This is a genomic window from Enterobacter sp. PL1, from assembly GCF_945957325.1.
GTDB classification, from domain to species: Bacteria; Pseudomonadota; Gammaproteobacteria; order Enterobacterales; family Enterobacteriaceae; genus Enterobacter; species Enterobacter roggenkampii.
In genome coordinates, this window is record NZ_CAMFKT010000030.1 from 1 (window position 1) to 45441 (window position 45441).

Annotated in this window: 42 protein-coding genes, 1 tRNA gene, 1 other RNA gene and 1 pseudogene; 31 read left to right on the forward strand and 14 right to left on the reverse strand. The window is 55.3% G+C overall.

The window, feature by feature from the left end; translation table 11 throughout:
• The 3 genes from N6P30_RS20775 to N6P30_RS20785 all read right to left on the reverse strand — a co-directional run.
• Window positions 1-230, reverse strand: a 230-nt coding sequence (locus N6P30_RS20775; protein ID WP_260629974.1) for a hypothetical protein, incomplete at its 3' end; no start/stop codon positions are given.
• A gap of 32 nt (window positions 231-262) precedes the next feature.
• Window positions 263-997 carry a molecular chaperone gene (locus N6P30_RS20780; RefSeq protein ID WP_008499739.1) on the reverse strand — a complete coding sequence of 245 codons (735 nt, stop codon included), beginning with the start codon at window positions 995-997 and terminating at the stop codon, window positions 263-265.
• A 63-nt stretch (window positions 998-1060) separates the two neighbouring features.
• On the reverse strand, window positions 1061-1621 hold the full coding sequence (locus tag N6P30_RS20785; RefSeq protein WP_023294516.1) for a fimbrial protein: 561 nt from the start codon (window positions 1619-1621) through the stop codon (window positions 1061-1063).
• 448 nt (window positions 1622-2069) lie between these two features.
• Here N6P30_RS20785 and speB point away from each other — a divergent pair, with 448 nt between their 5' ends.
• Window positions 2070-2990 (forward strand): agmatinase, encoded by a 921-nt coding sequence (gene speB, locus N6P30_RS20790; RefSeq protein ID WP_008499737.1) that lies wholly within the window; start codon window positions 2070-2072, stop codon window positions 2988-2990.
• Window positions 2991-3041: 51 nt separating this feature from the next.
• On the opposite strand, the gene N6P30_RS20795 is transcribed toward speB, so the two are convergent.
• A complete protein-coding gene (locus N6P30_RS20795) occupies window positions 3042-4310 on the reverse strand; it encodes an OprD family outer membrane porin (RefSeq protein ID WP_008499736.1) in 1269 nt (422 codons plus the stop codon).
• 209 nt (window positions 4311-4519) lie between these two features.
• On the reverse strand, window positions 4520-5278 hold the full coding sequence (locus N6P30_RS20800; RefSeq protein WP_021242066.1) for a M48 family metallopeptidase: 759 nt from the start codon (window positions 5276-5278) through the stop codon (window positions 4520-4522).
• Between the two features lie 272 nt (window positions 5279-5550).
• Here N6P30_RS20800 and tkt point away from each other — a divergent pair, with 272 nt between their 5' ends.
• The 7 genes from tkt to N6P30_RS20835 all read left to right on the forward strand — a co-directional run bounded on the left by tkt (window position 5551) and on the right by N6P30_RS20835 (window position 13923).
• Entirely contained in the window at window positions 5551-7542 is a 1992-nt protein-coding gene (gene tkt, locus N6P30_RS20805) for a transketolase (protein WP_021242065.1), read from the forward strand.
• 326 nt (window positions 7543-7868) lie between these two features.
• Window positions 7869-8888, forward strand: a complete 1020-nt coding sequence (gene epd, locus N6P30_RS20810) for an erythrose-4-phosphate dehydrogenase (RefSeq protein WP_021242064.1) — start codon at window positions 7869-7871, stop codon at window positions 8886-8888.
• A gap of 49 nt (window positions 8889-8937) precedes the next feature.
• A complete protein-coding gene (pgk, locus tag N6P30_RS20815) occupies window positions 8938-10101 on the forward strand; it encodes a phosphoglycerate kinase (protein WP_008499732.1) in 1164 nt (387 codons plus the stop codon).
• A gap of 92 nt (window positions 10102-10193) precedes the next feature.
• Entirely contained in the window at window positions 10194-11273 is a 1080-nt protein-coding gene (gene fbaA / locus N6P30_RS20820) for a class II fructose-bisphosphate aldolase (RefSeq protein WP_008499731.1), read from the forward strand.
• A gap of 186 nt (window positions 11274-11459) precedes the next feature.
• Window positions 11460-12314: a small-conductance mechanosensitive channel MscS gene (gene mscS, locus N6P30_RS20825; RefSeq protein WP_008499730.1), complete on the forward strand. Its 855-nt coding sequence runs from the start codon at window positions 11460-11462 to the stop codon at window positions 12312-12314.
• A gap of 149 nt (window positions 12315-12463) precedes the next feature.
• Window positions 12464-13099, forward strand: coding sequence for an arginine exporter ArgO (gene argO / locus N6P30_RS20830; RefSeq protein ID WP_021242063.1), 636 nt, complete (start codon window positions 12464-12466; stop codon window positions 13097-13099).
• Between the two features lie 92 nt (window positions 13100-13191).
• Window positions 13192-13923: an oxidative stress defense protein gene (locus N6P30_RS20835; protein ID WP_008499728.1), complete on the forward strand. Its 732-nt coding sequence runs from the start codon at window positions 13192-13194 to the stop codon at window positions 13921-13923.
• Window positions 13924-13966: 43 nt separating this feature from the next.
• Here the strand turns inward: N6P30_RS20835 and argP are convergent, their stop codons facing one another.
• The gene (gene argP / locus N6P30_RS20840) at window positions 13967-14860 is read right to left on the reverse strand and encodes a DNA-binding transcriptional regulator ArgP (RefSeq protein WP_008499727.1); all 894 of its coding nucleotides are present in this window, start codon (window positions 14858-14860) and stop codon (window positions 13967-13969) included.
• Between the two features lie 127 nt (window positions 14861-14987).
• Between argP and rpiA the strand changes: the two genes are divergently transcribed.
• On the forward strand, window positions 14988-15647 hold the full coding sequence (rpiA, locus tag N6P30_RS20845) for a ribose-5-phosphate isomerase RpiA (RefSeq protein WP_003860091.1): 660 nt from the start codon (window positions 14988-14990) through the stop codon (window positions 15645-15647).
• Between the two features lie 266 nt (window positions 15648-15913).
• On the forward strand, window positions 15914-17146 hold the full coding sequence (serA, locus tag N6P30_RS20850) for a phosphoglycerate dehydrogenase (protein ID WP_021242062.1): 1233 nt from the start codon (window positions 15914-15916) through the stop codon (window positions 17144-17146).
• A 102-nt stretch (window positions 17147-17248) separates the two neighbouring features.
• On the opposite strand, the gene N6P30_RS20855 is transcribed toward serA, so the two are convergent.
• From N6P30_RS20855 to zapA, 3 genes are all read right to left on the reverse strand, one after another.
• On the reverse strand, window positions 17249-17845 hold the full coding sequence (locus N6P30_RS20855; RefSeq protein ID WP_025912458.1) for a 5-formyltetrahydrofolate cyclo-ligase: 597 nt from the start codon (window positions 17843-17845) through the stop codon (window positions 17249-17251).
• 24 nt (window positions 17846-17869) lie between these two features.
• Window positions 17870-18053: non-coding RNA, 6S RNA (gene ssrS / locus N6P30_RS20860), on the reverse strand.
• Between the two features lie 41 nt (window positions 18054-18094).
• Entirely contained in the window at window positions 18095-18424 is a 330-nt protein-coding gene (zapA, locus tag N6P30_RS20865) for a cell division protein ZapA (RefSeq protein ID WP_006811891.1), read from the reverse strand.
• A gap of 168 nt (window positions 18425-18592) precedes the next feature.
• On the opposite strand from zapA, the gene N6P30_RS20870 reads away from it, so the two are divergent.
• The 8 genes from N6P30_RS20870 to N6P30_RS20905 all read left to right on the forward strand — a co-directional run bounded on the left by N6P30_RS20870 (window position 18593) and on the right by N6P30_RS20905 (window position 28626).
• Window positions 18593-19171: a YecA family protein gene (locus N6P30_RS20870; protein WP_025912457.1), complete on the forward strand. Its 579-nt coding sequence runs from the start codon at window positions 18593-18595 to the stop codon at window positions 19169-19171.
• 31 nt (window positions 19172-19202) lie between these two features.
• Window positions 19203-20516 (forward strand): Xaa-Pro aminopeptidase, encoded by a 1314-nt coding sequence (gene pepP / locus N6P30_RS20875; protein WP_086538466.1) that lies wholly within the window; start codon window positions 19203-19205, stop codon window positions 20514-20516.
• A complete protein-coding gene (ubiH, locus tag N6P30_RS20880) occupies window positions 20513-21691 on the forward strand; it encodes a 2-octaprenyl-6-methoxyphenyl hydroxylase (protein WP_023294514.1) in 1179 nt (392 codons plus the stop codon). Before pepP ends, ubiH begins: the two co-directional genes overlap by 4 nt.
• A gap of 12 nt (window positions 21692-21703) precedes the next feature.
• Complete coding sequence (ubiI, locus tag N6P30_RS20885; RefSeq protein ID WP_023294513.1) at window positions 21704-22906, forward strand: FAD-dependent 2-octaprenylphenol hydroxylase; 1203 nt, start codon at window positions 21704-21706, stop codon at window positions 22904-22906.
• 397 nt (window positions 22907-23303) lie between these two features.
• Entirely contained in the window at window positions 23304-24398 is a 1095-nt protein-coding gene (gene gcvT / locus N6P30_RS20890; protein ID WP_023294512.1) for a glycine cleavage system aminomethyltransferase GcvT, read from the forward strand.
• Window positions 24399-24421: 23 nt separating this feature from the next.
• Window positions 24422-24811 carry a glycine cleavage system protein GcvH gene (gene gcvH / locus N6P30_RS20895; RefSeq protein WP_008499718.1) on the forward strand — a complete coding sequence of 130 codons (390 nt, stop codon included), beginning with the start codon at window positions 24422-24424 and terminating at the stop codon, window positions 24809-24811.
• Between the two features lie 127 nt (window positions 24812-24938).
• Window positions 24939-27812 carry an aminomethyl-transferring glycine dehydrogenase gene (gene gcvP, locus N6P30_RS20900; protein ID WP_023294511.1) on the forward strand — a complete coding sequence of 958 codons (2874 nt, stop codon included), beginning with the start codon at window positions 24939-24941 and terminating at the stop codon, window positions 27810-27812.
• A gap of 70 nt (window positions 27813-27882) precedes the next feature.
• Window positions 27883-28626 (forward strand): SDR family oxidoreductase, encoded by a 744-nt coding sequence (locus N6P30_RS20905; RefSeq protein ID WP_021242055.1) that lies wholly within the window; start codon window positions 27883-27885, stop codon window positions 28624-28626.
• Between the two features lie 65 nt (window positions 28627-28691).
• Here N6P30_RS20905 and bglA read toward each other — a convergent pair whose 3' ends face one another.
• Window positions 28692-30125 (reverse strand): 6-phospho-beta-glucosidase BglA, encoded by a 1434-nt coding sequence (gene bglA / locus N6P30_RS20910; protein ID WP_023294510.1) that lies wholly within the window; start codon window positions 30123-30125, stop codon window positions 28692-28694.
• A gap of 116 nt (window positions 30126-30241) precedes the next feature.
• On the reverse strand, window positions 30242-30973 hold the full coding sequence (locus N6P30_RS20915) for a MurR/RpiR family transcriptional regulator (RefSeq protein WP_008499714.1): 732 nt from the start codon (window positions 30971-30973) through the stop codon (window positions 30242-30244).
• Between the two features lie 265 nt (window positions 30974-31238).
• Here N6P30_RS20915 and trhA point away from each other — a divergent pair, with 265 nt between their 5' ends.
• Entirely contained in the window at window positions 31239-31898 is a 660-nt protein-coding gene (trhA, locus tag N6P30_RS20920) for a PAQR family membrane homeostasis protein TrhA (RefSeq protein ID WP_008499713.1), read from the forward strand.
• Window positions 31899-31982: 84 nt separating this feature from the next.
• Here trhA and ygfZ read toward each other — a convergent pair whose 3' ends face one another.
• A complete protein-coding gene (ygfZ, locus tag N6P30_RS20925) occupies window positions 31983-32963 on the reverse strand; it encodes a tRNA-modifying protein YgfZ (protein WP_023294509.1) in 981 nt (326 codons plus the stop codon).
• 294 nt (window positions 32964-33257) lie between these two features.
• Between ygfZ and sdhE the strand changes: the two genes are divergently transcribed.
• Complete coding sequence (gene sdhE / locus N6P30_RS20930; protein WP_006178375.1) at window positions 33258-33524, forward strand: FAD assembly factor SdhE; 267 nt, start codon at window positions 33258-33260, stop codon at window positions 33522-33524.
• A complete protein-coding gene (locus tag N6P30_RS20935; protein ID WP_021242050.1) occupies window positions 33505-33915 on the forward strand; it encodes a protein YgfX in 411 nt (136 codons plus the stop codon). Before sdhE ends, N6P30_RS20935 begins: the two co-directional genes overlap by 20 nt.
• A 6-nt stretch (window positions 33916-33921) precedes the next feature.
• On the opposite strand, the gene fldB is transcribed toward N6P30_RS20935, so the two are convergent.
• Window positions 33922-34443, reverse strand: coding sequence for a flavodoxin FldB (gene fldB, locus N6P30_RS20940; RefSeq protein ID WP_008499710.1), 522 nt, complete (start codon window positions 34441-34443; stop codon window positions 33922-33924).
• Window positions 34444-34544: 101 nt separating this feature from the next.
• Between fldB and xerD the strand changes: the two genes are divergently transcribed.
• From xerD to lysS, 5 genes are all read left to right on the forward strand, one after another.
• On the forward strand, window positions 34545-35441 hold the full coding sequence (xerD, locus tag N6P30_RS20945; RefSeq protein ID WP_008499709.1) for a site-specific tyrosine recombinase XerD: 897 nt from the start codon (window positions 34545-34547) through the stop codon (window positions 35439-35441).
• Between the two features lie 28 nt (window positions 35442-35469).
• Window positions 35470-36183: a bifunctional protein-disulfide isomerase/oxidoreductase DsbC gene (dsbC, locus tag N6P30_RS20950; protein WP_023294508.1), complete on the forward strand. Its 714-nt coding sequence runs from the start codon at window positions 35470-35472 to the stop codon at window positions 36181-36183.
• A 5-nt stretch (window positions 36184-36188) separates the two neighbouring features.
• Window positions 36189-37922 carry a single-stranded-DNA-specific exonuclease RecJ gene (recJ, locus tag N6P30_RS20955; RefSeq protein ID WP_023294507.1) on the forward strand — a complete coding sequence of 578 codons (1734 nt, stop codon included), beginning with the start codon at window positions 36189-36191 and terminating at the stop codon, window positions 37920-37922.
• 90 nt (window positions 37923-38012) lie between these two features.
• Window positions 38013-39111 (forward strand): peptide chain release factor 2 gene (gene prfB / locus N6P30_RS20960; protein ID WP_123277556.1). Its coding sequence is split into 2 segments (ribosomal slippage): window positions 38013-38087 and window positions 38089-39111, totalling 1098 coding nucleotides; the frame shifts between segments, so codons are not numbered across the junction.
• A gap of 9 nt (window positions 39112-39120) precedes the next feature.
• Window positions 39121-40638 (forward strand): lysine--tRNA ligase, encoded by a 1518-nt coding sequence (gene lysS, locus N6P30_RS20965; protein ID WP_023294505.1) that lies wholly within the window; start codon window positions 39121-39123, stop codon window positions 40636-40638.
• A gap of 38 nt (window positions 40639-40676) precedes the next feature.
• Here lysS and idi read toward each other — a convergent pair whose 3' ends face one another.
• Window positions 40677-41219: an isopentenyl-diphosphate Delta-isomerase gene (idi, locus tag N6P30_RS20970; protein ID WP_008499704.1), complete on the reverse strand. Its 543-nt coding sequence runs from the start codon at window positions 41217-41219 to the stop codon at window positions 40677-40679.
• A gap of 163 nt (window positions 41220-41382) precedes the next feature.
• Here idi and actS point away from each other — a divergent pair, with 163 nt between their 5' ends.
• From actS to N6P30_RS20995, 5 genes and pseudogenes are all read left to right on the forward strand, one after another.
• The gene (gene actS, locus N6P30_RS20975; protein ID WP_023294504.1) at window positions 41383-42126 is read left to right on the forward strand and encodes an amidase activator ActS; all 744 of its coding nucleotides are present in this window, start codon (window positions 41383-41385) and stop codon (window positions 42124-42126) included.
• Between the two features lie 80 nt (window positions 42127-42206).
• Window positions 42207-42280, forward strand: a tRNA-Gly gene (locus N6P30_RS20980).
• Window positions 42281-42394: 114 nt separating this feature from the next.
• Window positions 42395-43999 carry a site-specific integrase gene (locus N6P30_RS20985; RefSeq protein ID WP_071788919.1) on the forward strand — a complete coding sequence of 535 codons (1605 nt, stop codon included), beginning with the start codon at window positions 42395-42397 and terminating at the stop codon, window positions 43997-43999.
• Entirely contained in the window at window positions 44000-44629 is a 630-nt protein-coding gene (locus N6P30_RS20990) for a DUF4145 domain-containing protein (protein ID WP_023294502.1), read from the forward strand.
• 543 nt (window positions 44630-45172) lie between these two features.
• Window positions 45173-45379: pseudogene (locus N6P30_RS20995) on the forward strand (hypothetical protein); the annotation flags it as partial.
• Window positions 45380-45441: the final 62 nt, after the last annotated feature.

The window sequence follows — 45441 nt, forward strand, 5'->3', positions numbered from 1 at the left end:
CTAAATACTTCCAGTTTGTAATCACCTGGCTGGATTTTATCTACCCCGTCGAACTGGCTAAGGTCTAATCCACTGTCATAGAAATTCATAAAGCCGCGAGAAAAGTTTACCGCTTTTTTTTCTGTTTCTGCGTTAACCTGGCCTGAAATGCACAATGCCAGAATCATTATCTGGCCAAGGGTACTTTTCGCTTTTTTGAGAAGCCTGTATTTATTATGGCGTGCGGACATTTGACCTTCCGAAAGGTAGAACGTATAAAAAGTTAAAAGTTATAGGTGCGCTTAATATATGCGCCTAAATCAGTGATATAATTGTATTTAAATATGCCGCGTCCACTCACTGCGCTCACCTGCGGAAAGTGATAAACCAGCGTTCCATAAGGGACAATCATGTCACCGGGGATCTCAATGTCTTTATTGTCGGCATTCGTTAGCCACACGCTCGTCATGCTCACGTGGAAAGGCGAATTATTGGTTCCCACCACGTCGTAGCCCTTTGCCACTTTACGCAGTTCCCACTTCAGATCGTCGCCCGCCTGCATGGGATTGCCTTTCAGGCCCGCAGGGCGATAGAAAAATTTGATCATCGTGCGGAACGCCATTTTTATCTGATTCCGATCCGCCTCTTCCGGCAGTTCAGGTGGAATATCCAGCACGTTTAGCCAGAGCAGGGTTTCGCGATCTTTCGGGTATTTTCCTGCGGCTTCCTCTGTCTGGAATATACGGAAAACTTTCCCTTTCTGACCGTTTACGCGCGCAGCGGGAGGGTTGATAAAGAACGGAAGATTCTCCTTCTCCGTCCCATCGGTTTTGTCGGTGCTGGAAAGCCAGACCTGCACCAGCTCCGGGTTTTTACTGAGGTTATTTACGCGAACGGTTTGTTCACTCTCGTTTGCATTGAATGCCACACGAGTTGTTAAAATTTGTATAGTGGCGTTGGCGCAGGGGAACCACGTCAATGTCACCATTAACATTACTTTGAGAATATTACTGACCATCAGGCTCAACGTTCCTAAATGTGGCAGGGAAAGCAGTGGGATAACTCCCACTGCTCAAAGGTCTTACTGGTACTTAATGGAATAAATGACTTCAGTGGTGACTTTACCGGCCGTTGCCGCACCGCCGGTGGCAACGTACTGCGCCCAGTAGTCGAAGCGAGCGGTATTACCCGAAATGACCGCTGTTTTCGGGTTATTGTTTGCGGTATTCAAATCCAAAACAGCTTTGCTGGAATCTAACAGACCGATTTCAACTTTATCGGCACCACCCGTGGTAACGGTGTTTTTCAGGTTACCGGTCGCGGTGTTGATATTGGTGCTCTGTGCCAGTTCGAAGAAGACGCTGGCGACTTTGTTGTTGGTGCAATTTGAGCCGCTCAGTTTAATGAAGAATGGCGTGTCTCCCGCGCGCTGACCCGCAGTGGCTAGCGCGGTGGTGCTGACGCTTGGCAGATGCACGGTGAAATCAGGAGAGGTGGATTCACCCTGTGCGTCACCGCCTGTAATAATACAGGTGGCGTCACTGATCGTTCCGTCAAAGGTAATTGTGCCATCTTCTGCCGCTGCTGCAGAACCCGCTCCCGCCAGAATGGTAAAAAGACCAATTTTTAAATATTTGTTCATAGATAATTCCATTTAGACATAAATTTTAATAAAGCGGCGGGATTGTAGGGAGTAAAAAAAGAGAAAACCACAGGATGAAACTAAATAAATTCCGAATTGAGACTGTCTCATGCTGTTTATGTATGTATGAATATGATATGAGGTGTTTTTTCCTTTGAATTACAAGGGCGAAATAGATGGTGGAATGAATTAACTATTCACTTGGAAAATATATGGATTGTAAAGATTATAATATTTTTATGGCTATGGCTTTATTTGGTGAATAGGATGGGTTGTCTATATATGTTGTATTTATGAGTCGCTTGAATTTAATGGATTCAGGCGCTATTCTTAGCGCCATACAGCATTACGATATGAAACGATCCCTTCCTCGTCGGGCTTAACGACGCGGAAGGGATTTTTTTTCACCTTTAGCAACGATCGTCTATCTATGATACGAGGACAGGACATGAGCACTTTAGGTCATCAGTACGATAACTCTCTGGTATCTAACGCGTTTGGTTTTTTACGCCTTCCGATGAACTTCCAGCCGTACGACAGTGACGCGGACTGGGTGATCACTGGCGTGCCGTTCGACATGGCAACGTCAGGCCGTGCGGGTGGCCGTCATGGTCCGGCGGCGATCCGTCAGGTTTCCACTAACCTGGCCTGGGAGCACAACCGCTTCCCGTGGAACTTCGACATGCGCGAGCGTCTGAACGTGGTGGACTGCGGTGACCTGGTGTACGCCTTTGGCGACGCGCGTGAGATGAGCGAAAAGCTGCAGGCCCACGCCGAGAAGCTGCTGGCTGCCGGCAAGCGCATGCTCTCCTTCGGCGGCGACCACTTCGTGACCCTGCCGCTGCTGCGCGCCCACGCGAAGCACTTTGGTAAAATGGCGCTGGTGCACTTCGATGCCCACACCGACACCTACGCCAACGGCTGTGAGTTTGACCACGGCACCATGTTCTTCACCGCGCCGAACGAAGGTCTGATCGACCCGAACCACTCCGTGCAGATCGGTATTCGCACTGAATTCGACAAAGACAACGGCTTCACCGTGCTGGATGCGGGTCAGGTTAACGATCGCGGTGTTGATGACATCCTGGCGCAGGTGAAGCAGATCGTGGGTGATATGCCTGTGTATCTGACCTTCGACATCGACTGCCTGGATCCGGCATTTGCACCGGGTACGGGTACGCCGGTGATCGGCGGCCTGACCTCAGACCGTGCCATCAAGCTGGTGCGCGGCCTGAAGGATCTTAACATTGTCGGGATGGACGTGGTGGAAGTGGCGCCTGCGTATGACCAGTCCGAGATCACTGCGCTGGCCGCAGCGACCCTGGCACTGGAAATGCTCTACATCCAGGCAGCCAAAAAAGGCGAATAAGCCTCTTCTGGCGTAAAAAAAACCTCTCCCTGGAGAGGTTTTTTATTGCCTTTAAAACACGTTAAACGGGTATTCCACGTAAGCGCGGATCTCGTCCCCGCCCACGTTATAATCGCTGGCGTTGCTGGAGACGCGCAGTACGGAATAGCGCAGTTTCAGTTTCAGATCCTTCGCTGGGCCATCCTGCACCTGGTACTGGATCTGATTAAACCACTCGTGCTCTTTGCCGTTGCTGGTTTCTGCGGTTTTGATGTTGTCCCCGCGCACGTAGGCGGTGGTCCAGCTCAGACCCGGCAGGCCAAGGCCACCAAAGTCTAGACCGTAGGATGCCTGCCAGGAACGTTCATCTTCGCCGTTAAAATCAGACCAGTAGGAGTTTGCCAGCCAGATGGTGTTACCGCCATCACCCACGCCGCCCTGGTCGCGGTAGCCGCCGTAGTTGTAGCCGGTGCTGCCGCTGCTCTGCTGGTACGCCACTTTGAACGTGTGAATATCCCAGATGTAGCTCGCCGCCAGGCTCCAGATAGCGTTGCTGCGGCCCGTGTCGAGGCTGTCCGCATAACTCTGGTCCAGACGGGAGTTATAACCGTTGAAGTCGAGCACCAGCTGCTGCCCGGTGCTGAACGGCTGTTTGAAGTTCAGGCCCAGATATTGCTTGTTCATTACCTCTTCATTGTGAGAGGCGTAAAACGCGCCGCTGAACTGGTCGTTGAACTGGTAGCTCGCGCCGCCGAAGGAGAGGCTCTTCAGCCCGCTGTCGTGGCGGTCGTCACTTTTACGCTGCTCGTCCGTGAAATAACCGGCGTTGATTTCCAGACCATCGATCTCTTTTGAGGTCAGCATGGTGCCGGTATAGCTTTCAAACAGCAGGCGGGAGCTGTCGGCATTCACGATAGGCAATTCTGGTCGCTGATTCCCGTAGCTCAGTACGGTATTCGAGATGCGCATTTTGGCGGTTGCGCCAAACTTTGCCAGATCGGATTTTGCCCGGCCGTCGTCTTCCTGCTTAAAGAAGTCGATGCCGCCCGCGCCGCTCTTGCCGCGGCCGCCGTCCAGGCGCACGCCGTATTGAGCAATACCGTCCACACCAAAGCCAACCGGTCCTTCGGTATAGCCGGATGCAAACGTGGCGATGATCCCCTGACCCCATTCGGCTTTGTCCTGCTGGCCCTGATGATAATCACGGCTGATATACGCATTGCGTAAAAACAGGTCCAGATGGCTGTCGTCAATAAAACCCTGGCTGTCGGATTGCTGACTTGCAGCGGCAGGTAATGCGGCAAATAAACTTAAAGCAATTAATGATAATTCTTTTTTCACGGAGGGAACGTCTCTGTCTGGATATATTAATTGAATAACTGCAGGGGGGATAATTACCGGAAAAAGTGACCTTTGCAATAATTATGTGACCGGGTGTTTCGATGTGACAGGGCAGATTTGGCGGGGCTTTCAGGGGTGTTATCGATACGTGCTGTTAAGTTAACAATTCATGCGAAATAAAAAGGAGGCAAAACTGCCTCCTTCTGAAATTATTTAATTCCGTCTGCGGCCATACGGTCGCGAATATGCTGTGCGCGTTCTTCAGAGGCAGGGTGATCGTCAAACATGGAGCTTTGACGTCCCGCTTCCAGCTTGGCCAGCTTTTCGAAGCTGGTGGCTAAACCGGATGGATTAATGCCGCGTTTGCGCAACAGATCGTAGGAGTAGTCATCCGCTTCGGACTCCTGACGCTGGGAGAACTGAGAGTTCACCAGCTTTTCACCTACGTCGCCCAGCTGTGACTGCGACAGGCTGCCAACGATACCGCCTGCAGAGGCTGCCGCTGCGCGGATGGCATTGGTGCCCAGGGCTACCTGCATCCCTTTCTTCACGTGGCCCAGGGCAACGTGGCCCATTTCATGGCCGATAACCGCTTCCACTTCGTTGTCGGTCATCATGTCCATCAGCCCGCTGTAGACGCGGATACAGCCGTTTGCCATCGCAAAGGCGTTGACGTCTTTCGCCATGTACACCTTGTAGTTCACCGGCTGGCCATTGATGTTATCGCCCAGCGCGGAAGCAATCTTATTCAGACGCTGCGTGTAGGTACTGTTAGCCGGCGCAAGCGTGGCTTTTCCGTCCATATCTTTACAGGCCTGGTCGCTCAGCGCTTTTACCTGCGCATCGCTCAGGGAATAGGCCTGAAAAGCCTCTGCGCCTGACGTCATCAGACCGTTAGAATCCATATTCTGACAGCCGCTCAGCAGGAGCGTTGTACCCAGGGCCAGCACTATTGCACGCATTTTCATGAGGTTGCTTCCGTACTCGTTAATCTGAATAAAATCCGAAAAGTGCACCGTCAGCGAAGCCGGTGTTGGGCTAAGTATAAGGAATATCTACAGGGCCGGGCGAGCAGATTGCGCAACATGCGAGCATGATCCAGAGATTTCTTAACAAGCAAAAGAATGCTCCATGTACATGACTTGCGGCTTGGGTTACATTGTTGGCACTTTTTTCCGGCGTAGCCCAAAACGCGCTGTCGTCAAGGGCATGGCCTTTAACAGTCCGATCTGGAGTTAAAATGTCCTCACGTAAAGAGCTTGCTAATGCTATTCGTGCGCTGAGCATGGACGCAGTACAGAAAGCCAAATCCGGCCACCCAGGGGCCCCTATGGGTATGGCTGATATCGCCGAAGTTCTGTGGCGCGATTTCCTGAACCACAACCCGCAGAACCCGTCATGGGCTGACCGCGACCGCTTCGTGCTGTCAAACGGCCACGGCTCTATGCTGATCTATAGCCTGCTGCACCTCACCGGCTACGATCTGCCTATCGAAGAGCTGAAAAACTTCCGTCAGCTGCACTCCAAAACTCCAGGTCACCCGGAAGTGGGCTACACCGCTGGCGTAGAAACCACCACCGGCCCGCTGGGTCAGGGTATTGCAAACGCTGTGGGTATGGCGATTGCTGAGAAGACCCTGGCGGCGCAGTTCAACCGTCCTGGCCACGACATCGTTGACCACTTCACTTACGCGTTCATGGGCGATGGCTGCATGATGGAAGGCATTTCTCACGAAGTGTGCTCCCTGGCAGGTACCCTGAAGCTGGGTAAACTGGTTGCGTTCTATGACGACAACGGTATCTCCATCGACGGTCACGTTGAAGGCTGGTTCACTGACGACACCGCTGCACGTTTCGAAGCCTACGGCTGGCACGTTGTGCGTGGCGTTGATGGCCACGATGCTGACTCGATTAAACGTGCAGTAGAAGAAGCGCGCGCAGTGACGGACAAACCGTCCCTGCTGATGTGCAAAACCATCATCGGCTTCGGTTCTCCGAACAAAGCGGGTACGCACGACTCCCACGGCGCGCCGCTGGGCGACGCGGAAATCGCCCTGACCCGCGAAGCGCTGGGCTGGAAATACCCTGCATTCGAAATCCCATCTGAGATCTATGCTCAGTGGGATGCAAAAGAAGTAGGCCAGGCAAAAGAAGCGGCATGGAACGAGAAGTTCGCTGCTTACGCGAAAGCCTTCCCACAGGAAGCGGCTGAATTCACCCGTCGTATGAAAGGTGACATGCCGTCTGACTTCGACGCGAAAGCGAACGAATTCATCGCTAAGCTGCAGGCGAACCCGTCTAAAATCGCGAGCCGTAAAGCGTCTCAGAATGCCATTGAAGCGTTCGGTCCTCTGCTGCCTGAATTCCTTGGCGGCTCCGCTGACCTGGCGCCATCTAACCTGACCCTGTGGTCCGGTTCTAAGCCAATCAACGAAGACACTGCCGGTAACTACATCCATTACGGTGTACGTGAATTCGGTATGACTGCGATTGCCAACGGTATCTCCCTGCACGGTGGTTTCCTGCCGTACACCTCTACCTTCCTGATGTTCGTTGAATATGCGCGTAACGCCGTGCGTATGGCGGCGCTGATGAAACAGCGTCAGGTGATGGTTTACACCCACGACTCCATCGGTCTGGGCGAAGACGGTCCAACTCACCAGCCGGTAGAGCAGGTGGCTTCCCTGCGCGTGACCCCGAACATGAGCACATGGCGTCCATGTGACCAGGTTGAATCCGCGGTGGCGTGGAAATACGGCGTTGAGCGTCAGGACGGTCCTACCGCGCTGATCCTCTCCCGTCAGAACCTGGCGCAGCAGGAACGTACCCCAGAGCAGCTGGCGAACATCGCGCGCGGCGGTTATGTGCTGAAAGATTGCGCGGGCCAGCCAGAGCTGATCTTCATCGCTACCGGTTCTGAAGTTGAACTGGCCGTTGCTGCATGGGAAAAACTGACTGCCGAAGGCGTGAAGGCGCGCGTGGTTTCCATGCCGTCTACCGACGCGTTCGACAAGCAGGATGCGGCTTACCGTGAATCCGTACTGCCTAAAGCGGTTTCCGCGCGTGTGGCAGTGGAAGCGGGTATCGCTGACTACTGGTTCAAATACGTGGGTCTGAACGGCGCTATCGTCGGTATGACCACCTTCGGTGAATCTGCTCCGGCAGAACTGCTGTTCGAAGAGTTCGGCTTCACCGTTGAGAACGTTGTCGCGAAGGCGAAAGAACTGCTGTAATCACCATTTTGCCCGGTGGCGCTTATGCTTACCGGGCCTACAAATGGCTCGAAAGTAGGCCGGGTAAGCGCTAGCGCGCCACCCGGCTTTTTTGTAAGCATTATTCCACCTAAAATGTGACGCAAGTCATATAGCTCGCTTATTCATCTGGACAGACATTCCTTTTATTCCCCGATTCGCTTATTCTTGCTGAAGCGTTTCAGTCGATTAAATGTTCGACAAATGACCAATCAATCGCAGTTTGTGACAGCAAGGATTCCCCTTCGGGCGTAGCTGGATTACTCTTTCAGCCACCTCAAACTCAGGGATTGCTTTGCAGGAGATCTATGACCGTACGCGTAGCGATTAACGGCTTCGGTCGCATCGGGCGTAATGTGGTTCGTGCTTTGTATGAATCCGGACGTCGGGCGGAAATGACCGTGGTGGCAATCAATGAACTGGCGGATGCTGCGGGCATGGCGCATTTGTTGAAGTATGACACCAGCCACGGACGCTTTGCCTGGGATGTGCGCCAGGAAAGAGATCAGCTTTTTGTGGGTGATGACGCTATTCGTGTGCTGCATGAGAACAGCATCTCCGGGCTACCCTGGCGTGAACTGGGTGTGGATGTGGTGCTTGACTGTACCGGTGTGTATGGCAACCGCGAACATGGCGAAGCGCATCTCGCGGCAGGTGCGAAAAAAGTCCTGTTCTCCCATCCCGGCAGTAACGACCTCGACGCGACCGTCGTGTTTGGCGTCAACCAGCATGAGCTGCAAGCCGAACACCGCATTGTTTCCAACGCCTCCTGTACCACCAACTGCATTATTCCGGTCATCAAACTGTTAGACGATGCGTATGGCATTGAGTCCGGCACCGTGACCACGATTCACTCCGCCATGCACGATCAACAGGTCATTGACGCTTACCACCCGGATTTACGGCGCACGCGTGCAGCGAGCCAGTCAATCATTCCGGTGGATACAAAGCTGGCTGCTGGGATTACCCGAATTTTTCCGCAGTTCAACGATCGTTTTGAGGCGATTGCCGTGCGCGTCCCGACGATCAACGTCACCGCGATCGACCTTAGCGTGACGGTGAAAAAACCGGTAAAAGCCTGTGAAGTCAACCTGTTGCTGCAAAAAGCGGCACAGGGGGCATTTCATGGTATAGTTGACTATACGGAATTACCGTTGGTCTCAGTAGATTTTAACCACGACCCGCACAGCGCCATCGTCGATGGCACGCAAACGAGGGTCAGTGGCGCACACCTTATCAAGACGCTGGTCTGGTGTGATAACGAATGGGGCTTTGCTAACCGAATGCTCGACACCACGTTAGCAATGGCTGCTCAAGGTTTCAGGTAAGGCGCATCGTGCGTCTGCAAAACTTTAAGAATCAACGAGAGGATTCACCATGTCTGTAATTAAGATGACCGATCTGGATCTGGCTGGTAAACGCGTTTTCATCCGTGCCGATCTGAACGTACCGGTTAAAGATGGCAAAGTGACCAGCGACGCGCGTATCCGTGCATCTCTGCCAACCATCGAACTGGCTCTGAAGCAGGGCGCGAAAGTGATGGTCACCTCCCACCTGGGTCGTCCAACTGAAGGCGAGTACAACGAAGAGTTCTCTCTGCTGCCAGTGGTTAATTACCTGAAAGACAAACTGTCCAACCCGGTTCGCCTGGTGAAAGATTACCTGGACGGCGTTGACGTTGCAGCCGGTGAACTGGTTGTGCTGGAAAACGTTCGCTTCAACAAAGGCGAGAAGAAAGACGACGAAACCCTGTCCAAAAAATACGCTGCACTGTGCGACGTATTCGTGATGGATGCATTCGGTACGGCTCACCGTGCTCAGGCGTCTACCCATGGTATCGGTAAATTCGCAGACGTAGCGTGTGCCGGTCCTCTGCTGGCTGACGAACTGGAAGCGCTGGGTAAAGCACTGAAAGAGCCTGCTCGTCCGATGGTCGCTATCGTTGGTGGTTCTAAAGTTTCTACCAAACTGACCGTTCTGGATTCTCTGTCTAAAATCGCTGACCAGCTGATCGTTGGCGGTGGTATCGCGAACACCTTCGTTGCCGCTCAGGGCCACAACGTCGGTAAATCCCTGTACGAAGCAGACCTGGTTGACGAAGCCAAACGCCTGCTGGGTACCTGTGATATCCCGGTTCCAACTGACGTTCGCGTCGCGACCGAGTTCTCCGAAACCGCAACCGCGACCCTGAAATCTGTAAACGACATCAAAGACGAAGAGCAGATTCTGGACCTGGGCGACGTTTCTGCACAGAAACTGGCTGAAATCCTCAAAAACGCAAAAACTATCCTGTGGAACGGTCCTGTTGGCGTGTTCGAATTCCCGAACTTCCGCAAAGGGACTGAAATCGTGGCTAACGCAATCGCAGACAGCGAAGCGTTCTCTATCGCAGGCGGTGGTGACACCCTGGCAGCAATCGACCTGTTCGGTATCGCTGACAAGATCTCCTACATCTCCACTGGTGGCGGCGCATTCCTCGAATTCGTGGAAGGCAAAGTACTGCCAGCAGTAGCAATGCTCGAAGAGCGCGCTAAGAAGTAAGCCATTCAAGGGCAGGGAAACCTGCCCAATTTTCAGCGCGCTTTTAAGAGCTCGCACCTTTTCTAACGGCCGAAGATACAGGACTAAGCAACATGTCTAAAATTTTTGATTTCGTAAAACCTGGCGTTATCACTGGTGATGACGTACAGAAAGTGTTCCAGGTAGCTAAAGAAAACAACTTCGCTCTGCCAGCAGTTAACTGCGTGGGTACCGACTCCATCAACGCCGTACTGGAAACTGCTGCTAAAGTTAAAGCTCCAGTTATCGTTCAGTTCTCTAACGGCGGCGCTGCGTTCATCGCAGGTAAAGGCGTGAAAACTGACATTCCTCAGGGTGCTGCAATCCTGGGTGCTATCTCTGGTGCGCACCACGTACACCAGATGGCTGAACACTACGGTGTTCCAGTTATCCTGCACACTGACCACTGCGCGAAGAAACTGCTGCCGTGGATCGACGGTCTGCTGGACGCGGGTGAAAAACACTTCGCGGCAACCGGTAAGCCACTGTTCTCTTCTCACATGATCGACCTGTCTGAAGAGTCACTGCACGAAAACATCGAAATCTGCTCCAAGTACCTGGCGCGCATGGCCAAAATGGACATGACCCTGGAAATCGAACTGGGTTGCACCGGCGGTGAAGAAGACGGCGTGGACAACAGCCACATGGACGCTTCTGCACTTTACACCCAGCCAGAAGACGTTGATTACGCTTACACCGAGCTGAGCAAAATCAGCCCACGCTTCACCATTGCAGCGTCCTTCGGTAACGTACACGGCGTTTACAAACCAGGTAACGTGGTTCTGACCCCAACTATCCTGCGTGATTCTCAGGAATACGTTTCCAAGAAACACAACCTGCCGCACAACAGCCTGAACTTCGTCTTCCACGGCGGTTCCGGTTCTTCTGCTCAGGAAATCAAAGACTCCGTAAGCTACGGCGTTGTGAAAATGAACATCGACACCGACACCCAGTGGGCAACCTGGGACGGTATCCTGCAGTACTACAAAGCGAACGAAGCTTACCTGCAGGGCCAGCTGGGCAACCCGAAAGGCGAAGACCAGCCGAACAAGAAATACTACGATCCACGCGTATGGCTGCGCGCAGCGCAGACGTCCATGGTGACCCGTCTGGAGCAGGCTTTCAAAGAACTGAACGCGATCGACGTTCTGTAATTTGAGCTGCTAACAGCATCAGAAGGCCCGCAAATGCGGGCCTTTTTTTATGCTTTTTCAATACTCTGCCAGCCCTGTTTTTGTGATCTGTTTGGCAAAGCCGGTGCTTTTTGTTTACCCTTTACTGACCTGCCTGTCTCCATGGGGGATGGATTTTGTGTTTTGGTTTAACAAAAGGAAGAATAAATGGAACAACTCGATGTTGTAGACAGCATCAATAATGCCGGTAACTGGCTGGTGCGCAACCAGGCCCTGCTGCTGAGCTATGCCGTGAACATCGTCGCGGCGATTGCCATCATCATCGTCGGGATGATCGTGGCGCGTATTGTCTCGAATACGGTTAACCGCGTAATGCTGGCCCGTCACATTGACGCCACGGTGGCAGACTTCCTCTCCGCACTGGTGCGCTACGGCATTATCGCCTTCACGCTGATTGCCGCGCTGGGCCGTGTGGGGGTGCAAACCGCCTCCGTCATTGCCGTTCTCGGTGCCGCCGGTCTGGCCATTGGTCTGGCACTGCAGGGCTCGCTTTCAAACCTGGCGGCAGGCGTGCTGCTGGTGACCTTCCGTCCGTTCCGCTCCGGCGAATACGTTGACCTTGGCGGCATTGCCGGAACCGTGCTGCAGGTGCAGATTTTCTCAACGACTATGCGTACCGTCGATGGCCGCATCGTGGTCGTGCCGAACGGGAAAATTATCGCGGGCAACATCATCAACTTCTCCCGTGAGCCGGTGCGTCGTAACGAACTGATTATCAGCGTGGCATACGACTCCGACATCGATCAGGTGAAGTCGCTGATTACCAACATCATTGCTTCTGACGATCGCATTCTGAAAGACAAAGAGCAGACGGTTCGCCTGAATGAACTCGGCGCTTCCTCCATTAACTTTGTGGTGCGTATCTGGAGTAAAAGCAGCGATCTGCAAAACGTGTACTGGGACGTGCTGGAACGCATTAAGCGCGACTTCGACGCCAACGGCATCAGTTTCCCGTATCCGCAGATGGACGTGAATCTTAAACGCGAGAAAGCCGCCGAGTAATCCCCCGACGTTGTAGGCCCGGTAATCGCTAGCGCCACCGGGCTTTACCTTCATAAGCTCCGCTAATACCCAATTAATATTATCCATTTCATCTAATGTAGTTCGCGCAGTATAGTCAGCTTCCAGAACAACACTGCGAGAAAATCATCATGCTATCTTATTATTTTCAAGGGCTTGCCTTAGGTGCAGCTATGATCCTTCCCCTCGGCCCGCAAAATGCGTTCGTGATGAATCAGGGCATCCGCCGCCAGTACCATCTGATGATTGCCCTGCTGTGCGCGGTAAGCGATTTGCTGCTGATCTGTGCCGGGATTTTTGGCGGCAGCGCGCTGCTGATGCAGTCTCCGTGGCTGCTGGCGCTGGTCACCTGGGGCGGCGTGGCGTTTCTGCTCTGGTACGGATTCGGCGCGCTGAAAACGGCGATGAGCAGCAACCTCGAACTGGCGAGCGCGGAGGTCATGAAGCAGGGCCGCTGGAAGATTATCGTCACCATGCTGGCGGTGACCTGGCTTAATCCGCATGTGTATCTCGACACCTTCGTCGTGCTGGGCAGCCTGGGCGGTCAGCTGGACGTTGAGCCGAAACGCTGGTTTGCGCTCGGTACGGTCAGCGCCTCTTTCCTGTGGTTCTTCGGTCTCGCCATTCTGGCGGCATGGCTGGCGCCCCGCCTGCGTACGGCCAAAGCCCAGCGCATCATTAATACCCTGGTCGGCCTGGTGATGTGGTTTATCGCTTTCCAGCTGGCGAAAGAGGGGATTCATCATGTCCAGGAATTGTTCAACTAATCCTTGTCTTATGGACAACTGAATAAGACCCGCTAAGCTTGCTGGCATGCGCCCTGTTATTGGGGCACTCTTCGCAACATGGAGGAATGACAGTGAAGTTTAAAGTGATGGCCCTGGCGGCATTAGTGAGTTTCGGTGCGGTGTCGGTGCAGGCAAGCGAATTGCCGGATGGCCCGCACATCGTCACGTCAGGCACCGCAAGCGTGGACGCGGTACCCGATGTTGCAACCCTGGCAATTGAGGTGAATGTGGCGGCGAAAGATGCAGCGACGGCCAAGAAGCAGGCTGACGATCGCGTTGCGCAATACCTCTCTTTCCTCGAGCAGAACGGTGTCGGTAAAAAAGATATCAACTCTGCGAACCTGCGTACTCAACCCGATTATGACTACCAGAATGGCAAAAGCATCCTGAAAGGCTACCGTGCGGTGCGTACCGTTGAAGTGACCGTGCGTCAGCTGGATAAGCTTAACTCGCTGCTGGACGGTGCGCTGAAGGCGGGCCTGAACGAGATCCGTTCCGTGTCGCTGGGCGTTGCGCAACCGGAGAAGTACAAAGACGAAGCGCGTAAAGCGGCGATTGATGATGCCATTCACCAGGCGGAACAGCTGGCTTCTGGCTTTAAGAGCAAGCTCGGTCCGGTTTACAGCGTGCGTTACCACGTCTCTAACTACCAGCCAAGCCCGATGGTTCGTATGATGAAGGCTGACGCAGCGCCGGTATCCGCTCAGGAAACTTACGAGCAGCCGACAATCCAGTTCGACGATCAGGTGGATGTGGTGTTCCAGCTTGAACCTGTTGCAGCACAGCCGAAACCGGCTCAGTAATCTGTAGGCCGGGTAAGGCGTAGCCGCCACCCGGCTTTTCTTTTTAATCCTGTCTCAATACCTTATGCCCGTACGCCAGCAGCGCGTCAGTGACGTTGCGCATCATGCGGCTTTCCGGCGCAAAACGGTGCCAGTAGAGCATCCGACGCTGATACAGCCCCGGCGTTAAGTCAATCAGCTCACCGCTTTTCAACTCTTTCTCAATCTGCAGGTGCGGGATCATGCAGCAGGTCGTGCCCTGGCGTGCAAGCTGCACGAAGGCTTCTGACGAATTCACGATATGGCACGGCACGCTGCCCGGCGGCAGGTCGAAGTTTTGCTGTAGGAACGCCTGATGCATATCGTCCAGATGGTCGAAGGCAACGGCAGGGGCTTTCAGCAGCGCCGCGCGGGTGACGCCGTTGGGGAAGTAGCGTTCCGCAAAGGCTTTTGAACCCACAAACAGATAGTCCAGGGCGCCTAACTGATCGACAAGGCAGCTTGGCAGCGCCTGAGGCTGAATACTGACCGCCCCAACCACTTCACCGCGACGCAGGCGTTCCTGGGTGCGGGTTTCGTCTTCAACCTGCAAATTCAGACGGATAGGGGAGTCCGCGAGGACCGGCGCCAGGGCCGGCAGCAGCCAGGTTGCCAGACTGTCGGCGTTGACCGCCAGAGAGAGCAGCAGCGGCGTAGAGCCCGTTTGTTCGTCACCCAGCCACTCGTCTTCCAGCAGTTCAACCTGACGCAGCAGAGCGAGGAGCTTTTGCCCTTGCTCTGTTGGACGTGGCGGCACGGTACGCACCAGCAGCGGCTGGCCGAACATGTTTTCAAGCTGTTTGATACGCTGAGAGACGGCGGACTGCGTGATGCAAAGCTTTTGCGCCGCGCGCTCAAAGCCTCGTTCACGAATAACTGCATCAAGTGCCTGTAGTGTTCTGTAGTCCGGACGTTTCATTGCTCTGGCTGGCTCCTTAATTTTGCTTATTCTGCACTATGACACAATTTTCCCTTTGTGGCAGACGAATTCCATTCGACGTGTTCTATAATGCGCCCTGAGTTTTCACACCACAGGCAAAACGATCATGACGCAGGATGAACTGAAAAAAGCAGTAGGATGGGCCGCTCTCCAGTACGTACAGCCGGGTACCATTGTCGGTGTCGGTACGGGATCAACCGCGGCACACTTTATCGATGCGCTGGGCACGATGAAGGGGCAGATCGAGGGCGCGGTTTCCAGCTCTGATGCTTCCACGGAAAAGCTGAAAAGCCTCGGCATTACCGTTTTCGATCTTAACGAAGTGGATCGTCTGGGGATTTACGTTGATGGCGCGGATGAAATCAACGGCCACATGCAGATGATCAAAGGCGGCGGCGCGGCGCTGACGCGCGAAAAAATCATCGCCTCCGTTGCGGACAAGTTTATCTGCATCGCCGACGCCTCCAAGCAGGTGGACATTCTGGGGAATTTCCCGCTGCCGGTTGAAGTGATCCCGATGGCCCGCAGCGCGGTTGCCCGTCAGCTGGTCAAGCTGGGCGGTCGTCCGGAATATCGTCAGGGCGTAGTGACCGACAACGGCAACGTGATCCTCGACGTTCACGGTCTGGAAATTCTTGACGCGATTGCGCTGGAAAACGCCATCAACGGCATTCCAGGCGTAGTGACCGTAGGGCTATTCGCCAACCGTGGCGCGGATGTGGCGCTGATCGGCACCGCTGACGGCGTGAAAACCATCGTAAAATGATCTGACGGGGGGAGTCCTCCCCCCGCTAAAAAATTTTTGAAACGCTAAATTCGGTGACTTGTGTCACGTTTTTATGCCTCTTTTGCCGATCCTTCCGCATTTGTAAATTTCCATAGCATTTTCCTCTGCCATTTTGCGCTGTATGACTTTCCTTCAGCGTACTGACGCAAACGTTCATATTGCTGCAATAGTTTTTTTTGATATGTTGGCTACAGCGGATTTATATCCAGCACAACATCAGTTCAGACAAAAACAGGGTCGGGTAAATGGCAAAGGTATCACTGGAGAAAGACAAGATTAAATTCCTGCTGGTCGAGGGCGTGCATCAAAAAGCAATCGATAGCCTTCGTGCGGCAGGTTACACCAACATCGAATTTCACAAAGGCGCGCTTGATACCGAAGAGCTGAAAGCGTCCATCCGTGATGCCCACTTCATTGGCCTGCGATCCCGTACTCACCTGACTGAAGATGTGATTGCCGCGGCGGAAAAGCTGGTGGCTATCGGCTGCTTCTGCATCGGTACCAACCAGGTTGACCTGAATGCTGCTGCGAAACGCGGTATTCCTGTCTTCAACGCCCCGTTCTCTAACACCCGTTCCGTGGCGGAGCTGGTGATTGGCGAACTGCTGCTGCTCCTGCGCGGCATTCCGGAGGCTAACGCCAAAGCACACCGCGGCGTCTGGAACAAACTGGCTGCGGGCTCCTACGAAGCCCGTGGGAAAAAACTGGGTATCATCGGCTATGGCCACATCGGTACCCAACTGGGGATTCTGGCGGAATCTCTCGGTATGCATGTCTATTTTTACGATATCGAAAGCAAGCTGCCTTTAGGCAATGCCACCCAGGTTCAACACCTGTCTGACCTGCTGAACATGAGTGACGTGGTAAGCCTGCACGTGCCGGAAAATGCCTCCACCAAAAACATGATGGGCGCAGAAGAGCTGGCGCTGATGAAGCCGGGCTCACTGCTGATTAACGCCGCGCGCGGCACGGTGGTCGATATCCCTGCGCTGTGCGATGCGCTGAAGCGTAAACATCTGGCAGGGGCGGCCATCGACGTTTTCCCAACGGAGCCCGCCACCAACAGCGATCCGTTCACCTCTCCGCTGTGCGAGTTCGACAACGTGATCCTGACGCCGCACATCGGCGGGTCTACGCAGGAAGCGCAGGAGAATATCGGTCTGGAAGTGGCAGGTAAGCTGAGCAAATACTCCGACAACGGTTCTACGCTCTCTGCGGTGAACTTCCCGGAAGTGTCTCTGCCGCTGCACGGCGGTCGTCGTCTGCTGCACATCCACGAAAACCGTCCAGGCGTGCTCACCGCGATCAACCAGATCTTTGCCGAGCAGGGCGTCAACATTGCCGCGCAGTATCTGCAGACCAACTCGCAGATGGGCTATGTGGTCATTGATATCGAAGCGGATGACGATGTGGCCGAGAAAGCGTTGCTGAGCATGAAGGCCATTCCGGGGACGATTCGCGCGCGTCTGCTTTACTGATGGTGCGGTCTGTGGTGTCGGGGGGCGCTGACGCTTACCCGACCTACAATGTTTGAGGATTTATGTAGGCCGGGTAAGGCGCAGCCGCCACCCGGCTTTATCCTACCAGACCCATATTTTGCTGGGCGTCACCACCGCCGGTAACGGCACATCCCATTTCTCCACCGGCAACGCCTCCACGCCCTGGCAATCATGCGCGTAGCCTACCGGCTGCAACCCATACTGCTGCCAGTTTTGTAGCGTTCTGTCGTAAAAACCACCGCCCATTCCCAGGCGCTGTCCCTGCTCATCAAACGCCACCAGCGGCGTAATCAGCACATCCAGCTGTGACAGCGGAAGCACGTCGCGCACGTCGAGTTTCGGCTCGGTGATTTTCAGACGATTCACCACCAGCTCGCTGTGCGGGTGATAGTGCAAAAAAAGCAGATTGCCTTCGCTGAACGGGTGCAGCACCGGCAGGTATACCTTCTTCCCGGCGCGCCAGAGCTGCTCTATCAGCGGTTGGGTGTCCAGTTCGCCGTCAAACGACAGAAACAGGGCAACCGTGCGCGCCATCACGACAGGGGGATACGCCATCATACGGGCGGCGGCCTGCTGGGCAAAATGCGCTTGCTGTTCTGGGGTTAACGCACGACGGCGTTGACGAATGAGCTGACGAATGTCCTGGCGTGAAGCTGAAACTTCAGGGAATTGAGTCATGGTAGTCGGTAGAAGAAAAGAGAGGGAATCTCCGAGATGCCGCCGCAGGCTGTAACCCTTGAACCCTTGGTTCAAGGTGAATGTGTCGTCATAGTTTTAAGGCTTCTCGGACGGACCGAGCATGCTCACCAACCATGGAGCGCCACATTCTTGTGGTATGAAATATCGGCTCAGGGGACTGGCCCGCTTGCGAACATCTCAGAGAAATTTTGTCTTCACAGTTACTCTACCATAGTCAACTGAGAAGTGTTATTCAAACTTGGGTCCCGGTCTTTCGGGATTGCGACCTTGATCAAGCAATGCTTGTTCTATGGTCTGCTGGAGCATTTTTATGCGCTGCTCCATGCTTGCCGCGTAGTCGCGGGTCTTCGCTTTTTCCTGAGTCAGTTCATAGCTGATGTTCAACGCGGCGATGAAAACCAGCTGCTCAGTATTTGTGACTCTAGTGCGTTCTTTTAGATCTTGCAACCGCTGATTCAAATCGTCCGCAGCCTGATTCAAAGCATCCCTTTGTTCAGGCGGACAATTCACTCGCAGTGAACGGCCAAAAATCTGGAGATCGACGGGTTGTGCAGACATGCCACCTTCCTGCTGATTGACTGCGCTGCCTTCGCTTACTGCCCCGGGGGCTGCGAAGGGGCGACACTATAGCTACCCTGATGTGAAGATACAAGCCCTTTTCTGGTATCACCAGGGTCCAAAGTGGTAGCATATCATGAAACTTCCCCCCAATGATGACGAATGCGCATGTCTATACAGAACGAAATGCCTGGTTACAAGGATTTAAACCAGTTACTGAACCAGCAGGGAGTCGGTTTAACCCCTGCCGAAATGCACGGTCTGATCAGTGGCATGCTGTGCGGCGGAAACAGCGACAGCTCCTGGCAGCCGCTGATCCACGACCTCACGAATGAAGGGCTGGCGTTTGGTCACGAGCTGGCGGAAGCGCTGCGTAAAATGCACGCCGCCATCAGCGATTCGCTGGAAGACGATGGCTTCCTTTTTCAGCTTTATCTGCCTGACGGCGACGACGTCAGCGTGTTCGATCGCGCCGATGCGCTGGCCGGCTGGGTAAACCACTATCTGCTGGGGCTGGGCGTCACGCAGCCTAAACTGGATAAAGTGACCGGCGAAGCGGGTGAAGCGATCGACGACCTGCGCAACATTGCCCAGCTTGGCTACGATGAAGACGAAGACCAGGAAGAGCTGGAAATGTCTCTCGAAGAGATCATCGAGTACGTGCGCGTGGCGGCACTGCTGTGCCACGACAACTTTACGCGCTCACAGCCGACCGCACCGGAAGTTCGTAAGCCAACCTTACATTAAGAAAAATAACGCACAGGAGGGTGTCATGGTTATCTCGAGTCAAGAGTATTCGCGCCGCCGTCAGGCGCTGCTGGCGAAAATGCAGCCGGGCAGCGCCGCGCTGATTTTTGCTGCGCCTGAAGTGACGCGCAGCGCTGACAGCGAATATCCCTATCGCCAGAGCAGCGATTTCTGGTACTTCACCGGCTTTAACGAGCCGGAAGCGGTACTGGTGCTGATTAAAAGCAATGACACCCACAACCACAGCGTGATTTTCAACCGCGTGCGCGACCTGACGGCCGAAATCTGGTTTGGCCGCCGCCTGGGCCAGGAGGCCGCGCCGGCGAAGCTGGGCGTTGACCGTGCGCTGGCGTTTAGCGAAATCAACCAGCAGCTCTACCAGCTGCTTAACGGCCTCGACGTGCTCTATCACGCGCAGGGCGAATATGCCTACGCCGATGAGATTGTCTTCACCGCGCTGGATAAGCTGCGCAAAGGCTCGCGCCAGAACCTGTCCGCACCGGCCACGCTGACGGACTGGCGTCCGGTGGTGCATGAGATGCGCCTGTTCAAGTCTGAGGAAGAGCTAAATGTGATGCGCCGCGCGGGCGAAATCAGCGCGCTGGCACACACCCGCGCCATGGAGAAATGCCGTCCCGGGATGTTCGAATACCAGCTGGAAGGCGAAATTCACCACGAATTTAACCGCCACGGCGCGCGCTATCCCTCCTACAACACCATTGTCGGCGGCGGCGAAAACGGCTGCATTCTGCACTACACCGAAAACGAAAGTGCGCTGCGCGACGGCGATCTGGTGCTGATTGACGCCGGTTGCGAATATCAGGGCTATGCGGGGGACATCACCCGTACCTTCCCGGTGAACGGTAAATTCTCGCCGGCACAGCGCGCGATTTACGACATTGTTCTCGAATCCCTTGAGACAGCGCTCAAACTGTATCGTCCGGGGACTTCCATGCAGGAAGTGACCGGCGAAGTGGTGCGCATCATGATTACCGGTCTGGTCAGGCTCGGGATCCTGAAAGGGGATGTCGACACCCTGATTGCTGAAAATGCGCACCGACCGTATTTCATGCACGGCCTGAGCCACTGGCTGGGGCTGGATGTGCATGACGTTGGCGCATACGGCACCGACCGTTCGCGCGTGCTGGAGCCGGGCATGGTGTTAACCGTGGAGCCGGGTCTCTACATCGCGCCGGATGCCGACGTGCCAGAAGAATACCGCGGGATTGGCATTCGTATTGAAGACGATATCGTGATTACCGAAACCGGTAACGAAAACCTGACCGCCAGCGTCGTGAAAAACGCTGACGATATCGAGGCGCTGATGGCAGCGGCGCGCGCATGAGCGTGATTATCGTGGGCGGCGGCATGACCGGGGCCACGCTGGCGCTGGCCATTTCGCATTTGACGCAGGGCCAGCTTCCGGTGCACCTGGTAGAAGCCGTTGCGCCAGAGGCGTCGAACCACCCCGGTTTTGATGCTCGCGCCATTGCGCTGGCGCAGGGCACCTGCCAGCAGCTTTCCCGCATTGGGATCTGGCAGGCGATTGCCGACCGTGCTACGGCGATCGGGACCGTTCACGTCAGCGATCGCGGCCATGCAGGCTTTGTCACGCTGGACGCGCAGGATTATCGGATTGATGCCCTGGGTCAGGTTGTTGAGCTGCACGACGTCGGATTACGTCTGTTCCGCCTGCTCCAGGACGCGCCGGGCGTCACGCTGCATTGCCCCGCGCGCGTGGCCAGCGTGAGCCGAAGCGAAGCGTCGGTCAGCGTGACGCTGGAAAGCGGCACCGTCCTTGAAGGCCAGCTTCTGGTCGCTGCGGACGGTTCGCGCTCGTCGCTCGGTACCCAATGCGGCGTGGAGTGGCGCCAGCAGCCTTACGGGCAGGTGGCGGTCATTGCGAACGTCTCTACCGCAGCTGACCACAACGGCAGGGCCTTTGAGCGCTTTACGCAGCATGGCCCACTGGCGATGCTGCCGATGTCGGACGGGCGCTGTTCCCTGGTCTGGTGCCATCCGCAGGATAAGGCTGAAGAGGTGAAGGCCTGGTCCGACGAACGTTTTTGTACCGAGCTGCAGAAAGCCTTTGGCTGGCGGCTGGGGCGTATTACCCATGCCGGCAAGCGGACGGTCTACCCGCTTTCGCTGACCACGGCGTCTCAGTCTGTCTCCCATCGTCTGGCGCTTGTCGGTAACGCTGCGCAGACGCTGCACCCCATCGCGGGGCAAGGTTTCAACCTTGGCTTACGCGATGTTATGAGCCTGGCCGAATCTCTGGCGCAGGCGTGGGGCGAGCAAAAAGACTGTGGGGCCTATTCGGTGCTGAGTCATTACCAGAAGCGCCGACAGGCGGATAAAGAGGCCACCATCGGTGTGACCGATGGTCTGGTTCATCTTTTTGCCAATCGCTGGGCACCGCTGGTTGCGGGTCGCAACCTTGGGCTGATGGCGATGGAATTATTCATTCCGGCACGTGACGTGCTGGCGCAGCGGACCCTGGGTTGGGTCGCGCGTTAAGGAGTTATCACCGTGCAAAATGTTGATGTCGCCATCGTTGGCGGCGGAATGGTTGGACTGGCATTGGCCTGCGGATTACAGGGCAGCAACCTGCGCGTGGCGGTGCTGGAGCAAAAGCAGCCTCAGCCCGTTGCACCGGATGCGCCGCCGGAACTCCGCGTCTCGGCGATCAATGCGGCCAGCGAAAAGCTGCTGACGCACCTTGGCGTCTGGGCAGATATTGTGGCGCACCGCGCCAGCTGCTATCACGGCATGGAAGTGTGGGATAAAGACAGCTTTGGTCATATTGCTTTTGATGATGAAAGCATGGGCTATAGCCATCTGGGGCATATCGTTGAAAACGCGGTGATCCACCACGCGCTCTGGCAGAAAGCACAGCAGTGCAGCGACGTGACGCTGATTGCGCCTGCGCAGATCCAGCAGGTGGCGTGGGGCGAAAACGAGGCGTTTATCACCCTGCAGAGTGGCGACATGCTGACCGCGCGTCTGGTGGTCGGTGCTGACGGTGCCAACTCCTGGCTGCGTAATAAAGCCGATATCCCGCTGACATACTGGGATTACCGCCATCATGCTCTGGTCGCGACGATCCGTACCGAAGAGCCGCACGGCGGCGTGGCGCGCCAGATTTTCCACAACGACGGCATACTGGCGTTCCTGCCGCTTGCCGATCCGCACCTGTGCTCAATTGTCTGGTCCCTGGTGCCGGAAAAAGCCCAGCAGATGCATGAGGCGACGCCGGAGGCCTTTAACCAGGCGCTGTGCGTGGCCTTTGATAACCGCCTTGGCCTGTGCACGCTTGAAAGCGAGCGTCAGGTATTCCCGTTAACCGGCCGCTACGCGCGCCAGTTTGCGGCGCACCGTCTGGCGCTGGTGGGCGATGCGGCGCATACCATCCATCCGCTGGCCGGGCAGGGCGTTAACCTTGGCTTTATGGACGCGGCGGAGCTGGTAGAAGAGCTGCGTCGCCTGCATCGTGAAGGCAAAGATATCGGCCAGCATCTCTACCTGCGTCGCTACGAGCGCAGCCGCAAGCACAGCGCGGCAATGATGCTGGTGGGCATGCAGGGCTTCCGCGAGCTGTTTGCCGGGTCAAATCCGGCGAAGAAATTGCTGCGCGACATCGGCCTTAAGCTTGCTGACACCCTTCCGGGTGTTAAACCCCAACTCCTCCGTCAGGCGATGGGTCTGAACGACCTCCCGGACTGGCTGCGTTAATGTAGACCCCTGTCACACTTTCTTTTCCCGGCCTCTGCGCCGGGGAAATTCCCTCGTTTGAAATATTCTAATTTCACATCATTTTTCGCATTAGATAATCTAATGTCGTGTTTTTCTCGTTACGGAAATTCGGCCCGTTTTTCCGCACGAAATATCACCATGTGCTAAATCCTGTTAGATCATTGTTAATTTTGTGCGGGGTTAATCGCATTTTTCCAGTGGATAACTCTGTAGGCTTTTCAGCGTTTTTTGGTCATAAGCTAATGTGATGACCTGTTTTGCCTTATGGTTAACCGCCGTTTTCGGTGGTAAGTTCAGGTAAAAGAGAACGTTTGCGTCGGTGCCCGAACGCGGGGCCGATACCGGGTTTCACGGTGAATTTTTCAACGAGGACAAGATGGCTCAACAGACTCCTTTGTACGAACAACACGTGTTGTGCGGCGCCCGCATGGTGGACTTCCACGGCTGGATGATGCCGCTGCACTACGGCTCGCAGATTGATGAGCACCACGCGGTGCGCACCGATGCCGGTATGTTCGACGTGTCCCACATGACGATTGTCGATCTGCGCGGTAGCCGCACCCGGGAGTTTTTGCGTTATCTGCTGGCAAACGACGTCGCCAAACTGAAGACGCCGGGTAAAGCGCTCTATACCGGCATGCTGAATGCCTCGGGCGGCGTGATTGATGACCTTATCGTCTACTACTTCACCGAAGATTTCTTCCGCCTCGTTGTAAACTCCGCCACCCGCGAAAAAGACCTCTCCTGGATCACCCAACACGCCGAACCGTATGCCATCGACATCACCGTCCGTGATGACCTGTCGCTGATCGCCGTGCAGGGGCCTAACGCGCAGGCGAAAGCCGCGTCTCTGTTCAACGATGAGCAACGTAAAGCCACCGAAGGCATGAAGCCGTTCTTCGGCGTGCAGGCGGGGGATCTGTTTATCGCCACCACCGGCTACACCGGTGAAGCGGGCTACGAAATTGCGATGCCGAACGAAAAGGCCGCTGATTTCTGGCGTGCGCTGGTGGAGGCGGGCGTGAAGCCTGCGGGCCTGGGCGCGCGCGATACGCTGCGTCTGGAAGCGGGCATGAACCTCTACGGTCAGGAGATGGACGAAGGCGTCTCTCCGCTGGCCGCCAACATGGGCTGGACCATCGCGTGGGAACCGGCTGACCGTGACTTTATTGGCCGTGAAGCGCTGGAGATGCAGCGCGAGAAGGGCACTGAACAGCTGGTTGGCCTGGTGATGAAGGAAAAAGGCGTACTGCGCGGCGAGCTGCCTGTACGTTTTACCGATACTGACGGCAATCCTCGCGAAGGCGTGATCACCAGCGGAACCTTCTCACCGACGCTGGGCTACAGTATTGCACTGGCACGCGTGCCGGCAGGCATTGGCGAAACGGCGGTGGTGCAAATCCGCAACCGCGAAATGCCGGTCAACGTGACCAAACCGATTTTTATTCGCGCCGGTAAGCCGGTCGCCTAACTATTTTTATCAGGAGAACTTCAATGAGCAATGTGCCAGCAGAACTGAAATACAGCAAAGAACATGAGTGGCTGCGTAAAGAGGCGGACGGCACTTACACCGTCGGGATCACCGAGCACGCGCAGGAGCTGCTGGGCGACATGGTGTTTGTTGACCTGCCTGACGTGGGCACGACCGTGAGCGCAGGCGACGACTGCGCCGTGGCGGAGTCCGTAAAAGCGGCATCAGACATCTACGCACCGGTAAGCGGTGAGATTGTTGCAGTCAACGACGCGCTGAGCGACTCCCCGGAGCTGGTCAACAGCGAGCCTTATGAAGGCGGCTGGATCTTCAAGATCAAAGCCAGCGACGAATCCCAGGTTGCCGCGCTGCTGGATGCGACCGCATACGAAGCATTACTGGAAGACGAATAACGTTGTGCCGGATGGCGCTGCGCTTATCCGGCCTGGAGATCAACGTAGGCCCGGTAAGCGTTAGCGCCACCGGGCAACAGCGTTACAGATAACTACGATTCACTGCACGTTTCAGGAACCATCGCTCATGACACAGACTTTAAGCCAGCTTGAAAACCGTGGCGCCTTCATTGAACGTCACATTGGGCCGGATGCTCAGCAACAGCAGGAGATGCTGAAGACGGTTGGCGCGGATTCATTAAACGCACTGATCGGCCAGATTGTGCCAAAAGACATCCAGCTTGCAACGCCGCCTCAGGTGGGGGAAGCCACCACGGAGTTCGCCGCGCTGGCGGAGCTGAAGGCTATCGCCGGCCTGAACAAGCGCTATAAGTCTTACATTGGCATGGGCTACACCAACGTGCAGCTGCCGCCGGTGATCCTGCGCAACATGCTGGAAAACCCGGGCTGGTACACCGCCTATACGCCGTATCAGCCAGAAGTGTCCCAGGGTCGTCTGGAAGCGCTGCTGAACTTCCAGCAGGTAACGTTGGATCTGACCGGTATGGATATCGCCTCCGCGTCTCTGCTGGATGAAGCGACCGCCGCCGCCGAAGCGATGGCGATGGCGAAGCGCGTGAGCAAGCTGAAAAATGCCAACCGCTTCTTCGTGGCGGCGGACGTGCATCCGCAGACGCTGGACGTGGTGCGCACCCGTGCGGAAACCTTCGGCTTTGACGTGATCGTCGACGACGCTGACAAAGTGCTGGATCACCAGGACGTCTTCGGCGTGCTGCTGCAGCAGGTGGGCACCACCGGCGAAGTGCACGACTACGGCGCGCTGATTGCCGAGCTGAAATCCCGCAAGGTGGTTGTGAGCGTTGCCGCCGATTTTATGGCGCTGGTGCTGCTGACGGCACCGGGCAAACAGGGCGCGGATATCGTATTCGGCTCTGCGCAGCGCTTCGGCGTACCGATGGGCTACGGCGGCCCGCACGCGGCGTTCTTCGGCGCGAAAGATGAATTCAAACGTTCCATGCCAGGCCGTATTATCGGCGTCTCCAAAGACGCTGCCGGTAATACCGCGCTGCGCATGGCGATGCAGACCCGCGAGCAGCATATCCGCCGCGAGAAAGCGAACTCCAACATCTGTACCTCACAGGTGCTGCTGGCTAACATCGCCAGCCTGTACGCCGTGTTCCACGGCCCGGCAGGCCTGAAACGCATTGCCAGCCGCATTCACCGCCTGGCCGATATCCTGGCCTGCGGCCTGCAGCAAAAAGGTCTTAAGCTGCGCCATGCCCACTACTTCGATACCCTGTGCGTGGACGTGGCGGACAAAGCCGCCGTGCTGGCACGCGCGGACGCGGCAAAGATCAACCTGCGCAGCGACATCCACAACGCCGTCGGCATTACGCTGGATGAAAGCACCACCCGCGACGATATCCTGAACCTGTTCAGCGTGCTGCTGGGTGACGCGCACGGTCTGGACATTGACGCTCTCGACAAAGACGTTGCGCTCGACAGCCGCTCCATTCAGGACAGCATGCTGCGTAACGACGCCATCCTGACGCACCCGGTCTTCAATCGCTACCACAGCGAGACCGAGATGATGCGTTACATGCACTCTCTGGAGCGCAAGGATCTGGCGCTGAACCAGGCGATGATCCCGCTGGGATCCTGCACCATGAAGCTGAACGCCGCGGCAGAGATGATCCCGATCACCTGGCCTGAATTCTCCGAGCTGCACCCGTTCTGCCCGCCGGAGCAGGCGGAAGGTTATCACGTGATGATTAACCAGCTTTCCGACTGGCTGGTGAAGCTGACCGGTTACGACGCGCTCTGCATGCAGCCGAACTCCGGCGCGCAGGGTGAATATGCGGGCCTGCTGGCAATCCGTCACTATCACGAAAGCCGCAACGAAGGCCATCGCGATATCTGCCTGATCCCAAGCTCCGCCCACGGCACCAACCCGGCTTCAGCCCAGATGGCGGGCATGGAAGTCGTGGTGGTCGCGTGCGATAAGAACGGCAACATCGACCTGGCTGACCTGCGCGCGAAAGCCGAACAGGCGGGCGACAAGCTCTCCTGCATCATGGTGACCTATCCGTCCACCCACGGCGTGTACGAAGAGACCATCCGTGAAGTGTGCGAAGTGGTGCACCAGTTCGGCGGTCAGGTATACCTCGATGGCGCGAACATGAACGCGCAGGTGGGCATTACCTCTCCGGGCTTTATCGGCGCGGACGTGTCGCACCTTAACCTGCACAAAACCTTCTGCATCCCGCACGGCGGTGGCGGCCCGGGCATGGGCCCAATCGGCGTGAAGGCGCACCTGGCACCGTTTGTCCCAGGCCACAGCGTTGTGCAGATCGAAGGCATGCTGACCCGTCAGGGCGCGGTCTCTGCGGCACCGTTCGGTAGCGCCTCTATCCTGCCAATCAGCTGGATGTACATCCGCATGATGGGCGCGGAAGGGCTGAAGCAGGCGAGCCAGGTGGCCATTCTGAACGCCAACTACATTGCGACCCGCCTGAAGTCTGCCTTCCCGGTGCTCTATACCGGCCGCGACGGTCGCGTGGCGCACGAGTGCATCCTCGATATTCGTCCGCTGAAAGAGCAGACCGGCATTAGCGAGCTGGATATTGCCAAGCGTCTGATCGACTACGGCTTCCACGCGCCTACCATGTCGTTCCCGGTTGCGGGCACGCTGATGGTGGAGCCAACGGAGTCCGAAAGCAAAGCCGAGCTGGATCGCTTTATCGACGCGATGCTGGCCATCCGCATGGAAATTGACCGCGTGCAGGACGGCGAGTGGACGCTGGAAGATAACCCGCTGGTCAACGCTCCCCATACCCAGCACGAGCTGGTGGCCGAGTGGAACCACGGCTATTCCCGCGAGCTGGCCGTCTTCCCGGCAGGCGTGGCGAACAAATACTGGCCGACCGTGAAGCGTCTCGATGACGTCTACGGCGACCGTAACCTGTTCTGCTCCTGCGTGCCGATGAGCGAATACCAGTAACATTGCTGATGTCGTAACGTAGGCCGGGTAAGGCGAAGCCGCCACCCGGCTTTTTTATTGGGAGAAGAAAATGGGCATTGCACTTGTGACCGGCGCCAGCCGGGGCATTGGGAAAGCCACTGCGCTGCAGCTGGCCCGCGAAGGCTACACCGTGGCGGTGAACTATCATCACAACATTAAGGCCGCAACGGACGTGATCAACCAGATTGTTGAGGCGGGCGGTAAAGCCTTTGCCGTTCGGGCAGACATCAGTGATGAAGCTCAGGTGCTGGCGATGTTTGACAGCCTCGATCGTGAAGGCGAGCCGCTGACCGCGCTGGTCAATAATGCGGGGATTCTGTTTGAGCAATCCACCATTGAGAATCTCTCCGCCGAGCGCATTAACCGCGTCCTGGCGACCAACGTCACGGGCTACTTCCTCTGCTGCCGGGAAGCGGTAAAACGCATGTCCTTCAAACATGGCGGCAAGGGCGGGGCGATAGTGAATGTCTCTTCCGCGGCGTCCCGCCTGGGCGCACCGGGGGAATATGTGGATTACGCCGCGTCCAAGGGGGCGGTGGATTCGCTGACAACCGGGCTGTCGCTGGAGGTGGCGGCGCAGGGCATTCGCGTCAACTGCGTCCGTCCGGGCCTGATCTATACCGATATTCATGCTTCCGGCGGAGAACCGGGGCGAGTGGACCGCGTGAAAGCGTTACTGCCGATGCAGCGCGGCGGCCAGCCGGAAGAGGTCGCCCAGGCGATTGTCTGGCTGCTGAGCGAAAAGGCGTCGTACGTGACGGGGAGTTTTATTGAGTTAGCGGGCGGGAAATAAGCCGGGTGGCGGCCCGGCCTCCTATTCGTGTAGGCCCGGTAAGCGCAGTGCCACCGGGCAAAAAATCACAGCGCCTCGCCGTTGCTGGCAATCACGCCTTTATACCACTCGAAGCTCTTCTTGCGGGAACGCGACATGTCGCCCGTGCCATCGTCGTGCTTGTTCACGTAGATAAAGCCGTAGCGCTTGCTGTACTGGCCGGTGGTGAACGACACGCAGTCGATACAGCCCCATGGCGTATAGCCCATCAGATCGACGCCATCGTGGGTGACGGCTTTGATCATCTCCTCCACGTGGGCACGCAGGTAGTCGATGCGATAGTCATCGTTGATGCTGCCGTCTTCTTCCACCTTGTCGTAGGCACCGAAGCCGTTTTCAACGATAAACAGCGGCTTCTGGTAACGCTCGTACAGTTCGCACAGAGAATAGCGCAGGCCCACCGGGTCAATCTGCCAGCCCCAGTCGGACGCCTTCACGTGCGGGTTCGGCACGCTGCCTTCGAAGCCGGAAATGGCATCGCCGGTGCCGCCTTCCGCCTTCACCGCGTTGGTCATGTAGTAGCTGAAGCCCAGGTAGTCGCAGGTGCCTTCGCGCAGGATCTGCTCGTCACCCGCTTCCATTTTGATGGAGAAGCCACGACGCTCCCATTCGTTCAGCACGTAGGACGGGTAGTAGCCGCGCAGCTGGACGTCGGTAAAGACGTAGCGCTCGCGCATGGACTCCTGGGCGAACATCACGTCTTCCGGTTTGCAGGAGAACGGATAGAGCGCCACCATCGCCAGCATGCAGCCGACTTTCATCTCCGGGTTGATGCGGCGCGCGGCTTTCACCGCCAGGGCGCTGGCCACAAACTGGTGGTGCAGGACCTGGTACATGGTCTCTTCCGGATTTTCATGTTCCGTATAGACCACGCCCGAGCAGCAGTAGCCGAAGAGCGGGGCGCGCCAGTTACGCTGGTTGTTGATTTCGTTGAAGGTCATCCAGTATTTGACCTTGTTTTTGTAGCGCTCGAAGACCACTTCCGCGAAGCGTACAAAGAAATCGACCACTTTACGGTTGGTCCAGCTGCCGTACTCCTTCACCAGGTGCAGCGGCATTTCGAAGTGGGAGAGGGTGATCACCGGTTCGATGTTGTATTTCAGCAGCTCATCGAACATGTCGTCGTAAAACTTCAGCCCTTCTTCGTTTGGCTGCGTTTCGTCACCGTTCGGGAAGATACGCGTCCAGGCAATCGAGGTGCGGAAACACTTGAAGCCCATCTCGGCAAACAGCTTGATGTCTTCCTTGTAATGGCCGTGGAAATCAATCGCTTCATGGTTGGGATAGTATTTTCCCGGCACCACGTCCTGCGTGATTTCGCGCGGCACGCCGTGTGCGCCGCCCGTTAATACGTCGCAAATGCTTGGCCCTTTGCCGCCTTTGTTCCAGCCGCCTTCAACCTGGTGAGCGGCAACCGCGCCACCCCATAAAAAATCTTTTGGTAAGGTCAATTTTTTCATCGCTGCTATTCTCAATAAATGGCTTATTGGCATCGAGTCTAGCAAAGCGAAATTAAATGTCACGATATAACAAATTGGGCATAATGTGATTTGTCACATCAAAAAAACAGGATGTTTTATTCTGCAAGTTTCTTCGCCAGCTTACGGCCGAGAGATTCCAGAATATAGATGACGGGAATTTGCGTGGTGATATCGTAGACGCCTGCAATACGCGTCTGGGGAACGTGCCAGGAGAGATTAAAGTCCGCCAGTTTTGCGAGACGCGAGTGCTCGTGGCTGGTAATGGAGAGCACCTTGCAGTGATGCAGGCTAAACTGGCTGGCGAAGCGCAGGATCTCCTCGGTCTCACCCGAGACGGAGAGCACAATCGCCAGCGCATTTTTCGCCATGTCATTGGTGACCGGGAAATAAGGGTCATCAATATGGTTACTGAATTTTCCGATATTAGAAAAGAAACGTGCGCCATATTTTGCCAGCGAGCCTGACGTTCCTGCGCCGACAAATATAATGCGTTCCGACGATAAAATAATATCGACCGCATTATCTAATAACGCGTCGAACTCTTCATTATTTACGCTTTTAAAGAAGCTGATAATTTCGCTGGCGCCAAAGTTCGCCTGCTGGGGTTCATTCTGCTCGAGATAGAGCTTAAAGCGCACGCGAAACTCCGAGTAGCCTTCGCAGTTAAGCTTGCGGCAAAAGCGCAGGATAGTGGTCGTCGAGACACCCGCCGCATCCGCCAGCTCGCGGATGGTCATGTACATGACTTTGTCACGGTTTTTAATGACATAGTTGTAGACCATCATCTCCAGGTTATTGAGACTGGCAATGGCGGAGTGGGTGAACATACTCACAATGGCATAACTCTTATTCAGACCTCATGTATCCATCATAACATGCGGCCAGACGGCAGGATCCATTTTTATGCTCTTGATTCTTAATGGTTAAATTTTAATGTGAACAAATGTTAGGTGAAAAATTCATTTATACCTATGATTTTTAGGTATAAATCCGGAAGTGAAATTATTTTAGCTAACAGGTGTTCACTGGAATCATTCTCAGTTAGCATAGTGATGCGATGAATAATCATCTTTTGTTTTCCCGGAGTTTTGTATGGTGAGCAGACCATTAATCGCACAGGGATATTCGCTGGCTGAGGAAATAGCCAACAGCATCAGCCACGGCATTGGCCTGGTGTTTGGGATTGTCGGTTTAGTGTTATTGCTGGTGCAGGCGGTAGACGCCGATGCCAGCGCGATGGCGATTACCAGCTACAGCCTCTATGGCGGGAGCATGATCCTGCTGTTTCTGGCCTCGACGCTGTATCACGCGATCCCGCATCAGCGGGCCAAGATGTGGCTCAAGAAATTTGACCACTGCGCTATCTATCTTCTCATTGCAGGTACCTATACGCCGTTTCTGCTGGTGGGGCTCAACTCACCGCTGTCGCGCGGGCTGATGATCGTTATCTGGAGCCTGGCGCTGCTCGGGATCCTGTTTAAGCTCACCATCGCGCACCGGTTTAAGGTGCTGTCGCTGGTCACCTATCTGACCATGGGCTGGCTGTCGCTGATCGTGGTGTACCAGCTGGCAATCAAACTGTCGATAGGGGGCGTAACGCTTCTGGCCTTAGGCGGCGTGGTGTATTCGCTCGGCGTCATTTTCTACGTCTGCAAGCGCATTCCGTACAACCATGCCATCTGGCACGGCTTTGTGCTGGGCGGCAGCGTGTGCCACTTTTTGGCGATTTATTTGTATGTGGGGCAGGTGTAGTTTTTCGTCGGGTGGCGGCTTCGCCTTACCCGACCTACGGGATAAGTAGGCCCGGTAAGCGCAGCGCCACCGGGCGATACAGCATCACTCTTCCAGAGAATACGGCAGCGGCTCGATGCTCAGCGTGTTCACATCGTCACGCACGCGGAACACGCTGTCAGATTCCATGTCGTTGTTCATAACGGCCTGCACCAGAAGACGTCCATCATCCAGCTGTACGGCGGCTAATACGGTGCCGGTACGGCGCCAGTTTTCACCCATCTTCAGCTCTAAATCTTCACCCGCTTCAGGGACGCGGCTGGCATGTCCCGCCAGCGTCCACAGCGCGCGTTTGTTTGCCCCGCGGAATTTTGCTCGTGCGACCATCTCCTGGCCGGTGTAGCAGCCTTTTTTAAAGCTGATGCCGCCCAGCGCCTGTAAGTTCGTTGCCTGAGGAATAAACTGCGCGCTGTTTGCAGCGTCAATGATCGGCAGACCCGCTTCGATGTTCAGCGCCAGCCACTGCTGGCTGTTGTTGAGCTGCGCTTCGCCGCGCAGCGCTTCGGTCACGCGTTCGGCAGTTGCCGCATCCGTGACTAACAGGAAACGCTCCGCCGGGTGTTCAAACCACAGGATTGAGGTGGCGCCTTCGCTGACGAGCTGCTTTTCGGCATCCGGCAGTTCGCTGAACAGGTTTTTCAGCGCCGCACGCGCCTGGAAGCCGGCCACACCCAGCAGGACATGTTCGTCGTCTGCGGCAATGGTGACTTTGGAAAAGACCGCGTATTTTTTCAGCTCTTTGAGCTGGGCGTCTCGCAGGCTGCGGCGCTCAATAAAGGCAAAGCCGTCCTGACGGCGGAACAGACGCAGGTTGCTCCACATTTTGCCTTTTGGATCGCAATGGGCGGCCAGCAGGTGCTGGTGTTCGGTCATCTGGCTGACGTCGGCGGTCACCTGGCCCTGCAGATATTTTTCGGCGTCGGCACCGGTGAGCGTTGCCAGCGCCCAGTCATCAAGAGAAATAAGCGTCAGCGGCAGACGCGCAGAGGCGGCGGGCTGGCGAGGAGAAAATGGTGTAAAGGCCATAACGATATCCTGAATTGCTTAACGCTTTGATAATGCCTAATGGTAAAAGAGCCTGCAGGCAATGCAAGCGCTTTCAACAGGCCATTTGTGCCATAAATCGGTTCTGCGTAGCGCCACGCAAAATAGTGTAATCCGCTGTGTTTGTAGGGATTATTCTGGAAGCCTGCTCGTTGATCGCAATATTCCAGTAATGAAACGGTCAAAAACACGTTACACTAGCTGGTGTCCCCGCAGAGAAATAAAGAACACCGAATGGGGTACCGACTGTGCCAAACGTAATGCAGGAAACTGAACATGGATATTAACAACAAGGCCCGTATTCACTGGGCGTGCCGTCGCGGCATGCGTGAACTTGATATTTCCATCATGCCTTTCTTCGAATATGAGTATGACACCTTAAGCGACGACGATAAGCGTCTGTTTGTCCGCCTGCTTGAGTCTGACGATCCGGATTTATTCAACTGGCTGATGAACCACGGCAAACCCGCCGACACCGAGTTGCAACGGATGGTGCAATTAATTCAAACACGGAATCGGGAACGTGGTCCTGTGGCAATCTGATCTTCGCGTCTCGTGGCGCTCGCAGTGGATGTCTTTATTGCTCCACGGCCTGGTTGCGGCCTTTGTGTTACTGATGCCGTGGCCGCTGAGCTATACGCCGCTGTGGCTGCTGCTACTTTCGTTTGTCGTTTTTGACAGCGTACGCAGCCAGCGTCGCATTAATGCCCGTCAGGGAGAGATTAAATTACTGATGGATTCCCGCCTGCGCTGGCAGGGTAAAGAGTGGGATATTCTTGGTATGCCCTGGATGCTCAACTGCGGCATGATGTTACGGTTACGCAAGGTGGACGGCGGGCGTTGCCAGCATCTGTGGCTGGCGGCTGACAGTATGGATGCTGCCGAGTGGCGAGACCTGCGCCGGATGCTGTTGCAACAGACGACGCAGGGGTAATACGCGTTAGCTAAACTTTTCTGCCATTTCGCCGAGAATCTGCTCGCACCAGGTTTGCAGACGTTCATCGCTAAGATCGTACTGGTTGGTTTCATCCAGCGCGAGCCCAACAAACAGCTCGCCGTCGGCAATAATCGGCTTTTTACTGGTGAACTCGTAACCTTCGGTTGGCCAGTAGCCGATGAACGATACCCCTTTCGGCGCCAGCTTGTCGTGCAGCATGCCGAGCGCGTCCAGGAACCACTCCCCGTAACCCAGCTGATCTCCCATGCCGTACATGGCAATGATCTTGCCGTCGAGATTGACTGAATCGAGTTGATCCCAGATGGCTTCCCAGTCTTCCTGTATCTCACCAAAATCCCAGGTTGGGATGCCCAGGATCAGCACATCGTACTGTTCCATCAGCGCGACCGCGTCATCTTTCAGGTTATGCAACGTCACCAGTTCCGGACCAATGATGTCGCGAATTTTCTCTGCCGCCATTTCGGTGTAGCAGGTGCTGGAACCATAGAACAGACCAATATTCATCGCGTAACTATCTCAATTCTTGCGTTGACTTTGCGCGTAGTGTACCAGAAACCGGTCACAATCAGGCATAATGGCCTGACTGCAGAATCAAAGGGGCTGATGTGGAAAAGGATCTCGCACTCGTTGAACAGTTTCTCGACGCGCTGTGGCTGGAAAAAAATCTGGCCGAGAATACGCTCAGCGCCTATCGGCGCGATCTTACCATGCTGGTGGAGTGGCTGGCCCGTCGGCAGCTCTCGCTGGCGAGCGCGCAAAGCGACGACCTGCAGGCGCTGCTCGGTGAACGTGTAGAAGGGGGATACAAAGCCACCAGCTCTGCGCGCTTGCTCAGCGCCATGCGTCGGCTTTTCCAGCATCTCTACCGTGAGAAGATCCGCGAAGACGATCCCAGCGCGCTGCTGGCATCCCCTAAGCTCCCGCAGCGGCTGCCGAAAGATCTCAGCGAAGCACAAGTTGAGAGATTATTACAGTCACCGGCTGTTGACCTGCCGCTGGAGTTACGCGATAAAGCGATGCTTGAGCTATTGTATGCTACCGGCCTGCGCGTTTCGGAGCTGGTTGGCCTGACGATGAGCGACATCAGCCTGCGTCAGGGCGTGGTGCGCGTCATCGGTAAAGGAAACAAGGAAAGGCTGGTTCCGCTGGGCGAAGAGGCGGTTTACTGGCTGGAAACGTATCTGGAGCACGGTCGCCCGTGGCTGCTCAACGGCGCGTCTATCGACGTTCTGTTTCCGAGCCAGCGCGCACAGCAGATGACGCGGCAAACGTTCTGGCATCGCATCAAGCATTACGCCACACTGGCCGGTATCGACAGTGAAAAGCTTTCGCCGCACGTATTGCGTCATGCCTTCGCGACGCATCTGCTCAACCACGGCGCGGATTTACGCGTGGTGCAGATGCTGCTGGGACATAGCGATCTTTCCACGACGCAAATTTACACCCATGTCGCGACGGAACGCCTGCGGCAGCTACACCAACAGCACCACCCTCGTGCGTGAGTGCCGACGAATTGTAACAGGATCAACTATGAAAAAGAGTTTCGCGCTGTTCACCCTGCTGGCAGCCTCCTTCACCGGTTTCGCCCATGCTGACGACGCCGCTATCAAACAGTCGCTCGCTAAGCTTGGCGTCACCGGCAGCGATATTCAGCCAGCACCGGTCGCCGGGATGAAAACGGTACTGACCAACAGCGGCGTGCTGTACGTCACCGAAGACGGCAAACACATTATTCAGGGGCCGATGTACGACGTGAGCGGCGCGCAGCCGGTCAACGTGACCAACCAGCTGCTGATGAAAAACCTGAACGCGCTCGAAAAAGAGATGATCGTCTATAAGGCGGCGCAGGAAAAACACGTTATTACCGTCTTCACCGACATCACCTGCGGCTACTGCCACAAGCTGCATGAAGAGATGAAAGACTACAACGCGCTGGGTATTACCGTGCGTTACCTGGCCTTCCCGCGCGCGGGCGTGAAGAGCCAGCCGGAGCAGGACATGAAGGCCATCTGGTGTGCAAAAGACCGCAATAAAGCGTTTGACGACGCGATGAACGGCAAAGGCGTTAAGCCGGCCTCCTGCGATATTGATATCGCTAACCACTACGCGCTGGGCGTGCAGTTTGGCGTGAGCGGTACGCCAGCGATTGTCCTGAGCAACGGGTACGTCGTTCCGGGCTATCAGGGACCAAAAGAGATGAAAGAGTTCCTCGACGCGCACCAGAAACAGGTTAGTGGTAAATAATCCGCGTGAAAGCCCCGATAAAATTGCGCCGCCGCGAGGCGGTTGAACCGATTGATTTGCCGGACGATCTCCCGCCGCTGCTGAAGCGCCTCTACGCCAGCCGCGGCGTGCGTCGTGCTGAGGATCTTGAACGTAGCGTAAAAGGGATGCTGCCCTGGCAGCAGCTGAACGGCATCGAAAAAGCCACTGAAATGCTCTACAACGCCCTGCGTGAGAACACGCGTATTGTGGTAGTAGGGGATTTCGATGCCGACGGCGCAACCAGCACTGCGCTGAGCGTGCTCAGCCTGCGCGCGCTGGGCTGCGATAACGTCACGTATCTGGTGCCGAACCGTTTTGAAGACGGCTACGGACTCAGCTCGGAAGTGGTCGATCAGGCCCACGCCCGCGGTGCGCAGATGATCATGACCGTCGATAACGGGATCTCTTCCCATGCGGGGGTCGATCATGCCCACGCGCTGGGGATCCCGGTGCTGGTTACCGATCACCATCTCCCCGGTGAAACGCTGCCTGCCGCCGACGCGATTATTAACCCCAACCTGCGCGACTGTGATTTTCCGTCGAAATCCCTCGCGGGCGTAGGCGTGGCGTTTTATCTGATGCTGGCGCTGCGTACCCTGTTACGCGACAAGGGCTGGTTCGACTCCCGCGGTATTGCCGTACCAAACCTGGCCGAATATCTCGATCTGGTGGCGCTGGGTACCGTCGCGGACGTGGTGCCGCTCGATACCAATAACCGTATTTTGACCTGGCAGGGCTTGAGCCGTATCCGGGCGGGCAAGTGCCGTCCGGGGATCAAGGCGCTGCTGGAAATTGCCAACCGCGACCCGCTCAAGCTGGCGGCAAGCGATTTGGGCTTTGCGCTCGGGCCGCGCCTGAATGCGGCCGGAAGACTGGACGATATGTCCGTTGGCGTCGCGCTGCTGCTGTGCGACAACCTCGGTGAGGCGCGCGTGCTGGCCAACGAGCTGGACGCCCTGAACCAGACACGTAAAGAGATTGAGCAGGGAATGCAGGCCGAAGCGCTGACCCTGTGTGAAAAGCTTGAACGCAGCGGCGACACGCTGCCGGGCGGCCTGGCGATGTACCATCCCGAGTGGCATCAGGGCGTGGTCGGCATTCTGGCGTCGCGCATTAAAGAGCGCTTCCACCGCCCGGTGATCGCCTTCGCCCCCGCGGGCGACGGCACGCTGAAAGGCTCTGGCCGCTCGATTCAGGGCCTGCATATGCGCGACGCGCTGGAGCGTCTCGATACGCTGTATCCGGGCCTGATGATCAAGTTCGGCGGCCATGCGATGGCGGCAGGCCTGTCGCTGGAAGAGGCGAAATTCGACGAGTTTCAGCGCCTGTTCGGCGAGCTGGTCACCGACTGGATTGACCCGGCCCTGCTGCAGGGGGAAGTGGTGTCCGATGGCGAGCTTTCACCGCTTGAGATGACGATGGACGTGGCGCAAATGCTCCGCGATGCCGGTCCATGGGGGCAGATGTTCCCGGAACCGCTGTTCGATGGCCGTTTCCGCCTGCTGCAGCAGCGCATCGTCGGCGAACGTCATCTGAAGGTTATGGTTGAGCCGGTCGGCGGCGGCCCGCTGCTGGACGGCATTGCCTTTAACGTTGACACGGCGGTATGGCCGGACAACGGCGTGCGCGAGGTCGAGCTGGCGTACAAACTGGACATCAACGAGTTTCGTGGTAACCGCACCCTTCAGATCATCATCGACAATATCTGGCCAATTTAGCGGCAGTAATCTCTATAAAAAAGGGCGTGGATTCGGTACAATCCCGCTCTTATCACCGCATTTTGACAAGTCCATAAAAGAAAACAGACCATGTTTGAAATTAATCCGGTAAAAAACCGTATTCAGGACCTCACGGAGCGCTCTGACGTTCTTAGGGGGTATCTTTGACTACGATGCCAAGAAAGAGCGTCTTGAAGAAGTAAACGCCGAGCTGGAACAGCCGGACGTCTGGAACGAACCTGAACGCGCACAGGCGCTGGGTAAAGAGCGTTCCTCTCTCGAAGCTATCGTAGATACGCTGGATCAAATGGCCCAGGGGCTGGAAGATGTTCCCGGTTTGCTGGAGCTGGCCGTCGAAGCCGACGACGAAGAGACCTTTAACGAAGCCGTAGCAGAACTCGACGTGCTGGAAGAGAAGCTGGCGCAGCTTGAATTCCGTCGCATGTTCTCCGGCGAATACGACAGCGCTGACTGCTATCTCGATATTCAGGCAGGTTCCGGCGGTACCGAAGCGCAGGACTGGGCCAGCATGCTGATGCGTATGTATCTGCGCTGGGCCGAAGCGCGCGGTTTCAAAACCGAAATTATCGAAGAGTCTGAAGGTGAAGTGGCCGGTATTAAATCCGTCACCATCAAGATCATCGGTGATTACGCCTACGGCTGGCTGCGCACTGAAACCGGCGTTCACCGCCTCGTGCGTAAGAGCCCGTTCGACTCCGGTGGCCGTCGTCATACCTCCTTCAGCTCCGCGTTTGTTTACCCGGAAGTTGATGAAGATATCGATATCGAAATTAACCCGGCGGACCTGCGTATCGACGTTTACCGCGCATCCGGCGCGGGCGGCCAGCACGTTAACCGTACGGAATCTGCGGTGCGTATTACCCACATTCCAACCGGGCTGGTAACGCAATGCCAGAACGACCGTTCCCAGCATAAGAACAAAGACCAGGCCATGAAGCAGATGAAAGCGAAGCTTTATGAGCTGGAGATGCAGAAGAAAAATGCTGAGAAACAGGCGATGGAAGACAACAAGTCTGACATCGGCTGGGGCAGCCAGATCCGTTCTTACGTCCTTGATGACTCCCGCATCAAAGACCTGCGTACCGGGGTTGAAACCCGCAACACGCAGGCGGTGCTGGACGGCAGCCTGGACCAATTTATCGAAGCAAGTTTGAAAGCAGGGTTATGAGGAACCAACATGTCTGAACAACAAGCACAGGGCGCTGACGCGGTAGTCGATCTTAACAACGAACTGAAAACCCGCCGCGAGAAGCTGGCAGCGCTGCGCGAGCAGGGCGTGCCGTTCCCGAACGATTTTCGTCGTGACCACACCTCAGACCAACTGCACGCTGACTTCGACGCGAAAGAGAACGAAGAGCTGGAAGCGCTGAACGTTGAAGTGGCCGTTGCGGGCCGCATGATGACCCGTCGTATCATGGGTAAAGCCTCCTTCGTGACCCTGCAGGACGTTGGCGGCCGCATTCAGCTGTACGTGTCCCGTGACGATCTGCCGGAAGGCATCTACAACGAGCAGTTCAAGAAGTGGGACCTGGGCGATATCCTGGGCGCGAAAGGTAAACTGTTCAAAACCAAAACCGGTGAACTGTCTATCCACTGCACCGAGCTGCGTCTGCTGACCAAAGCCCTGCGCCCGCTGCCGGACAAATTCCACGGCCTGCAGGATCAGGAAGCGCGCTACCGTCAGCGCTACCTGGATCTCATCTCTAACGATGAATCCCGCAAGACCTTCAAAATTCGCTCCCAGATCATGGCCGGTATCCGCCAGTTCATGGTGAACCGCGACTTTATGGAAGTGGAAACCCCGATGATGCAGGTGATCCCTGGCGGCGCGTCTGCGCGTCCGTTCATCACCCATCACAACGCCCTGGACCTGGACATGTACCTGCGTATCGCGCCGGAACTGTACCTGAAGCGTCTGGTGGTTGGTGGTTTTGATCGCGTGTTCGAGATCAACCGTAACTTCCGTAACGAAGGGATCTCCGTTCGTCATAACCCAGAGTTCACCATGATGGAACTCTATATGGCGTATGCGGATTACAAAGATCTGATCGAGCTGACCGAATCCCTGTTCCGTACGCTGGCACAGGATATTCTGGGCACCACGCAGGTCCCTTACGGTGAAGAAGTCTTCGACTTCGGCAAGCCGTTCGAAAAACTGACCATGCGCGAAGCGATCAAGAAGTACCGTCCGGAAACCAATATGGCCGATCTGGATAACTTCGATTCTGCGAAAGCGATCGCCGAAAGCATCGGTATCAAGGTTGAGAAGAGCTGGGGTCTGGGCCGTATCGTGACCGAGATCTTCGAAGAAGTGGCCGAATCGCATCTGATTCAGCCGACCTTCATTACCGAGTACCCGGCTGAAGTCTCTCCGCTGGCGCGTCGTAATGACCAGAACCCTGAAATCACTGACCGCTTCGAATTCTTCATCGGCGGCCGTGAAATCGGCAACGGCTTTAGCGAGCTGAACGATGCGGAAGACCAGGCTCAGCGCTTCCAGGATCAGGTTGACGCGAAGGCGGCAGGCGACGACGAAGCGATGTTCTTCGACGAAGACTACGTGACCGCGCTGGAGCACGGCCTGCCACCAACGGCGGGTCTGGGAATTGGCATCGACCGTATGGTGATGCTGTTTACCAACAGCCACACCATCCGTGACGTGATCCTGTTCCCGGCGATGCGCCCGGTGAAATAAGGCGTTAAGATGTAAAAAAAGCCCCGAAAGGGGCTTTTTTATTGCGCCGCGAAGGCTATGAGTTTTTCGCGGGCGGTCGTCGCTTCCATGACCATCCACGGGCTGAAGGCCCAGGGCGTCGCGTCCAGCGCGCGGAATAGCGCGTCCAGCTCAACCCACTGATAGTCCATCACTTCATCTTCGTTTATCGTCACGTCATTGGTGATTCGGGCGGCGAAGACCGGGCAAATTTCGTTTTCCACGATCCCGGATGGGTCGGTTTCCCGATAGCGAAATTCAGGGGCGACGGCGGTGATATCGGTCAGTTCTGCGCCCACTTCAAAGCGGCAGCGGCGGATTATCGCCTGGACTGTCTCTTCGCCCGACTGCGGGTGGCCGCACACGGAGTTGGTCCAGACGCCGGGCCAGGCTTTTTTGCTTAAGGCGCGTCGGGTGATCAGACATTCGCCTTTTGCGTTAAAAAGCCAGGAAGAGAACGCCAGATGCAGCGGGGTATGTAACGTGTGAGCGGCATATTTTTCCTGAGTGCCAATCACCATTCCCTGGTCGTTTACCAAAATAACGTGTTCTTGAATACTCATTGATGCTCCAGTGCCAAATTGCCGAGTGGTTCAGCACCATCAGCCGAAGCATTATACTGCATTCTTATACGAACGGTTTGGCTCGTAGAGCGGAAAAGGGCATGACCCCTGTTCGTTTTGGCTGTTATCATAGTGCGCCATTCACGCTGACCGAGGATCTGTTTTGTTTGCAGGAAGCCTGACGAGAAAACCCCTTACCGCTATTTTTTGCCTGACGCTGACGCTATTACTGGCGGGCTGTTCAGGGAGCAAATCTTCGGATACGGGGAGCTATTCCGGTTCGGTCTACACCGTCAAACGCGGGGACACCCTGTACCGGATTTCGCGCGCAACGGGAACCAGCGTGAAGGATCTGGCGCGTCTGAATAACCTTTCTCCGCCCTACACCATCGAGGTGGGGCAGCAGCTGAAGGTTAGCGGCGGATCGTCCTCCGGTAAAAAATCCTCTTCGAAAGGCAAAACCGCCAAAGTGACGCCGTCCTATCAGGTGCCGCAATCGTCATGGCCGCCGGTTGGACAGCGCTGCTGGATTTGGCCTGCCAGCGGTAAAGTGGTCGCCCCTTACTCACTCTCTGAAGGTGGCAACAAGGGTATTGATATCGCCGCTGCGCGCGGTACGCCGGTTTATGCCTCCGGAGCCGGGAAGGTGGTTTACGTGGGTAACCAGCTGCGCGGCTACGGTAACCTGATCATGATTAAGCATGGGGAAGACTACATCACGGCCTATGCGCACAACGACACGATGCTGGTCAACAACGGGCAGAACGTCAAAGCCGGGCAGAAGATTGCCACCATGGGCAGCACCGGTACGGATTCAGTAAAGCTGCATTTCCAGATCCGCTATAAGGCGACGGCCATCGATCCGCAGCGCTATCTTCCTGCGCCCGGCAGCAAACCGAAGTGCTAAGTGATTATTTAATCGCCGGTTAGTTGTGATGAGGCTTGTATGAAGGTGCGTAAGGTCTATAATGCCTTACGCACCTCAAAGCGGGCGTAGTTCAATGGTAGAACGAGAGCTTCCCAAGCTCTATACGAGGGTTCGATTCCCTTCGCCCGCTCCATGACACTTCTTGAAGTTCAATAAGTTACTGAATCCTTTGGGATATGGCTTAATGCCTCCTTACAGCGTTACTTACTGTAACCCACTGTGTAACCCTCTCAGGGCATACAGACATATGATTCAGCTATCAAGTAGTCACAAATTCCCAACCGTCTCCTATCTCTACCAGCGTAACGGCGTCTACTATTTCCGTCTTCGGGTCAGGCAACCAAACAATGATAGAATGACCTCAGTATCACTACGGACTAAGGACAGACGTACCGCTATGGCTCACTCTCGGCACATCAAGGCAGCACTCAAGGCAATACATGCAGACAACCCTAACGCAACCTATGAGGAAATGAGAGAGCACCTCAAGGACATCGCTGAATGGGAACTATCGACGGGCCGCTCTGACCTCTTCGAGCCTGACATGAGGGAAACATATAGCGGGCTTTATTCAGAACTCGGTGGGAACCTTGTTGATGCACTAGCCTGTGAACCCCTTAGCATTGACCAGCATCGTTACATTCACGAGGCTTTGGGAGTGCTTAAGGCCTGTATGAAGCGTATCGATGCGGGAGACAGTAAGCCACTCATAGATTATATCGATGGTTTTAGTTGTATTGATTGGCAAGATGACCAAGCCTCTGTGTCCTTATCTGTTAGTGCTCCAGAAGCAAAACCAGAAGTCACGCCCAGCGTCACCGTAGCGAGCCTCTTTGAGCAATACGAAGCGGAGAACGCTCAGAACTGGAAGCCAGCCACCTTAAGAGAAAACAAAGCGTCCCACGCAGCGTTAATCGAAATATTCGACTATCTGGGTCTCAATGCTGAAGCCAGTAGAGCAGACATGCTCAGAGTTCGTGATGTGCTCCAGCAGTTACCTAGGAACCGTAAGCAGCGCTTTAAGGATGCCCCACTTGCTGACCTGTTGAGCCGTGAAGATAAGACAGATTGTCTGGATGTCGTTACCATCAACAACAAGTATCTTATTAAGATGGCGGCTGTCTTTAAGTGGGCTATGCGCAATGACTTGATTAAAAAGAACATGACTGAAGGTCTGGAGCTTAAGGTCCCTCAGCGTAAAGCCTCAGAGGCCCGTAACGCCTTCTCTACGGAGCAGGTGGGGCAATTACTGGTCGCCGCTAAGGCATACTCTCAGAAGACCTCTGGTAAGCCCTATCACTATTACGTTACAGCTTTGGCTGCTATCACTGGGGCAAGGCTTAATGAGGTGGCTCAGCTTCAGGTCAAAGACATTAGGACCACTGAGTCTGGAGTTGTCTATATCCATATCAATGAAGACGATAACAGCCTGCAGGGTAAGAGCATCAAGAACGCTCACAGTGATCGCTGTGTGCCTTTGGTCGATGGTGCCTATGGTTTTGTATTGGCTGACTTTATGGCGCTTGTAGAGACCCGTAGAGGCTCTGGTGGTGATGACGCTATGGTATTTGATGGTTTGCGCTTAATGAAGAACGGTTACGGTGAGCAGGTGAGTAAATGGTTTAACCGTACGCTGTTACCCAAGGTTCTTACTGATCGTGAAGGCTTAGCGTTTCACTCGTTTAGACACACAGTTGCGACTCAATTAAAACAACATGGTGTTGAATTAGCGTATGCTCAGGCGATTATGGGGCATAGCTCAGGGTCTATTACCTATGACCGCTACGCTAAAGAGGTTGAGGTGGATAGGCTGGTTAGTGTGATGGTAGGTATTTATAAGGAGGTAAAATAAATGGCAGTTCCGTATGAACCAGCGGAGTTCAAGAAAGAAGCTTTTAACTGTCCGTACTGTCAGGCGTATGCTAAGCAAAAGTGGGACCAATTATATCCTTACTATGATGAAATGGCTTTCCCTATGCACGTGTCACAATGTGAGCGCTGTGAGGAGTACTCATATTGGTTTGAGGAGTCCCTCCTAATTCCTGCATCTGCGAATGTTGAAATGCCGAACCCAGATATGCCGGAGGACTGTAAGTCCGACTACATGGAGGCTAGAAGCATCGTCAATCTGTCTCCTAAAGGGGCCGCAGCGCTTCTCCGTCTGTGTCTTCAGAAGTTAATGGTCCACTTAGGCGAGCCGGGGAGCAACATTAACACTGACATAAAGTCTCTCGTGGAGAAAGGATTACCTCCTCGCATTCAACAAGCAGCAGACATCTGTCGTATCGTAGGGAATCAGGCGGTCCATCCTGGAGAGATTAACCTTGATGATGACCCACAGTTAACGCATGGCCTCTTTAAGCTGTTGAATATCATTGTCGATGACCGAATCACAAGACCAAAAGAAATCGAGGCGATGTTCCAGAGTATGCCTGAGGGGCCTAGACAGGGTATCGAAAAGCGAGACAAAAAGAGTGCTTAGGTATTAACGACTCACTATAGGAAGAGAGAAGACAAAAAGTTTTCTCTCTATGACAATTAACCGTAACTTATCGCATCCTTTCAGGGGCGGGATGGCCAATTACAGACACCAAGCGTTTATTTAAAGTGAATGCTTCCTGCGTGCTCTGGGTCAGTCGATAAGTGAATAGCCAATGATAGAAATCATATTTAATATGGTCTGCAGGGGCTAAACTTAAAGTGTTACTTAAAGACCTTAAAGTTATATTACTTGTTTACACAAGATAATAATAAGAGCTTAAAGGCTAACTTTAAGAGCACTTAGAGCTATCCCCTTTCATTAATCTTGTCATTGATGACTCTTGTAATAATCAGCAGTGTTACCATTAGACACTATTCATCTCAACCTCACAGATATTCTAAATGTTCATCCTCTGCCTCCTGGTCTTGAGGGCTCTAAGTTGGTCAGTAGGGGCGTTTCAGAGTACCTCAGTAGTCTGCAATACATTGCCCACAACTTGGTTTGAGCATAAAATATCCATACAATTTAAAGTGGGTATTGTGCATGGAATACGTGGCTTTTGGTGATGAGAGTGGTACGACAGGGAGTGACCGCTGTTATGGCATTGGTTTGCTGTGTGTGCGTAAAGACACTCTGCATATCTTCAATAATCGAGTCCAGAAGCTGAAGGACAAGTACGGCATTATTGGTGAGTTGAAATGGTCGAAGATAAAGAACAGTGCAGGGCAGGCAAATATCTGCATTGAGCTGGGCTTTGTTGAATAAATCGAACTTTTGCTGAGTTGAAGGATCAGATCACGCATCTTCCCGAC

Bases quoted from the DNA above. Each gene is read 5' to 3' on its own strand.
- fldB (WP_008499710.1), bottom strand. From the start codon at position 34,443: ATGAATATTGGTCTGTTCTATGGTTCCAGCACCTGCTACACCGAAATG.
- idi (WP_008499704.1), bottom strand. From the start codon at position 41,219: ATGAGTATTCAAGAACACGTTATTTTGGTAAACGACCAGGGAATGGTG.
- argO (WP_021242063.1), top strand. From the start codon at position 12,464: ATGCTATCTTATTATTTTCAAGGGCTTGCCTTAGGTGCAGCTATGATC.
- N6P30_RS20780 (WP_008499739.1), bottom strand. From the start codon at position 997: ATGGTCAGTAATATTCTCAAAGTAATGTTAATGGTGACATTGACGTGG.
- sdhE (WP_006178375.1), top strand. From the start codon at position 33,258: ATGGATATTAACAACAAGGCCCGTATTCACTGGGCGTGCCGTCGCGGC.
- gcvT (WP_023294512.1), top strand. From the start codon at position 23,304: ATGGCTCAACAGACTCCTTTGTACGAACAACACGTGTTGTGCGGCGCC.
- lysS (WP_023294505.1), top strand. From the start codon at position 39,121: ATGTCTGAACAACAAGCACAGGGCGCTGACGCGGTAGTCGATCTTAAC.
- ubiH (WP_023294514.1), top strand. From the start codon at position 20,513: ATGAGCGTGATTATCGTGGGCGGCGGCATGACCGGGGCCACGCTGGCG.
- epd (WP_021242064.1), top strand. From the start codon at position 7,869: ATGACCGTACGCGTAGCGATTAACGGCTTCGGTCGCATCGGGCGTAAT.
- N6P30_RS20870 (WP_025912457.1), top strand. From the start codon at position 18,593: ATGTCTATACAGAACGAAATGCCTGGTTACAAGGATTTAAACCAGTTA.
- tkt (WP_021242065.1), top strand. From the start codon at position 5,551: ATGTCCTCACGTAAAGAGCTTGCTAATGCTATTCGTGCGCTGAGCATG.
- N6P30_RS20855 (WP_025912458.1), bottom strand. From the start codon at position 17,845: ATGACTCAATTCCCTGAAGTTTCAGCTTCACGCCAGGACATTCGTCAG.
- N6P30_RS20905 (WP_021242055.1), top strand. From the start codon at position 27,883: ATGGGCATTGCACTTGTGACCGGCGCCAGCCGGGGCATTGGGAAAGCC.
- gcvP (WP_023294511.1), top strand. From the start codon at position 24,939: ATGACACAGACTTTAAGCCAGCTTGAAAACCGTGGCGCCTTCATTGAA.
- N6P30_RS20800 (WP_021242066.1), bottom strand. From the start codon at position 5,278: ATGAAAATGCGTGCAATAGTGCTGGCCCTGGGTACAACGCTCCTGCTG.
- N6P30_RS20990 (WP_023294502.1), top strand. From the start codon at position 44,000: ATGGCAGTTCCGTATGAACCAGCGGAGTTCAAGAAAGAAGCTTTTAAC.
- serA (WP_021242062.1), top strand. From the start codon at position 15,914: ATGGCAAAGGTATCACTGGAGAAAGACAAGATTAAATTCCTGCTGGTC.
- N6P30_RS20785 (WP_023294516.1), bottom strand. From the start codon at position 1,621: ATGAACAAATATTTAAAAATTGGTCTTTTTACCATTCTGGCGGGAGCG.
- gcvH (WP_008499718.1), top strand. From the start codon at position 24,422: ATGAGCAATGTGCCAGCAGAACTGAAATACAGCAAAGAACATGAGTGG.
- pgk (WP_008499732.1), top strand. From the start codon at position 8,938: ATGTCTGTAATTAAGATGACCGATCTGGATCTGGCTGGTAAACGCGTT.
- rpiA (WP_003860091.1), top strand. From the start codon at position 14,988: ATGACGCAGGATGAACTGAAAAAAGCAGTAGGATGGGCCGCTCTCCAG.
- N6P30_RS20985 (WP_071788919.1), top strand. From the start codon at position 42,395: ATGATTCAGCTATCAAGTAGTCACAAATTCCCAACCGTCTCCTATCTC.
- mscS (WP_008499730.1), top strand. From the start codon at position 11,460: ATGGAACAACTCGATGTTGTAGACAGCATCAATAATGCCGGTAACTGG.
- zapA (WP_006811891.1), bottom strand. From the start codon at position 18,424: ATGTCTGCACAACCCGTCGATCTCCAGATTTTTGGCCGTTCACTGCGA.
- fbaA (WP_008499731.1), top strand. From the start codon at position 10,194: ATGTCTAAAATTTTTGATTTCGTAAAACCTGGCGTTATCACTGGTGAT.
- N6P30_RS20915 (WP_008499714.1), bottom strand. From the start codon at position 30,973: ATGTTCACCCACTCCGCCATTGCCAGTCTCAATAACCTGGAGATGATG.
- trhA (WP_008499713.1), top strand. From the start codon at position 31,239: ATGGTGAGCAGACCATTAATCGCACAGGGATATTCGCTGGCTGAGGAA.
- ygfZ (WP_023294509.1), bottom strand. From the start codon at position 32,963: ATGGCCTTTACACCATTTTCTCCTCGCCAGCCCGCCGCCTCTGCGCGT.
- argP (WP_008499727.1), bottom strand. From the start codon at position 14,860: ATGAAACGTCCGGACTACAGAACACTACAGGCACTTGATGCAGTTATT.
- dsbC (WP_023294508.1), top strand. From the start codon at position 35,470: ATGAAAAAGAGTTTCGCGCTGTTCACCCTGCTGGCAGCCTCCTTCACC.
- bglA (WP_023294510.1), bottom strand. From the start codon at position 30,125: ATGAAAAAATTGACCTTACCAAAAGATTTTTTATGGGGTGGCGCGGTT.
- speB (WP_008499737.1), top strand. From the start codon at position 2,070: ATGAGCACTTTAGGTCATCAGTACGATAACTCTCTGGTATCTAACGCG.